This is a genomic window from Pantoea sp. S62 (assembly GCF_016658625.1).
GTDB lineage: Bacteria > Pseudomonadota > Gammaproteobacteria > Enterobacterales > Enterobacteriaceae > Pantoea > Pantoea vagans.
In genome coordinates this window covers 1-48506 of sequence record NZ_JACVVI010000025.1, presented here as the reverse complement: position 1 = coordinate 48506, position 48506 = coordinate 1, and the positions used below count along the sequence as shown (strand labels likewise).

The 48506-nt window shown below is 54.7% G+C and carries 46 protein-coding genes and 1 tRNA gene; 12 read left to right on the top strand and 35 right to left on the bottom strand.

Features of this window, described 5'->3' with window-relative positions; all coding sequences use genetic code 11:
* Positions 1-215 precede the first annotated feature (215 nt).
* The 19 genes from cpoB to sdhC all read right to left on the bottom strand — a co-directional run bounded on the left by cpoB (position 216) and on the right by sdhC (position 19367).
* A complete protein-coding gene (gene cpoB, locus IBT54_RS23545) occupies positions 216-1010 on the bottom strand; it encodes a cell division protein CpoB (RefSeq protein WP_033782347.1) in 795 nt (264 codons plus the stop codon).
* A 9-nt stretch (positions 1011-1019) separates the two neighbouring features.
* A complete protein-coding gene (gene pal, locus IBT54_RS23540; protein WP_003853135.1) occupies positions 1020-1547 on the bottom strand; it encodes a peptidoglycan-associated lipoprotein Pal in 528 nt (175 codons plus the stop codon).
* Between the two features lie 51 nt (positions 1548-1598).
* Complete coding sequence (gene tolB / locus IBT54_RS23535; protein ID WP_013357155.1) at positions 1599-2894, bottom strand: Tol-Pal system beta propeller repeat protein TolB; 1296 nt, start codon at positions 2892-2894, stop codon at positions 1599-1601.
* Between the two features lie 115 nt (positions 2895-3009).
* Positions 3010-4335, bottom strand: coding sequence for a cell envelope integrity protein TolA (gene tolA, locus IBT54_RS23530; protein WP_013357154.1), 1326 nt, complete (start codon positions 4333-4335; stop codon positions 3010-3012).
* A 27-nt stretch (positions 4336-4362) separates the two neighbouring features.
* On the bottom strand, positions 4363-4791 hold the full coding sequence (gene tolR, locus IBT54_RS23525; RefSeq protein ID WP_013357153.1) for a colicin uptake protein TolR: 429 nt from the start codon (positions 4789-4791) through the stop codon (positions 4363-4365).
* A gap of 13 nt (positions 4792-4804) precedes the next feature.
* Positions 4805-5491 carry a Tol-Pal system protein TolQ gene (tolQ, locus tag IBT54_RS23520; RefSeq protein WP_003853142.1) on the bottom strand — a complete coding sequence of 229 codons (687 nt, stop codon included), beginning with the start codon at positions 5489-5491 and terminating at the stop codon, positions 4805-4807.
* Entirely contained in the window at positions 5488-5892 is a 405-nt protein-coding gene (ybgC, locus tag IBT54_RS23515) for a tol-pal system-associated acyl-CoA thioesterase (RefSeq protein ID WP_010260759.1), read from the bottom strand. Before ybgC ends, tolQ begins: the two co-directional genes overlap by 4 nt.
* A 178-nt stretch (positions 5893-6070) precedes the next feature.
* Positions 6071-6364, bottom strand: a complete 294-nt coding sequence (gene ybgE, locus IBT54_RS23510; RefSeq protein ID WP_013357151.1) for a cyd operon protein YbgE — start codon at positions 6362-6364, stop codon at positions 6071-6073.
* Positions 6364-6468: a cytochrome bd-I oxidase subunit CydX gene (gene cydX / locus IBT54_RS23505; RefSeq protein WP_013357150.1), complete on the bottom strand. Its 105-nt coding sequence runs from the start codon at positions 6466-6468 to the stop codon at positions 6364-6366. The genes ybgE and cydX overlap by 1 nt, the downstream gene beginning before the upstream one ends.
* Before the next feature lie 15 nt (positions 6469-6483).
* A complete protein-coding gene (gene cydB, locus IBT54_RS23500) occupies positions 6484-7623 on the bottom strand; it encodes a cytochrome d ubiquinol oxidase subunit II (RefSeq protein ID WP_013357149.1) in 1140 nt (379 codons plus the stop codon).
* Between the two features lie 11 nt (positions 7624-7634).
* On the bottom strand, positions 7635-9206 hold the full coding sequence (gene cydA / locus IBT54_RS23495) for a cytochrome ubiquinol oxidase subunit I (RefSeq protein ID WP_013357148.1): 1572 nt from the start codon (positions 9204-9206) through the stop codon (positions 7635-7637).
* Positions 9207-9781: 575 nt separating this feature from the next.
* Entirely contained in the window at positions 9782-10657 is an 876-nt protein-coding gene (gene sucD, locus IBT54_RS23490) for a succinate--CoA ligase subunit alpha (RefSeq protein WP_013357147.1), read from the bottom strand.
* On the bottom strand, positions 10657-11823 hold the full coding sequence (gene sucC / locus IBT54_RS23485) for an ADP-forming succinate--CoA ligase subunit beta (RefSeq protein WP_003853151.1): 1167 nt from the start codon (positions 11821-11823) through the stop codon (positions 10657-10659). The genes sucD and sucC overlap by 1 nt, the downstream gene beginning before the upstream one ends.
* A 67-nt stretch (positions 11824-11890) precedes the next feature.
* Positions 11891-13114 carry a 2-oxoglutarate dehydrogenase complex dihydrolipoyllysine-residue succinyltransferase gene (gene odhB, locus IBT54_RS23480; protein ID WP_013357146.1) on the bottom strand — a complete coding sequence of 408 codons (1224 nt, stop codon included), beginning with the start codon at positions 13112-13114 and terminating at the stop codon, positions 11891-11893.
* A 15-nt stretch (positions 13115-13129) separates the two neighbouring features.
* Complete coding sequence (gene sucA, locus IBT54_RS23475) at positions 13130-15937, bottom strand: 2-oxoglutarate dehydrogenase E1 component (RefSeq protein ID WP_033731875.1); 2808 nt, start codon at positions 15935-15937, stop codon at positions 13130-13132.
* A gap of 201 nt (positions 15938-16138) precedes the next feature.
* Positions 16139-16855 carry a succinate dehydrogenase iron-sulfur subunit gene (locus IBT54_RS23470; protein WP_201253206.1) on the bottom strand — a complete coding sequence of 239 codons (717 nt, stop codon included), beginning with the start codon at positions 16853-16855 and terminating at the stop codon, positions 16139-16141.
* A 14-nt stretch (positions 16856-16869) separates the two neighbouring features.
* Positions 16870-18636, bottom strand: a complete 1767-nt coding sequence (gene sdhA, locus IBT54_RS23465) for a succinate dehydrogenase flavoprotein subunit (RefSeq protein ID WP_095707548.1) — start codon at positions 18634-18636, stop codon at positions 16870-16872.
* Positions 18637-18984 (bottom strand): succinate dehydrogenase membrane anchor subunit, encoded by a 348-nt coding sequence (gene sdhD / locus IBT54_RS23460; protein ID WP_095707549.1) that lies wholly within the window; start codon positions 18982-18984, stop codon positions 18637-18639.
* Positions 18978-19367 (bottom strand): succinate dehydrogenase cytochrome b556 subunit, encoded by a 390-nt coding sequence (gene sdhC, locus IBT54_RS23455; RefSeq protein WP_033782341.1) that lies wholly within the window; start codon positions 19365-19367, stop codon positions 18978-18980. The genes sdhD and sdhC overlap by 7 nt, the downstream gene beginning before the upstream one ends.
* A gap of 632 nt (positions 19368-19999) precedes the next feature.
* Here sdhC and IBT54_RS23450 point away from each other — a divergent pair.
* On the top strand, positions 20000-21283 hold the full coding sequence (locus IBT54_RS23450) for a citrate synthase (RefSeq protein WP_033731874.1): 1284 nt from the start codon (positions 20000-20002) through the stop codon (positions 21281-21283).
* A gap of 338 nt (positions 21284-21621) precedes the next feature.
* Here the strand turns inward: IBT54_RS23450 and nei are convergent, their stop codons facing one another.
* The 11 genes from nei to IBT54_RS23395 all read right to left on the bottom strand — a co-directional run bounded on the left by nei (position 21622) and on the right by IBT54_RS23395 (position 30848).
* Positions 21622-22410, bottom strand: coding sequence for an endonuclease VIII (gene nei / locus IBT54_RS23445; protein ID WP_013357140.1), 789 nt, complete (start codon positions 22408-22410; stop codon positions 21622-21624).
* 11 nt (positions 22411-22421) lie between these two features.
* Positions 22422-23069 carry a pyroglutamyl-peptidase I gene (gene pcp / locus IBT54_RS23440; RefSeq protein WP_033782339.1) on the bottom strand — a complete coding sequence of 216 codons (648 nt, stop codon included), beginning with the start codon at positions 23067-23069 and terminating at the stop codon, positions 22422-22424.
* 6 nt (positions 23070-23075) lie between these two features.
* Positions 23076-24092 carry a DUF979 domain-containing protein gene (locus IBT54_RS23435; RefSeq protein WP_201253205.1) on the bottom strand — a complete coding sequence of 339 codons (1017 nt, stop codon included), beginning with the start codon at positions 24090-24092 and terminating at the stop codon, positions 23076-23078.
* Positions 24092-24820, bottom strand: coding sequence for a DUF969 domain-containing protein (locus IBT54_RS23430; protein ID WP_033731868.1), 729 nt, complete (start codon positions 24818-24820; stop codon positions 24092-24094). Before IBT54_RS23430 ends, IBT54_RS23435 begins: the two co-directional genes overlap by 1 nt.
* Before the next feature lie 52 nt (positions 24821-24872).
* Positions 24873-25610 carry a 5-oxoprolinase subunit PxpA gene (gene pxpA / locus IBT54_RS23425; protein WP_107319417.1) on the bottom strand — a complete coding sequence of 246 codons (738 nt, stop codon included), beginning with the start codon at positions 25608-25610 and terminating at the stop codon, positions 24873-24875.
* Positions 25600-26529, bottom strand: a complete 930-nt coding sequence (gene pxpC, locus IBT54_RS23420) for a 5-oxoprolinase subunit PxpC (RefSeq protein WP_195857236.1) — start codon at positions 26527-26529, stop codon at positions 25600-25602. The genes pxpA and pxpC overlap by 11 nt, the downstream gene beginning before the upstream one ends.
* The gene (pxpB, locus tag IBT54_RS23415; RefSeq protein WP_013357134.1) at positions 26523-27179 is read right to left on the bottom strand and encodes a 5-oxoprolinase subunit PxpB; all 657 of its coding nucleotides are present in this window, start codon (positions 27177-27179) and stop codon (positions 26523-26525) included. Before pxpB ends, pxpC begins: the two co-directional genes overlap by 7 nt.
* Positions 27180-27337: 158 nt before the next feature.
* Positions 27338-28081 carry a type 2 GTP cyclohydrolase I gene (locus tag IBT54_RS23410; RefSeq protein WP_201253204.1) on the bottom strand — a complete coding sequence of 248 codons (744 nt, stop codon included), beginning with the start codon at positions 28079-28081 and terminating at the stop codon, positions 27338-27340.
* Between the two features lie 18 nt (positions 28082-28099).
* On the bottom strand, positions 28100-29524 hold the full coding sequence (phrB, locus tag IBT54_RS23405) for a deoxyribodipyrimidine photo-lyase (protein ID WP_201253203.1): 1425 nt from the start codon (positions 29522-29524) through the stop codon (positions 28100-28102).
* Positions 29525-29536: 12 nt separating this feature from the next.
* Entirely contained in the window at positions 29537-30493 is a 957-nt protein-coding gene (locus tag IBT54_RS23400) for a 2-thiouracil desulfurase family protein (protein WP_013357131.1), read from the bottom strand.
* Positions 30494-30647: 154 nt separating this feature from the next.
* Positions 30648-30848: a DUF2517 family protein gene (locus tag IBT54_RS23395; protein WP_013357130.1), complete on the bottom strand. Its 201-nt coding sequence runs from the start codon at positions 30846-30848 to the stop codon at positions 30648-30650.
* Positions 30849-31105: 257 nt separating this feature from the next.
* Between IBT54_RS23395 and kdpE the strand changes: the two genes are divergently transcribed.
* Positions 31106-31780: a two-component system response regulator KdpE gene (gene kdpE, locus IBT54_RS23390; protein ID WP_195857239.1), complete on the top strand. Its 675-nt coding sequence runs from the start codon at positions 31106-31108 to the stop codon at positions 31778-31780.
* Positions 31781-32054: 274 nt separating this feature from the next.
* Here the strand turns inward: kdpE and pgm are convergent, their stop codons facing one another.
* Entirely contained in the window at positions 32055-33695 is a 1641-nt protein-coding gene (gene pgm / locus IBT54_RS23385; protein WP_033731859.1) for a phosphoglucomutase (alpha-D-glucose-1,6-bisphosphate-dependent), read from the bottom strand.
* 26 nt (positions 33696-33721) lie between these two features.
* Positions 33722-34270 (bottom strand): replication initiation negative regulator SeqA, encoded by a 549-nt coding sequence (seqA, locus tag IBT54_RS23380; RefSeq protein ID WP_201253202.1) that lies wholly within the window; start codon positions 34268-34270, stop codon positions 33722-33724.
* 250 nt (positions 34271-34520) lie between these two features.
* On the opposite strand from seqA, the gene ybfF reads away from it, so the two are divergent.
* The 4 genes from ybfF to fur all read left to right on the top strand — a co-directional run bounded on the left by ybfF (position 34521) and on the right by fur (position 37182).
* On the top strand, positions 34521-35285 hold the full coding sequence (ybfF, locus tag IBT54_RS23375) for an esterase (protein WP_033782330.1): 765 nt from the start codon (positions 34521-34523) through the stop codon (positions 35283-35285).
* Between the two features lie 168 nt (positions 35286-35453).
* The gene (gene ybfE, locus IBT54_RS23370; protein ID WP_003852811.1) at positions 35454-35729 is read left to right on the top strand and encodes a LexA regulated protein; all 276 of its coding nucleotides are present in this window, start codon (positions 35454-35456) and stop codon (positions 35727-35729) included.
* A gap of 132 nt (positions 35730-35861) precedes the next feature.
* The gene (gene fldA, locus IBT54_RS23365; RefSeq protein WP_013357124.1) at positions 35862-36392 is read left to right on the top strand and encodes a flavodoxin FldA; all 531 of its coding nucleotides are present in this window, start codon (positions 35862-35864) and stop codon (positions 36390-36392) included.
* A 346-nt stretch (positions 36393-36738) separates the two neighbouring features.
* Positions 36739-37182: a ferric iron uptake transcriptional regulator gene (gene fur, locus IBT54_RS23360; protein WP_009091454.1), complete on the top strand. Its 444-nt coding sequence runs from the start codon at positions 36739-36741 to the stop codon at positions 37180-37182.
* A gap of 65 nt (positions 37183-37247) precedes the next feature.
* Here fur and IBT54_RS23355 read toward each other — a convergent pair whose 3' ends face one another.
* From IBT54_RS23355 to nagE, 3 genes are all read right to left on the bottom strand, one after another.
* Positions 37248-37643 (bottom strand): hypothetical protein, encoded by a 396-nt coding sequence (locus tag IBT54_RS23355; protein WP_013357123.1) that lies wholly within the window; start codon positions 37641-37643, stop codon positions 37248-37250.
* 236 nt (positions 37644-37879) lie between these two features.
* Entirely contained in the window at positions 37880-39547 is a 1668-nt protein-coding gene (gene glnS, locus IBT54_RS23350; RefSeq protein ID WP_013357122.1) for a glutamine--tRNA ligase, read from the bottom strand.
* Between the two features lie 152 nt (positions 39548-39699).
* Positions 39700-41727 carry an N-acetylglucosamine-specific PTS transporter subunit IIBC gene (nagE, locus tag IBT54_RS23345; protein ID WP_201253201.1) on the bottom strand — a complete coding sequence of 676 codons (2028 nt, stop codon included), beginning with the start codon at positions 41725-41727 and terminating at the stop codon, positions 39700-39702.
* 328 nt (positions 41728-42055) lie between these two features.
* Between nagE and nagB the strand changes: the two genes are divergently transcribed.
* The 6 genes from nagB to IBT54_RS23315 all read left to right on the top strand — a co-directional run bounded on the left by nagB (position 42056) and on the right by IBT54_RS23315 (position 48505).
* Positions 42056-42856: a glucosamine-6-phosphate deaminase gene (nagB, locus tag IBT54_RS23340; RefSeq protein WP_013357120.1), complete on the top strand. Its 801-nt coding sequence runs from the start codon at positions 42056-42058 to the stop codon at positions 42854-42856.
* 62 nt (positions 42857-42918) lie between these two features.
* Positions 42919-44067, top strand: coding sequence for an N-acetylglucosamine-6-phosphate deacetylase (gene nagA, locus IBT54_RS23335; protein ID WP_013357119.1), 1149 nt, complete (start codon positions 42919-42921; stop codon positions 44065-44067).
* A 7-nt stretch (positions 44068-44074) separates the two neighbouring features.
* Positions 44075-45295, top strand: coding sequence for an N-acetylglucosamine repressor (locus IBT54_RS23330; protein ID WP_033731851.1), 1221 nt, complete (start codon positions 44075-44077; stop codon positions 45293-45295).
* Between the two features lie 186 nt (positions 45296-45481).
* The gene (locus IBT54_RS23325) at positions 45482-46234 is read left to right on the top strand and encodes an HAD-IIA family hydrolase (RefSeq protein ID WP_013357117.1); all 753 of its coding nucleotides are present in this window, start codon (positions 45482-45484) and stop codon (positions 46232-46234) included.
* A gap of 308 nt (positions 46235-46542) precedes the next feature.
* Positions 46543-48210 carry an asparagine synthase B gene (gene asnB / locus IBT54_RS23320; protein WP_201253200.1) on the top strand — a complete coding sequence of 556 codons (1668 nt, stop codon included), beginning with the start codon at positions 46543-46545 and terminating at the stop codon, positions 48208-48210.
* A 218-nt stretch (positions 48211-48428) separates the two neighbouring features.
* Positions 48429-48505, top strand: a tRNA-Met gene (locus IBT54_RS23315).
* Position 48506: the final 1 nt, after the last annotated feature.

Here is a 48506-nt window from a genome sequence, read left to right as displayed (position 1 = left end):
TGCGACCAATTGATTAAAAGTCAACTGCTCTACCAACTGAGCTAACGACCCATCTTCAGGCTTACCAGACACTTTGCAATGTGTCCCGGCAACGGCGGCATATATTACTGATTTAGCGGGGTAGCGCAACTCTTATTTCTGCTAAATGCTTCAGTTGCTTACCTTTCATACGGCAAGACCAGAAATCACACGATATCTGGTCTGAACCGGACAAATTACAGGCTTGCCAGACGTTTCTGCGCCTGTTTAGCAGATTCGGTGTCTGGATAAAGTTTGATCACCTGCTGGAAGACCGCTTTGGCTTTCGCCGTGTCTTTCTTCTCCTGCATGATGACACCCACTTTCAGCAACGCTTCTGCAGCTTTCGGCGACTTCGGATAGTTCTTCACCACCGTAGCGTAATAATACGCCGCGTCGTCCTTTTTGCCTTTGTTGTAGTTCAGCTGACCCAGCCAGTAATTCGCATTCGGCTGATAGGTCGAATCCGGGTAACGTTTTACCCACGCCTGAAGCGCACTGATCGCCTGGTCATACTGTTTCTTCTCCAGAATCAGCGCCACAGCCGCATTGTAATCGCTGTTAGCGTCACCGGTCTGCGCAGGTGCGCTCTCCGTGGATGCTGCCGCGCCTGCGGTGGCTGCTGCGCCGGTATCTGCTGCGGCATCGCTGCCGGCAGCCTGTTGCCCGCCGCTGCTGCTGGCGCTGCTCAGGCTGTCAATCTGCTGGTAAAGCTGCTTCTGCCGCTCAACCACCTGATTCAACTGATACGAGTTTTGCTGGATTTGCCCACGCAGCGCATCGATATCACGCTGGTTATCGCTCATCTGCTGCTGCAGTTGCTGCATCAGCTGTGCCTGGGCATTAGAGATTCGTTCAAGAGTGGTGACACGGTCTTCGACCGAGCCGGAGCCAACGCTACTGATTGACGCTTGGGCATTAGCGGCCCAGGGGGCCGCTACGCCAATCAGTAACGACAGACTCAACAGATGACGTCTGAAGTTACTAACCATGTGATTCTCTTAGTAGACCAGTACGGCACGACGGTTTTTAGAATACGCTGCTTCGTCATGACCCAGAACGGCTGGCTTCTCTTTACCGTAAGAAACGATAGACATCTGATCAGCCGACACGCCTTTACCCTGCAGGTACATTTTAACGGCGTTAGCACGACGTTCGCCCAGGGCGATGTTGTATTCTGGCGTACCGCGCTCATCCGCATGACCTTCGATGGTCACTTTGTATGATGGGTTGCTGCGCAGGAAGGTCGCGTGCTGATCCAGCATCTGTGCGTAATCAGACTGAACGTCATACTTGTCCAGGCCGAAGTACACGATGTTGTTCTGCTGCAGCTGCTGCATCTGCAGACGAGCCTGCTCGTCAGAAGACATGTTGCCGCCGTTACCGTTCATGCCAGAGTTAGCACCGTAAGCGCCATCAGCGCCCATGCCAGTCTGGTCATTGTTGTTGTTTTTGTGTGAGCTACAAGCCGCTACTGCCAGAACCGGCAGAGCCAGCATCAAACCCTTCAGCACTTTGTTCAGTTGCATTTCAAAAATCCCATTATTGTTTATTGTTTGCGATGTCTGAACTGTCAGACATTACAGATACGGCGACCAGGCAGGAAATTTGACCTGTCCATCAGTTGCCGGAAGACGCGCTTTGAAACGACCGTCGGTTGAAACCAACTGCAGCACGGAACCCATCCCCTGAGTAGAGCTATAGATTACCATTGTGCCGTTTGGTGCCAGGCTCGGCGTTTCATCCAGGAACGTGTCCGTTAACGTTTGAACGGCTCCCGTTTCCAGATCCTGTTTGGCGACGTGTTGAGCACCACCGCTGGTGCTAATCATCACCATAGATTTACCATCTGTTGCGACATCCGCATCCTGGTTCTGACCACCTTCCCAGGTAATACGCTGTGGCGTGCCGCCATTCAGACCAACTTTATAGATCTGAGGGGCACCCGCCTGATCCGAGGTATAAGCCAGCGTCTGGCTGTCCGGGAACCAGGTCGGTTCAGTGCTGTTATAGCGACCATCTGTCACCTGACGCGTCTGACCTGACGCCAGATCCATCACATAGAGGTTCAGGCTGCCGGTTTTAGAGAGCGCGAAAGCGAGCTTAGAGCCATCTGGCGAAAACGCAGGTGCACCGTTATGACGTGGATAAGAGGCGACCTGACGGATAGCACCGTTAGACAGCGTCTGAACCACCAGCGCAGATTTGCCGCTTTCAAAGGTCACGTAGGCAACTTTGCTGCCATCCGGAGACCAGGCTGGCGACATCAGTGGCTGTGGTGAACGATGTACCACGAACTGGTTGTAACCATCGTAGTCAGCCACGCGCAGCTCATACGGGAACTGACCGCCATTGGTCTGCACGACATAGGCGATGCGGGTACGGAAAGCACCTTTAATGCCGGTCAGCTTCTGGAACGTCTCATCACTGGCCGTGTGGGCAGCATAACGCAGCCACTGTTTAGTCACTTTATACGAGTTCTGTGCCAGTACGGTACCTGGCGCACCGCCGGTATCAACCAGCTGGTAAGAAACCTGATAGCTGCCATCCGGGTTAGAAGCGACCTGACCGACGACAACGGCATCAATGCCGAGCGCGCTCCAGGCGGCAGGCTGAACTTCCTGCGCGCTGGCAGGCTGCTGTGGCAGACGCGAGCGGTCCAGTGGATTAAATTTGCCACTGTTACGCAGGTCAGCCGCTACGATGCCGCCGACATCTTCCGGCGCAGCACCCGCACCCGCCCATTTAAACGGCACCACGCCAATCGGGCGCGCAGTGTTGACACCCTGGGTGATCTCAATTCGAACTTCTGCATGCAGCATGGCTGCCCACAGCAGGATAAAAAAGCCTAACGTAACGCGAAGAGCTTGCTTCATTTTATCTCCCTTATCTGAACCTCAGTCCACGATAATTGGCACTGTTCCTGGAAACCACGAGTACAACTTAAGTACGGCAAGCTAAACATAGAACAACTTGCCGCCCGTTACTGCATTATTGCGGTTTAAAACGCATTGGGGCGTTTTTAAACACTTCGTAGACCGCCTGCGAAGGCGGCTTCGGAATGCGTGCCTGTTTAGCGGCAGCAATCGCGGCCTGACAGAGCGCAGGATCGCCACCCTCTGACTTAACATCGATTAACAAGCCATCAGGCGCAAGTTTAATCCGCAAATCACAGGTTTTTCCGCGATACAGATCGGCATCGTAGAATCGGCTCTGAATCGCACTGACAACCTGCCCCATATAGGAGTTGATTTCCGCGCCTGATGCGCCCGCTTTCTTCTGGTTTCCCTGCCCTGCTGCGCCACCGGAAGTGCCGCTTTTCGGTGCATTTTTGCCGGAAGCGAGTCCGCCCAGTAAATCATCGACATCGCTGCCATTGGCGGCATCCGCTGCGGCTTTCGCTTTCGCATCTGCTTTGGCCTTAGCAGCAGCATCCGCTTTTGCTTTGGCTGCCGCATCGGCTTTGGCTTTTGCCGCAGCATCGGCTTTCGCCTTTGCAGCCGCTTCTGCCTTCTCTTTAGCCGCTTCTTTAGCGGCCTCAGCTTTCTCTTTCGCCGCTTCTGCAGCTTTCTCTTTCGCTGCCTCAGCTGCTTTTTCTTTGGCTTCAGCGGCTTTTTCTTTCGCCTCTTCGGCCGCTTTAGCTTTTGCCTCCGCCGCCGCTTTCACTTTGGCTTCGGCTGCCGCTTTTGCATCCGCTTCAGACTTTGCTTTGGCTTCCGCAACAGCTTTCTCTTTTGCGGCGGCCGCCGCGGCGGCTTTCGCCTGCTGATCAGCCTGCTTCTTTGCGTCGGCTGCGGCCTGCTTCGCCTGCTCGGCGGCGGCTTTTGCCTGTGCATCCGCCTGGGCTTTCGCATCCGCTTTCGCTTTGGCTGCCGCCGCTTCAGCGGTTTTTTGTTGCTCCTGAGCCTGTTTAGCAGCATCGATAGCCGCTTTCTGCTGCTCAGCCTGCTGTTTAGCCTCTTCTTTCGCGGTTTCCTGCGCGGCTAAACGCTCTTTCTCCAGCGCTTTCAAACGCTGCTGTTCAGCAGCCTGTTTCTGTTGCAGCTCTTCAGCCTGCTGCTGCGCCTGCTTTTTACGCTGCTGCTCAGCCCGCTGGCTGTCGCTCTGCTGGTTCTGCTGACGATTGTATTGACTCACGACGGCACCCGGATCGACCATCACTGCATCGATATCGCTGCCTCCGCCACCCGCACTGCTGGGGTCAACGTGCTCATTAAACGAGCTCCAAATCAGCAGCGCGATCAGCACGATATGCAGAATCACCGAAATGATTATCGCGCGCTTTAACTTCTCGTTTTGCTCGGTTGCCTTCGACACACTCGGTTCCCAAAAAACGGTTCGATTTTAAATCGGCTGCGTCATCAAACCGACAGATTTAACACCCGCCTGGTGCAGCAGGTTGAGCGCTTTAATAATTTCATCGTAAGGCACCTCTTTCGCGCCCCCGATCAAAAAGACCGTCTTAGGATTCGCTTCCAGTCGACGCTGCGCTTCGCTGATCACCTGCTCAGGCGGGAGTTGGTCCATGCGGTCGTGATCCACGACCAGGCTGTACTGCCCCACGCCCGCGACTTCAACAATTACCGGCGGATTATCATCGCTGGAAACCGTTTTAGAGTCGGTCGCATCAGGCAGATCCACTTCCACGCTCTGGGTAATAATGGGTGCCGTTGCCATGAAGATCAGCAACAGCACCAGCAGGACGTCCAGTAGCGGAACGATGTTGATTTCCGACTTCAGGTCGCGGCTTTTGCGACCACGTACTCTGGCCATCATTAACCTCTATTTACTTAGCGCTATCGCTGGAGAAAGCCTGGCGATGCAGGATGGCAGTGAACTCTTCCATAAAGTTGTCGTAGCCCTGCTCCAGTTTGTTCACGCGCTGGTTCAGACGGTTGTACGCCATAACCGCCGGAATCGCGGCAAACAGACCGATAGCGGTCGCAATCAGTGCTTCAGCGATACCCGGTGCCACCATCTGCAGCGTCGCCTGCTTCACCGCGCCCAGCGCGATAAAGGCGTGCATAATTCCCCAGACGGTACCGAACAGCCCGATGTAAGGACTGATAGAGCCGACGGTGCCGAGGAATGGAATGTGGTTTTCCAGTGCTTCCAGCTCACGGTTCATTGAGATGCGCATAGCACGACTCGCCCCGTCAATGACCGCTTCCGGCGCATGATTATTGGCGCGATGCAGGCGGGCAAATTCTTTGAAGCCGGAATAGAAAATCTGCTCCGAGCCGCCCAGTTCTTCCCGGCGCTCCTGGCTCTCCTGATACAGGCGCGAGAGTTCGATACCGGACCAGAATTTGTCTTCAAACGCCTCCGCTTCTCTTCCCGCCGCATTCAGAATACGTGTGCGCTGAATAATGATGGCCCAGGAGGCAATAGAAAAGCCGATCAAAATCAACATGATAAGTTTGACCAGAAGGCTCGCCTTCAGGAACAAATCAAGAATGTTCATGTCAGTCACTGCTTGAACTCCGCGACAATAGACTTGGGAAGCGCAATCGGCTTCATCAGATGTGGGTTAATGCAGGCAATCAGGACTTCTGCCTCATTGAGCACTTTGCCTTCAGTATTCACGATACGCTGCGTGAACGTCATGGTTGCCCGTGTCATTGAGGTGACCTCACTCTGGATCTCCAGAAGGTCATCAAGACGCGCCGCCGCCAGATAGTCCACCGATATGCGCCGTACCACAAAAGCGATCTGCTGTTCTAACAGCGTCTGCTGATTGAAATGGTGCTGTCGCAACATTTCGGTACGTGCTCGTTCATAAAAAGCGATATAGCTGGCGTGATAAACCACACCACCGGCATCAGTATCTTCGTAGTAGACCCGAACCGGCCAGCGAAACAGCGTTGTACTCACTCTACATCCCGGCCTCGTTTTAAACGTTGCTACTATACGCAAGAGAATTGGGGTTGGGAATGGGTCGCCAGAGCCAGGCGAAAATAATTATCGCTCCGTAACAAACGGAACGATTTCAGAGAGATTTATTGACCAGATGCTGACAAATATTCACTGACAGCGCGGGTAAGGTGGGGGATTAAAGATAAAAACGGTAAAGCGCAATCACTAACGCCAGCAGAGCCGGTAACGGCGTAAACAGCGCCTGCCATCGGGTTTTCCGTGGTCGGAAACCCACACCGTGAATTACGCCGCAGCAGACCGCCCAGATCAGCACCAGCCCCTGCAGAGCAGGAAGCTGGCCCGCCTGATTGGCAAAACGGGTCGGATCCCACATCACGCCGCCCGCCGTCAGCAGCGCCAGCAGCAGTGAAAGGGCCCGTAACGGGCCCTTATCCATCAGATCATAGAGCATCCGAACTGGCGTGCGCATCAGTGAGTCTCATCCTGCGCTTCAACGTGTTCAATCGCCAGCGCGGTCACGATACCAAAGGCACAGGCCAGCAACGTGCCGAGAATCCAGGCAAAATACCACATGCGACATCTCCTTTATTAATAGAGTGAGTGACTGTTGCTTTCAATCTGCTCTTTGGTAATACGGCCAAACATCTTCCAGTAGCACCAGGTGGTGTAAATCAGAATGATTGGGACAAAGATAGCGGCGGCCACGGTCATGGTTTGCAACGTCAGCAGACTGGACGTGGCGTCCCACATGGTCAGGCTGGTCCCAGGTACGGTGCTGGATGGCATGATGAACGGAAACATCGCAATGCCGGCAGTCATGATGACGCAGGCCAGCGTCAGTGATGAGAACAGGAACGCCCAGGCACCCTTTTCAACCCGCGAGCAGAGTACGGTAAGCAGCGGCAGCACCGAACCAAGCAGCGGGAACAGCCACAGTACAGGATGGTTCTGGAAGTTAACCATCCAGGCACCCGCTTCGCGCACGACAGTTTTTCCCAGTGGGTTTGAGGCGGCGAAGTGATCCATTGTGCTGGTCACCACATAACCCTCGATACCGTATTTCACCCAGACACCCGCCAGGATGAAGCAGACCATCATCACCAGCGCGGCAAGTTGTGCAGCGGTACGCGAACGCAGATGCAGTTCGCCAGTGGTGCGCATCTGCAGGTAGGTTGCGCCCTGTGCCAGAATCATCGCCACACTGACCACACCCGCCAGCAGGCCAAACGGATTCAGCAGCTGGAAGAAGTTGCCGGTATAGAACAGGCGCAGATACGCATCGGCATGGAACGGCACGCCCTGCAACAGGTTGCCAAAGGCCACGCCAATCACCAGCGGTGGCACGAAGCTCCCAATGAAAATGCCCCAGTCCCAGGCACCGCGCCAGCGGTTATCTTCAATCTTCGAGCGGTAATCGAAACCGACCGGACGGAAGAAGAGTGATGCGAGCACCAGAATCATCGCCACATAGAAGCCGGAGAAGGCCGCCGCGTAGACCATTGGCCAGGCAGCAAATAACGCGCCACCCGCGGTGATCAGCCAGACCTGGTTACCGTCCCAGTGCGGGGCGATACTGTTAATCATGATGCGACGTTCAGTATCGGTGCGGCCCAGAATGCGTGTCAGCATGCCGACGCCCATATCAAAACCATCTGCGACAGCAAAGCCAATCAGCAGCACGCCAATCAGCAGCCACCAGACAAAGCGCAGAACTTCATAATCAAACATGGTCGCTCTCCTTATCCCTGAACCGGCTGAGTAGTTGCCGTAATCTGCTCATGGTGATATCGCCCGGTTTTCAGGCTGCTCGGCCCAAGGCGGGCGAATTTGAACATCAGGTACATCTCTGCCACCAGGAACAGCGTGTAAAGTCCGCAGATCAGGATCATTGAGAACAGCAGATCGCCAACAGTCAGCGAGGAGTTGGCCACTGCGGTCGGCAGGATTTCACCGATAGCCCAGGGCTGACGACCATACTCGGCTACGAACCAGCCTGACTCGACGGCAATCCAGGGTAACGGAATACCAAACAGCGCCGCTTTCAGTAACCAGCGATTTTTGCCCACGCGATTGCGTATTACGCTCCAGAAAGAGAGCGTGATAATGGCCAGCAGCAGTACGCCACACAGCACCATAATGCGGAATGCGAAATAGAGCGGCGCTACGCGCGGGATAGAGTCCTGCGTCGCCTGTTTGATCTGCGCTTCGGTCGCATCCGCCACATTGTCGGTATAGCGCTTCAGCAGCAGACCATAACCGAGATCCTGCTTGTGACTGTTGAACGCGTCACGTACTGCGGGATCCTGACTGCCGCTGCGCAGTTCATTCAGCAACGTGTAGGCTTTCATGCCGTTGCGGATGCGCACTTCATGCTGAGCCATCAGATCTTTCAGGCCGGTGACCGGCTTATCGATGGATCGGGTCGCGATCAGGCCCAGCAGCCACGGGATCTGCACGGCATACCGGTTCTCCTGCGTTGCCTGATCGGGCAGGCCAAACAGCGTAAATGAGGCTGGTGCCGGCTGGGTTTCCCACTCCGCTTCGATAGCGGCCAGCTTGGTTTTCTGCACGTCGCCCATTTCATAGCCTGACTCATCGCCCAGCAGAATGACGGAGAGGACCGCCGCCATGCCAAAGCTGGCCGCAATAGCGAACGAGCGTTTAGCAAAAGCAAGGTCGCGCCCTTTCAGCATGTACCACGCGCTGATGCCCAGAATGAACATCGCACCGGTGGTGTAACCGGCCGCAACGGTGTGAACGAATTTCACCTGCGCCACCGGGTTCAGTACCAGCTCTGAGAAGCTGACCATCTCCATGCGCATGGTTTCGAAGTTGAATTCAGAGGCGATGGGGTTCTGCATCCAGCCGTTAGCAACCAGAATCCACAGCGCGGACATGTTCGAGCCCAGCGCCACCAGCCAGGTCACCGCCATGTGCTGCACTTTACCCAGCCGATCCCAGCCAAAAAAGAACAGGCCGACAAAGGTCGATTCCAGGAAGAACGCCATCAGACCCTCAATGGCGAGCGGCGCGCCGAAGATATCGCCGACGTAGTGAGAGTAATATGACCAGTTTGTCCCGAACTGAAATTCCATGGTCAGGCCGGTGGCGACACCCAGCGCAAAGTTAATACCAAATAACTTGCCCCAGAACTTCGTCATATCTTTATAAATTTGTTTACCGCTCAGGACATAGACCGTCTCCATGATCGCCAGCAAAAACGCCATACCCAGCGTTAAAGGGACGAACAGAAAATGGTACATCGCTGTTAAGGCAAACTGTAACCGCGACAGTTCGACGATATCTAACATAAGGACTCCTTGCTCCTCGCTTTGTCTCCGTCACGCGCGCGATCAGAACGAACGTAATCAGAGTCAGGAACGACTGTTTATTGATTCCAGTTTTTTTATGACCAGCAGAACAGATTTGTGAGCTGCCCGAACAGGCGAGTAGCGAATAAAGCAGCTCTGAAAATTGTCAATCCGCGCTTTCATTAACGCGTGCTTTAACAGGAGGAAAGCGGGTGTCATCCCGGGCTGAGCAGACGTTTGAAAATTTGTGTAAAAGGCTGGATTGATGCAGCGCAATTTACGCTCTTAGCGTTGCGCTTTGCCAGCGATATAGTTGGATATAAATCGCGATTAATTGATCTGGATTAACGCAATAAGTTTCCAGATAGAGCCAGGTGGGTTTCTTGTTAATGAGATGTCATTAATGAAATAAGGCGTGGAAAAATAGTTTACCTTTGCCACTTTTTATTAACGTAACTAATACCTGCGTGGTTATCTGACCACGCCCTCTTTTCTTTAGATGTCTGGGTGATGTCTGTGTGTTACCGGCATAAAAAAAGCCACCCGGAGGTGGCTTAGTCTCAGATGACGACGACTTATTTTGCCGGTAATACGGCTTTAACTGCGTCACCGATGTCAGCCAGGCTGCGAACGGTTTTCACGCCTGCGGCTTCCAGTGCAGCAAATTTCTCATCTGCTGTACCTTTACCACCGGCAATGATGGCGCCCGCATGGCCCATGCGCTTGCCTTTCGGCGCGGTGACGCCAGCAATGTAGCCTACAACCGGCTTGGTCACGTGCTCTTTGATGAAGGCTGCGGCTTCTTCTTCTGCGCTGCCACCGATTTCACCGATCATCACGATCGCTTCAGTCTGTGGATCATCCTGGAACATTTTCAGGATGTCGATGAAGTTAGAGCCAGGGATCGGGTCACCACCGATGCCGACGCAGGTTGACTGGCCGTAGCCGATGTCAGTGGTCTGCTTAACTGCTTCATAGGTCAGGGTGCCTGAACGGGATACGATACCGACACGGCCCGGCTGGTGAATGTGGCCTGGCATGATGCCGATCTTACATTCACCTGGGGTGATTACGCCCGGACAGTTTGGACCGATCATCCGCACGCCCGCTTCATCCAGCTTCACTTTCACAGTCAGCATATCCAGCGTCGGGATACCTTCGGTGATGGTGATGATCAGCTTGATGCCCGCTTCGATCGCTTCCAGGATGCCATCTTTACAGAAAGGTGCCGGAACGTAGATCACGGTGGCAGTTGCGCCGGTCGCTTCTACCGCTTCGCGTACGGTGTTGAACACCGGCAGGCCGAGATGCGTCGTGCCGCCTTTGCCTGGCGTCACGCCGCCAACCAGCTGAGTACCGTAAGCCAGCGCCTGCTCAGAATGGAAAGTCCCCTGGCCACCGGTGAAACCCTGGCAAATGACTTTGGTGTTTTTGTCGATCAGAATGGACATTATTTACCCTCCGCGGCAGCAACAACACGCTGTGCGGCGTCTGTCAGGCTGGTTGCTGCAATGATGTTCAGACCGCTGTCCGCCAGTTTCTGTGCGCCCAGCTCGGCGTTGTTACCTTCCAGACGTACCACCACTGGCACGTTAACACCCACTTCAGCGACTGCGCCGATGATGCCGTCGGCAATCAGGTCACAGCGTACGATACCGCCGAAGATGTTAACGAAGACGGCTTTAACCGCATCGTCAGACAGGATGATTTTGAAGGCTTCGGTCACGCGCTCTTTAGTTGCGCCGCCGCCGACATCAAGGAAGTTGGCTGGCTGACCGCCGTGGTGCTTAACGATGTCCATGGTGCCCATCGCCAGACCTGCGCCGTTAACCATACAACCGATGTTGCCTTCCAGCGCAACATAGTTCAGTTCCCACTGTGTCGCATGCGCTTCACGTGGGTCTTCCTGGCTTGGATCGCGCATTTCGCGCAGCTCTGGCTGGCGGAACAGGGCATTGCCATCGGCGCCCAGTTTGCCATCCAGGCAGATCAGATCGCCCTGCTTAGTGATGACCAGCGGGTTGATCTCAACCATCGCCAGATCGCGCTCCAGGAACAGCGTTGCCAGACCCATGAAGATCTTGGTGAACTGACCAACCAGCTTACCGGTCAGGCCCAGTTTGAATGCCAGCTCGCGGCCCTGATAAGGCTGCGGACCGGTCAGTGGATCCAGCGCCATTTTGTGGATCAGGTGCGGGGTCTCTTCCGCCACTTTTTCAATTTCCACGCCACCTTCGGTTGAGGCCATGAAAATCACGCGACGCGTTGCGCGATCGACCACAGCGCCCAGGTAGAGCTCCTGATCGATGTCGGTTGCCGCTTCAACCAGAATCTGGTTTACCGGCTGGCCGTTTGCGTCTGTCTGATAGGTCACCAGACGTTTGCCCAGCCAGTTTTCAGCAAATGCGCGGATCTCTTCTTTGCTGTTAACCACTTTCACACCGCCCGCTTTACCGCGGCCACCGGCATGAACCTGACATTTAACTACCCACGGGCCTGCGCCAATTTTAGAGGCTGCTTCTTCCGCTTCACGTGGTGTAGTACAGGCGTAACCCGTTGGTGCCGGCATGCCATACCGTGCAAACAGTTGTTTCGCCTGGTATTCGTGTAAGTTCATGATGTTCTATCCATTCAGGTCTGAAAAGAGTATTGAGGTTGGGCGCGCGAGGCGCGCCCGGTGAAAATCAGACATCCAGCAGCAGACGCGCCGGATCTTCCAGCATCTCTTTCACTGCAACCAGATAACCCACTGATTCACGGCCATCGATCAGACGGTGGTCATAGGAGAGCGCCAGGTACATCATTGGCAGCACCACAACCTGACCATTGACCGCCATCGGGCGATCTTTGATAGCGTGCATGCCCAGGATGGCGCTCTGCGGTGGGTTGATGATCGGGGTGGACATCAGGGAACCAAAGACGCCGCCATTAGTAATGGTGAAGTTACCGCCGGTCAGATCGTCTACTGTCAGCTTGCCGTCACGGCCTTTCACTGCCAGCTCTTTGATTTTCTTCTCAATGTCCGCCATGCTCAGCGCATCAACGTCACGCAGAACCGGTGTCACCAGACCGCGTGGCGTAGAGACCGCGATGCTGACGTCGAAGTAGTTGTGGTAAACCACATCTTCGCCATCGATGGAGGCATTCACTTCCGGGTAACGTTTCAGTGCTTCAACAACCGCTTTGATGTAGAAGGACATAAAGCCCAGACGGACACCGTGACGCTTCTCGAAGGCCTCACCATACTGCTTGCGCAGATCCATGATGGGCTTCATGTTGATTTCGTTGAAGGTGGTCAGCATCGCAGTGCTGTTTTTCGCTTCCAGCAGACGCTCGGCAACACGCTTACGCAGACGGGTCATCGGCACGCGTTTTTCGCTGCGATTCGCCACAGGCTGCTGCACGGCTGCAGTTTCTGCCGCAGGTGCGGCGGCTTTGCCGGTCTGCGGTTTGTTGGCCAGATGTTTTTCAACATCTTCACGGGTCAGACGTCCGCCCACACCGCTGCCTTTGATCTGCGAAGCATCAAGGTTGTGCTCGGCAATCAGACGGCGGATGGCCGGGCTGAGCGCATCGTTGCTCTCTTCTTCCAGTGACGCAGTCTGACGCTGAGCCGGGGTAGACTCTTTGCTTTCAGACTTCGCGCTGGTCTCTTTACCGGCGCTGTTGCCCTCTTTCAGACGACCCAGAATCTGGCGTGAAGTGACGGTGGCGCCCTCTTCTTCCAGAACCGCTTCCAGAATACCGTCAGCAGAGGCTGGCACTTCCAGCACCACTTTGTCGGTTTCGATTTCGACCAGCACTTCATCGCGAGTCACTGCATCGCCTGGTTTTTTGTGCCAGGTTGCCACGGAGGCATCGGCAACCGATTCAGGCAGGTCGGGAACGAGAATATCTACGCTACTCATTATCTTTCCTTTTAATTAATTAACGTTCAGCGCGTCATTAACCAGGTCTTGCTGCTGTTGTTGGTGTACGGACATGTAACCCACGGCCGGTGAGGCGGAGGCCGGGCGGCCTGCATAACGTAAGGTCGCACCAAACGGCACAACTTCACGGAAATGATGCTGGCTGCAGTACCAGGCGCCCTGATTCAGCGGCTCTTCCTGACACCAGACAAAATCCTGTACGTGAGAATACGCTTTTAATGCTTCCTGAACCGCGTGATGCGGGAACGGATAGAGCTGCTCGATACGGACAATCGCCACATCGGTCTGCTCATTTTTACGACGCTGCTCAAGCAGGTCGTAATAGACTTTACCGGAGCACAGCACGACGCGTTTCACGCCCTGCGCATCCAGATTATCCACTTCGCCAATCGCCGGCTGGAAGCTGCCGTTAGCCAGTTCATCCAGCGTGGAGATCGCCAGCGGATGACGCAGCAGCGATTTCGGCGACATCACAATCAGCGGACGGCGCATACCGCGCAGCGCCTGACGACGCAGCATATGGTAAACCTGCGCAGGCGTTGACGGTACGCAGACCTGCATGTTCTGCTCAGCGCAGAGTTGCAGATAACGCTCCAGACGCGCAGACGAGTGCTCTGGCCCCTGACCTTCATAGCCGTGCGGCAGCAGCATGACCAGGCCACACATACGGCCCCATTTCTGCTCACCGGAGCTGATGAACTGGTCGATAACAACCTGTGCACCGTTGGCGAAGTCACCAAACTGCGCTTCCCAGATGGTCAGGATGCGTGGCTCAGCAGTGGCGTAGCCATATTCAAAGGCCAGTACCGCCTCTTCTGACAGCACGGAGTCCCAGACTTTGAACTGGCCCTGACCGCTGTGCACATGGTGCAGAGGGGTATAGGTTGAGCCGTTTGCCTGGTTATGAACCACCGCGTGACGGTGGAAGAAGGTGCCGCGACCGGTATCTTCACCCGACAGACGCACCGGAATGCCTTCATCAACCAGCGTGGCGTAGGCCAGGTTTTCCGCGCCGCCCCAGTCAAAGGCTTTCTCGCCTTCAGCCATCAGACGACGGTCGTTATAAATCTTGGCAACACGCGACTGCACCTCAACCTCTTCAGGTACCTGGCTGATACGCAGCGCCAGTTCCTTCAGACGTTTCATGTCGACCTGGGCCGGGTAAGGCTCATCCCACTCATGGTTCAGGTAAGGTGACCAGGTAAAGGAGTGCAGGCTCATCGGACGCCATTCTGGTACTACGCACTCGCCCGCATCCAGCGCATCACGGTAAAGATTGACCATTTCGGTCGCATCTTCCTGCGTGGCAACGGCTTCACCTTCCAGACGGTCGGCGTAAATTTTACGCGGCGTCGGGTGCTTTTTGATTTTCTGGTACATCAGCGGCTGAGTCGCACTTGGCTCATCGGCCTCGTTGTGACCATGACGGCGATAGCAGACCAGATCGATAAACACATCACGCTTAAAGGTGTTGCGATAGTCGAGCGCCAGACGGGTCACAAAAGCGACTGCTTCCGGGTCATCCGCGTTGACGTGGAAAATCGGTGCCAGCACCATTTTGCCGATATCGGTGCAGTAAGGGGTTGAACGCGCATCTTTCGGGTTGGACGTCGTAAAACCAACCTGGTTGTTGATGACGATGCGAACAGTACCGCCCACTTCATAACCGCGTGCCTGTGACATGTTCAGGGTTTCCTGAACCACGCCCTGGCCAATCACCGCCGCGTCACCATGAATGGTGATCGGCAGGACTTTGTTGCTCGCAGGCTCATCCAGACGATCCAGACGGGCACGTACGGAACCCATAACGACCGGGCTGACGATCTCCAGGTGTGACGGGTTAAACGCCAGCGCCAGGTGAACCAGGCCGCCTTCGGTTTCTACGTCAGAAGAGAAGCCCATGTGGTACTTCACGTCACCGGTGCCAAGATGCTCTTTATGCTTACCGGCGAACTCGTCGAACAGATCCTGTGGCTTTTTACCCAGCACGTTGATCAGCACATTGAGACGACCACGGTGCGCCATGCCCAGCACGACTTCACGGGTGCCGCTCTTGCCGGCGTGACGGATCATTTCGCGCAGCATGGGCACCAGCGCATCGCCGCCTTCCAGCGAGAAGCGTTTGGCACCCGGGAATTTCGCCCCGAGATATTTTTCCAGTCCTTCTGCCGCGGTCAGCTCTTTCAGGAAACCTTTTTTCTCTTCGTTGCTGAACGCTGCACGGCCCGCCACAGACTCAAGACGCTGCTGGATCCAGCGCTTCTCATCCGTGTTGTTGATGTGCATATATTCCGCACCGATTGAGCCACAGTACGTCTGCGTCAGCGCGTCGAAGAGATCGGCCAGCTTCATGGTCTCTTTACCGATGGCAAAAGAGCCTACGTTAAAGCTTTCCTGAAAATCGGCCTCGGTCAGGTCATGAAAAGCGGGATCAAGATCGGCGACCCGATCCTGTTTCCACAGGCCAAGCGGATCGAGATTGGCGTGCTGATGACCGCGAAAACGAAACGCGTTGATCAGCTGCAGCACTTTCACTTGCTTGGAGTTGGTTTCCGGATCGGAGACAGATGAGGTGTAACGAGATGCGTCTTTCGCCAGGCGACGGAAGTACTCACGTGTGGTGGAGTGAAACTGCTCAGGTTTCATTCCGGTGCCCGGTAACTGTTGGAACATCGAGCGCCACACTGCATCGACAGAGTCAGGATCGGTCAGGAAATCCTCATAGAGCTGCTCTATGTAAGACTGATTCGCGCCGGCCAGCCAGGAAGAGTCCAGCCAGGGCTTCATCGCGCTGTTCTGCATTGTGATCCCTTAAGCATTGCTATGCTTTTTTGAGGTTTCATTTGTTGCCGCTTTCGCGGTTTGCCGTAGTGAGTTCAGCGATACGAGCACTTTGCGCAGCGCGCGTGGCCCGTAAGGGAACCTTTGTAAACGTGGTCATCACCGCGCTTACAGAGGCTTCCGTTAAAACACCGGGAACCTGAGGTTCCCGGCAGAAACGACTTATGCGCCGCGCTGCAGCAGCATCGACTTGATATGGCCGATGGCGCGCGTCGGGTTCAGCCCTTTCGGACAGACACTCACACAGTTCATGATGCTATGGCAGCGGAATACGCTGAAAGCGTCATTCAGATTGTCGAGACGCGCATCCGTTTCAGTGTCGCGGCTGTCAATCAGGAAACGGTATGCCGCAAGCAGGCCGGCAGGACCGATGAACTTCTCAGGATTCCACCAGAATGATGGGCATGAGGTTGAGCAGCAGGCACAGAGAATACACTCGTACAGGCCATCCAGGTGCTCGCGCTCATCCGGTGACTGCAGATGCTCACGTGCTGGCGGATTTTCCCCATTATTCAACAGGAAAGGCTTAATTTTCTCATACTGCGCATAAAACTGGCTCATGTCTACGACCAGGTCACGCACAACCGGTAAACCTGGCAATGGACGGATAACGATTTTCTGTTTGCCGTTGCCCAAGGCCGAGACCGGCGTAATGCAGGCCAGTCCGTTTTTACCGTTCATGTTGAGGCCATCAGAGCCGCAGACGCCTTCACGACAGGAGCGACGAAACGCCAGCGTCGGATCTTTCTCTTTCAGGCGAATCAGCGCGTCCAGCAGCATCATGTCGCGACCATCTTCCGATTCCAGGGTGTAATCATGCATGCGCGGCTTGTCATCGACGTCCGGATTGTAGCGATAAATTGAAAACTCGAGTCTCATGATCGTCTCCGAAATTAGTAGGTACGCACTTTCGGCGGGAACGCCGCGCGCAGTTTCGGCTGCATGTTCACCTCACGGCGCGTCATGCTTTCGGTTTCCGGGACATAAAGACTGTGGCACAGCCAGTTTTCATCATCACGATCCGGGAAGTCGAAGCGACTGTGCGCACCGCGGCTCTCGGTGCGATAGTTAGCCGCTACCGCCGTGGCAAAGGCGGTCTCCATCAGGTTATCCAGCTCCAGACACTCAATACGCTGGGTGTTGAAATCCGGTGAGCGGTCATCCAGACGCGCTGATTTCAGACGCTGGCGAATCTCTTTCAGCTCTTCCAGACCCTGCGCCATCGCGTCGCCTTCGCGGAATACAGAGAAGTTGTTCTGCATGCAGCGTTGCAACGCTTTACGAATCTCAACCGGATCTTCACCGGTGGTGTTGTTTTCCCAGCGGTTGAAGCGCGCCATCGCCACGGCAATTTCATCTTCCGTGGCGTCACGCAGTTCGCCCTGCTCCTGAATGCTCTCCAGCAGGTGCAGGCCCGCAGCGCGGCCAAAGACCACCAGGTCGAGCAGTGAGTTGCCGCCCAGACGGTTGGCGCCGTGTACCGATACGCAGGCAATTTCGCCGACAGCGAACAGGCCAGGAATCACTACATCTTCACCCTGCTCATTCACACGCAGTGCCTGACCGGTCACTTTGGTCGGAATACCGCCCATCATATAGTGGCAGGTCGGAATGACCGGGATAGGTTCTTTGATCGGATCGGCGTGAGCAAAGGTGCGTGACAGCTCGAGAATGCCAGGCAGACGTGACTCAAGCACCTCTTTACCCAGGTGATCCAGTTTCAGCTTAAGATGTGGACCCCATGGGCCATCACAGCCGCGACCTTCACGGATTTCAATCATCATTGAGCGCGCAACCACGTCGCGGCCCGCCAGATCTTTAGCGTTTGGCGCATAACGCTCCATGAAGCGTTCGCCATGTTTGTTCAGCAGATAGCCGCCTTCACCACGGCAGCCCTCGGTGACCAGCACGCCCGCACCGGCGATACCGGTTGGGTGGAACTGCCACATCTCCATATCCTGCACCGGCACGCCCGCACGCAGTGCCATACCCACGCCGTCGCCGGTGTTGATATGTGCATTGGTGGTGGACTGATAGATACGGCCCGCGCCGCCGGTGGCCAGAATGGTCGCTTTCGCTTTGAAATAAACGGTTTCGCCGGTTTCGATACAGATAGCGGTACAACCGACTACCGCGCCATCGGCGTTTTTCACCAGATCCAATGCATACCACTCAGAGAAGATGGTGGTTTTGTTTTTCAGGTTCTGCTGATAAAGGGTATGCAACAGGGCGTGGCCTGTACGGTCTGCAGCAGCAGCGGTACGTGCCGCCTGCTCGCCGCCGAAGTTCTTCGACTGACCACCAAACGGACGCTGATAGACACGACCATCTTCCAGACGCGAGAACGGCAGGCCCATGTGCTCCAGTTCCAGAATCGCTTCCGGGCCGGTTTTACACATATATTCAATCGCGTCCTGGTCACCGATGTAGTCGGAACCTTTGACGGTGTCGTACATATGCCATTCCCAGTTATCTTCATGGGTATTACCCAGCGCAACGGTAATACCGCCCTGCGCAGATACGGTGTGGGAACGGGTCGGGAAAACTTTCGACAACAGGGCACAGCTCTGGCCGGCCTGGGAGATTTGCAGTGCGGCCCGCATTCCTGCGCCACCTGCGCCGATCACCACGGCATCAAACTCTCTGATTGGCAAACTCATTTACACACCCCACACCACAACAAATCCATAAATCGCATACCACAGCAGCGCCACGACAATCACAAACTGCAACAACAGGCGCGCTGGCAGTGATTTAACGTAGTCTGTTAACACCTGCCACATGCCGATCCAGCCGTGAATCAGAATGGAGAACAGCGTCAGCAGCGTGAACACTTTAGTGAATGCCGAAGCGAAGAAGCCACGCCACAGGTCATAAGTCAGCGTGTCTGTCATCACAACGAAACCGAGGATGTAGACGATGTAGAGCGTAATGAGAATTGCAGTTGCCCGCAGCAGCAGCCAGTCCTGAATGCCGTTGCGACCCAATGCGGATGCATTGCTTACCATACGAGAACTCCCGCCAGAATTGCCAGCACGACAGTGATCACAAAAGTCATATGAGCAGAACGCTTGCCCACTTCCAGCGTTTCAGCCAGATAACCAAAATCCATCAACATATGACGAATCCCGCTCACCGCGTGATAGGCCAGCGCGGTTAAGATGCCCCACATAATGAACTTCGCGAAGAAGCCATCCATGATGGATGCAGCGTGCTGGAAACCTTCAGGAGAAGAGAGAGAGAGACCGAGCAGCCACAGCAGGATGCCAATGGCAACCAGGGTGATTACGCCGGAGACGCGGTGAAGAATGGACGATATTGCAGTAACGGGAAACCGGATCGTCGAGAGATCCAAGTTGACAGGTCTTTGTTTTTTCACGGTTTTGCCCACACAGCTCTTTTTTATTTTGCTTCCTCCGGACCTGAGGCGGAGTCTAATCACAACGTGTGGCAGACTTAACCGTCACCAAAAAAGCAACATCCAGTGTTAATTGACGCGGTAGTAAACGCTGGGTGGCTCCTGGTGTCAGGGTGTTCCGGAGACCTGCCAGGAGTATAGGAGGATCACATTCTGATTACAATTCCCCTACAAACTCTTTGGTATATTTTAGGTGGAACAGTGATCCTACTCACGATTTTCACAATTGATACAATTTTAATTATCTGATTTGACAATAGTTCAACAATTCAGTTACAAACTAAGCCTGTAAATTCCTATGATGCACAAAAGTTATGGGGATACACTTTCCCCTAAGCGCAAGTTATGTAACATTGCGAATATGAGCTTTAAAAAGCATCAGGTTATTGGTTACCAAGAAGTTATGTCCTGACCGGATCTTTAACAACCGCGATATGCAGCATGTCCATGGCTCACCGGTTCCCGCTGGGAACGCGCCGCTCACTCTGTACCCTGCACCCGCTTTATACCCGCAGAGTGATACTGTGTAGTTTTGCCAACCGCAACATGAACGCGTTTCAGGTGTCTAAAGATCCTTACCTACATAAGGCGCTATGGAGACGAAAATGACAGATAAAAAAGTAACGCTAACCCTGCAAGATGGAACATCTATTGAACTGGACGTACTGAAAGGTACGCTGGGCCAGGATGTGGTTGATGTCCGCGCTCTGGGTTCAAGTGGCCTGTTCACCTTCGATCCCGGTTTTACATCTACGGCGTCCTGCGAATCTGCCATCACCTTTATTGATGGTGATGAAGGCATCCTGCTGCACCGTGGTTTCCCGATTTCTCAGCTGGCGACCCACTCTAACTATCTGGAAGTCTGCTATATCCTGCTGAACGGTGAAGCGCCAGATCAGAAACAGTTTGATGAGTTCCGTACCACCGTTACCCGTCACACCATGATTCATGAGCAGATTACCCGCCTGTTCCATGGCTTCCGTCGTGACTCACATCCGATGGCGGTAATGTGCGGTGTGACCGGTGCACTGGCTGCGTTTTACCACGATTCACTGGATGTAAACATTGAGCGCCACCGCGAAATCGCGGCATTCCGTCTGCTCTCTAAGATGCCGACCATGGCAGCGATGTGTTACAAATATTCAATCGGCCAGCCGTTTGTTTATCCGCGCAATGACCTCTCTTACGCCGGTAACTTCCTGCACATGATGTTCGCCACGCCGTGCGAAGAGTACAAAGTGAACCCGGTGCTGGAACGCGCCATGGACCGTATCCTGATTTTGCATGCTGACCATGAGCAGAACGCCTCAACCTCTACCGTACGTACCGCCGGTTCAAGCGGCGCGAACCCGTTTGCCTGTATCGCCGCAGGGATCGCCTCTCTGTGGGGACCGGCGCACGGCGGTGCCAACGAAGCGACCCTGCGTATGCTGGAAGAGATCAGCACCGTTGAGCACATCCCGGAATTTGTTAAACGCGCCAAAGACAAGAATGACTCCTTCCGTCTGATGGGCTTTGGTCACCGCGTTTATAAAAACTATGACCCACGTGCAACCGTGATGCGCGATACCTGCCATGAAGTATTGAATGAGCTGGGTATGAAGGATGATCTGCTGGAAGTGGCGATGGAGCTGGAACACATTGCGCTGAACGACCCGTACTTCATCGAGCGTAAACTCTATCCAAACGTGGACTTCTACTCCGGTATCATTCTGAAAGCGATGGGTATTCCTTCGTCCATGTTTACGGTGATCTTCGCGATGGCCCGTACGGTTGGCTGGATTGCCCACTGGAAAGAGATGCACGACGAAGGCATGAAGATTGCCCGTCCGCGTCAGCTCTACACCGGTTATACCGAGCGCGAATTCAGCTCACAGCTGAAGAAGTAAGATTTGATGGATGGCGGAGAGGGATCTCCGCTCAGCCAGTTGATAAGCCTGCATATGGGTGAAGCTGGCCGCAACGAATAAGTTCAACGCGCAGGAAACACGGTCAGAAGAGGAAAGCGTCCCGTGCCAGGGACAAAAACGCCGGGAGCGTTTTTGAACAACGCAAAGCGTTGGCCCGGCAACGGGCGCATCTCAGGGATGAGGTGCGTAATCGCGCGGGCCGAGCATGTCATGGATGACGGCTTTTGCGTCTTTCCGATCTGACCGTGTTACCTGAGCAGGCTCGGTCTTACAGCTGGTTGTTTCTACCCTCACCCGCTTTTAACTTCATGCCCTTTCTATCCCTGACAACCCGGACACCAGTAAAAAGGCCGTGATGAAAGCGTGCCTTTCTCAATCACCGTGCCACAACGCCGGCATTTTTTGCCCTGCCGATGAAACACCTCAAACTGAAACGCCGCTTCCTCATGATATTTCTTCATGGTTCCCCGCATCCGATAGGCATGACGCGGCACCGACAGTAGCGCCTCGCTGAAAGCCGTCAGCTGATCGTCACTGAGATCCTGGGCCCGATGATTGGGCAGCAGTTGCGCCAGCCAGAGAATCTCGGCGCGCAGGTAATTCCCCAGCCCGGCCAGAAAAGCCTGATCCAGCAGCAGACCACTAAACTGTCGCCGCCGGAACCGGGGCGACAGCAGCCGCTCTTTCACCTCTTCAACGTTAAGCTGGCTGTTCAGCACATCCGGTCCGATGCGGGTCAGAAACGGATGCGCCGCCAGCGTATCTGCGTTGAGCAGTTCAATATCCGAGGCGCTGTAAAGCAGAATCGCTTTGCCTGCCGTCGCCAGCCGCACCCGCAACTGACGTGTGGTATTCAGTTCAGTATCGGGTTTCACGATGCGCCAGACACCATAAAGCTGGTTATGGCTGTAGAGCGTCAGGCCATTGCTGAAATGTGTCAGCAGCGCTTTGCCCCGCGTCTCAATCGCCTGCACCTGCTCACCAATCAGTGAGGGTTCGTAAGTCTTGAGTTGAGGAAACGCGAACCACGCCTCCGTTAACGGCTGCCCCACAATGGCGGCTTCAAGCTTATCCGCCACGCGGCGAATTTCCGGTCCTTCAGGCATCGTTCTTCCTCTTAATGGGTGGCGCCGCCAGCCTGTTTGATATCGTCGCCGGTCTCCAGCGTCACTTTTACCGCAATCTCCAGCGCCTGAATGATGGTCGCCACCGCCATGCTGGGTGCCCCCGGATGCTGCGCAGCCTGTTCAGGCAGATAGGGAATATGAATAAAGCCACCGCGCGCCGGGCTTTTCTGCTGCTCCAGCCAGTGCAGCAGGCCATACATCACCCGGTTACAGGTGAAGGTGCCAGCGGTTTGTGAGACCGATGCGGGGATCCCCGCTTCACGCACTGCGGCCACAATCGCTTTGATGGGCAGCCGGGAAAAATAGGCTGCCGGGCCGCCCGCGACAATCCGTTCATCCACCGGCTGGTTTCCCGCGTTGTCCGGGATGCGGGCGTCATCAACATTAATACCGATACGTTCTACGGTAATGTCGCTGCGGCCGCCCGCCTGCCCTACCGACAGCACTGCATCCGGTTTCACCTCATCCAGTGCCCGGTTCAGCACGTTCAGCACCTCACTGAACACCACCGGCAGCTGGCGGATGACTATCGTCGCCCCGCCAATCTGTTTGCCTTCCAGCGCGCGTACCGCTTCCCAGGAGGGATTAATCGTTTCACCGCCAAAGGGTTCAAAAGCGGTCATCAGGACAGTTTTCATGCAGCCTCACAGGAACATCAGGAAATAGAGCAGGAAAATGTTAACGATTAACAGTAGCACACCAGTCGGAATCTGAGCTTTGATGACAGCGTTACGATCGGGCAGCTCCAGCAGCAGCGCCGGAACAATATTGAAGTTGGCCGCCATCGGCGTCATCAGCGTGCCGCAGTAGCCGGAGAACATACCAATCGCCGCCATTACTGCCGGATTTCCGCCGTGCTGCAACACCAGAATCGGAATGCCGACGCCTGCAGTGATAATCGGAAATGCCGCAAAGGCGTTACCCATGATCATGGTTAACAGCGCCATCCCGACGGCATAGACCGTTACCGCAATAAACCGGTTATCCACCGCCAGCCAGGTTTCGGTCAGATGCGAAATGGCACTGCCCACGCCCGCGCTGGTAAACAGCAGTCCGAGAGTGGCGAGGATTTGTGGCAGGATAAAGGCCCAGCCAATCGAATCCAGCAGGCGACGGGTCTCCTGCATCGACTGCACCGGTTTTTCATGGGTCAGCTTCAACGCCACCAGCCAGCCAATGACACAGCCGACCATCATTGAAAAAAGTGTCACCAGCGTGGCGTGATTGCCGGGACCGAACACCGCTTCCTGCAGACCGGGAATATGGTTAAACGCCAGCACACCGACCACGGTCACGACCGGAATCGCCAGCGCAGGCAGAAACAGTTTGTTGCGCAGACGCAGCGCACTGGCCTGCTTCTCTTCATCACTGCGCTGATGATAACGACCCAGCCGGACACCACCCAGACCGGCAATCAGCGCCATTACCACCACAATGACACCGATGGTGATGTGCAGCATTCGGGTGCCCATCGCGTCCGAGCCCATCAGACTGCTCATCATCTGCGTCGTCCAGTCACCCACCAGAAACACCAGGCCATACAAGGCCCAGAACAGTCCGGTAGTAAAGCGGCGTGGGTTCGCACTGTCACGCCACGAGAGGATAGCCACCACCAGCAGGATAATGCCCGCCAGCCACATCAGATATTGTTGCTGGAACATTACTGACCTCCTTTGGCTTTCAGCGCCTGGTTGTTCAGCAGCTGCAGCTCACGCGCCAGCTGACGATCGAGTCGCACCAGACGTGCCGAGTGGATCAGGAAGGCGGCTATAGCAGTCGGAATGCCCCATAACGCAATGTGCAGCGGTTCGGTCTGAATCCCGGCCGACTCCTGCATGAAGTTGTGCATAAAGATAATCGCGCCAAATGCCACGAAGATATCTTCACCAAAGAAGAGGCCGACGTTGTCGGTGGCTGCTGACATGGCACGCAGCTTATGACGCAGTTCAGGTGTGATTTCGCCGTAGCGGTTTTCCGTTGCGCCCTCTGCCATCGGGGCCAGCAACGGACGCACCATCTGTGGATGCCCGCCTAGACTGGTTAACCCTAGCGCCGCAGTGATTTCACGTACAAACAGGTAGACGATCAGCAGACGTCCGGCGGTGGCGGTTTTGATCTGAGCAATCCACGCCTGCGCCCGCTCCTTCAGCCCGTGACGCTCCAGCAGCCCAATGACCGCCAGCGGCAGCAGCAGAATCAGTGGCAGGTTACGGGTATTCAGAAAACCCGCGCCGAGCTTTTCCAGAATGTCCGCCAGCGGCATCATCGCCGCCAGACCGGTCACAAAGCCGGCGACAATCACCACCAGCACCGGATTAAAACGTAATACGAAGCCGACGACGATCGCGGCAATGCCCAGTAAAGGCCAGAGATTCACTGCACTTTCCATGGATTTCCCCCAGAGTTAAAAAACCCAACATAAGCCGGGCTAAGTAGTGTTTTCAGATGCTGGTGACGCGGATCTGCTGTCCGGCAAACGCATCACGCAACCGCTGTGCAAACTGCAGGGCGTGCGCGCCGTCGCCATGTAAGCAGACGGTCTGCGCATTCACTGCCACCCATTCTCCCGTGATACTTTTTACCTTGCCCTGCTGCACCATCGTCAGCGTCTGATCGATAGCCTGCTGCTCATCGTCAATCAGCGCGCCCGGCTCGCTGCGCGGCACCAGCGCACCGCTGCTGAGATAGCCACGATCGGCAAAGACCTCTTCCCGCGTGCGTAAACCGTAGTGCGATGCGGCACGTATCGATTCGCTGTTCGCCAGTCCCACCACAATCAGCTGGCTGTCGACGGCACGGATGGCGCGGGCAATGGCGTCTGCAAGCACCGGATCAGCCGCGGCCTGGTTATAGAGCATGCCGTGCGGCTTAACGTGAACCAGCCGCGCACCTTCGCTTTCCGCCAGGCTTTTCAGCGCGCCAATCTGGTAGATCATCTGGGCATAGACCGTTTCCGGTGGCAGCTGCATGGCACTGCGGCCAAAGTTCTCTCGATCGGGGAAAGCAGGATGCGCGCCGATGGCGACGCCGGATGCCTGCGCCCAGCGCACCGACTGCAGCATGGTCTGCGCATCTCCTGCGTGAAAGCCACAGGCGATGTTGGCGGAACTCACCAGTTCAAGCAGCGCCCGATCGCTGGCACAGCCTTCGCCCAGGTCGGCGTTTAAATCAATGTTCATGAAGTCCCCATTTCATCTGGTCCAGCGCGCGTTGCTGATGCTGACGTGCCAGCATCGCTTCCGGCAGCGTGCAGTGAATAAAGTGAATCGGCTCACCGAGGCGGATTTGCGCCAGATGATAGAGATCGGCTTCGATGACGGAGGCGATCCGCGGATAGCCGCCTGTGGTCTGGGCGTCCGCCATCAGCACGATAGGCTGTCCGTTCGGCGGTACCTGAATCACACCCGGCATCACGCCGTGTGACAGCAGCTCACGCGGACTTTCACGTTTAAGCTCACGTCCCTCAAGCCGGTATCCCATCCGGTTGCTTTGCGGGCTGAGTTTCCATGCGGTACGCCAGAACGCCTGCTGCGCGTCGGGGCTGAACTCGTGATATTCCGGACCAGGCAGTGCGCGGATGCGATTGCCCCATAGCAGCTGCCGTACCCCGACTTTGCGGTCGAACTGACGCGTCGGTTTGCCCAGCGGGATCTGATCGCCATCCCGTAAGGCGCGACCGTGAAATCCGCCAAATTTTGCTTTCAGATCGGTGCTGGCTGAGCCGAGCACCGCAGGGATGTCAAAACCACCCTGCACTGCCAGATAGCTGCGCATGCCGCGCTGCGGCATCGCCAGCGACAGGACCTGGCCGCGTTTCACCGGCGTGCGCCAGCCCGTCCAGACCGGCTGACCGTCCAGCTCCGCATGGCAGCCTGCGCCAGTCAGTGCGAACCAGCCGTCGCGGGTAAACTCCGCTTTGAACTGGCCGAGCACCAGCTCCAGCACCGCGCTGTCAGGCGCATTGCCCACCAGCACATTGGCGGTGAACATCGCGGGATGATCCAGCACGCCGCCGGGGCTGAGGCCATACTGACGCCAGCCGTAGCGGCCCGCATCCTGAAGGGTGGCGGCCAGCCCGGCGCGAAGAATATTTAACATACGCCCTCCTGTTGCGGCACAAAGCGAACCCTGTCACCGGGACGGAGCAGTGTGGGCGGTTGTTGCAGGGGATCAAACAGCGCGGTGCGGGTCTGGCCGATTAACTGCCAGCCGCCGGGCGAAGCCAGCGGATAGACGCCCGTCTGGCTGCCACCGATGCCAACCGATCCGGCCGGTACCGCAACTCTCGGCTCCGCACGGCGTGGTATGTGCAGGCGCGGATCCAGTCCGCCCAGATAGGGAAAGCCCGGCTGAAAGCCGACAAAAAACACCACATAGTCGCTGCTGCTGTGCAGCTCAACCACCTGACCGGCCGTCAGCGCGGCATGTTCCGCCACCACCACCAGATCGGGGCCATGTTCGCCGCCATAGATCACCGGGATCTCCACCAGACGCGATTCTGGCAACTGCGCTTCACTCTCTTCCCACCAGCGCTGAAGCCGCTCTATCGCATCCAGCGCACTCTGCTGGGGATCGCGCAGAATCAGAGTGATATTGTTCATGCCAGGAATGACCTCCAGCACGCCCGCATCCGACTGCAGTCGCTGGTTCAGTCCCCAGATACGCTGCTGACTCTCCAGTGAGACCGGCGGCTCCAGCTCCAGCACGACAGCGCGTTCACCCAATAAATAACACCGTGCTCGTTGCAACAGCTACCTCCCGCCTGATTGAGATCGTGCCTGGCCGACCTGACCGGATGCCCGGATCAGCCGATGGCTTATCTACTTAAAGCAAATAGTTATGCGAAAGTGGCAGGGATGTGTCAACAGATTTAGGTCCTGCGCAGGCGCGCAGGACAAGGGAGAGATCAGGCAGGATTAGGAATATCGATGAAGGTCACATCAAGATTGTGGTGTTGTGCCAGCCACTCGCCCAGCGCTTTTACGCCGCCACGCTCGGTGGCGTGATGACCTGCGGCAAAGAAATGCAGCCCCTGCTCGCGTGCGCTGTGAATGGTCTGTTCAGAGACTTCACCGGTGATGTAGGCATCAACGCCCGCAGCGGCGGCCTGGTCGATAAAGCCCTGTCCGCCACCGCTGCACCAGGCGATGCGACGGATCAGTGCTGGCGCGTTATCACCGCAATGCAGCGGTTCGCGTCCCAGCTTATCGCCAATTCGGTGGGCCAGCTGTTCACCGAAGATCGGCTCAGCCAGCTCACCCCAGAACACCAGCGGCATGACTTCGCCACGTACGTCGATATCCAGCAGTTTCGCCAGCTGGGCGTTGTTACCCAGTTCTGAATGCGCATCAAGCGGCAGGTGCCAGCCATAGAGATTAATATCGTTAGCCAGCAACGTCCGCAGACGGCGGCGCTTCATGCCTTTAATCGCGGCCGGTTCACTTTTCCAGAAGTAGCCATGATGGACGATTATTGCATCGGCCTGACGTGCGACCGCCTCATCCAGCAAGGCCTGACAGGCCGTCACGCCGGTGATAATCGTTTTAACTTCGCTGCGTCCCTCAACCTGCAACCCGTTGGGGGCATAGTCGCTGAAGCTGTGGCTGTCGAGTTGCTGATTGATCAGCGTCTCTAATTCGTAATGGTTCATTCAGGCTCCTTCGAGGCCTCAGGCGGCGCTTTTGGCGCGCTCAAAGGCGTCTAATGTCTTTTTACGGGCTGCCTTATGATCCACGATTGGTGCCGGATAATCGAGTTTCCTGTTGTTCTTTTCCGCCCAGACGTGGGGCTGGTGAATATGGCTGTCAGGGACGTCCGCCAGCTCCGGCAGATAGTGACGGATAAACTCGCCCTGCTCATCGAAGCGCTCGCCCTGTGTGGTCGGGTTAAAAATGCGGAAATAGGGTGCTGAATCTGTACCGGTGGAAGCCGCCCACTGCCAGCCACCATTGTTTGCGGCCAGGTCGCCATCAATCAGCTGCTGCATGAAATAGCGTTCGCCTTCGCGCCAGTCGATCAGCAGATCTTTAACCAGGAAACTGGCGGTGATCATCCGTAAACGGTTGTGCATCCAGCCCAGCGCCTTCATCTGACGCATTGCAGCATCGACGATCGGATAGCCTGTTTTTCCCGCTTTCCAGGCATCGAAATGCGCGTCTTCACGCTGCCATTCCACGTTACGCGTCCAGTCAATAAATGGCTTGTGCCGGCACAGTGCCGGATAGGCCACCAGCAGATGACGATAGAACTCACGCCAGATCAGCTCGTTCAGCCAGGTAAATGCGCGACTGTTGTCCAGCGCATCGGGATGTTCATGCAGCACGCGATGCAGGCACTGACGAGGCGACAGCACGCCGGTCGACAGATAGACCGACAGGCGACTGGTAGCGTCCAGCGCAGGAAGGTCGCGCTTCGCGGGATAATCGATAATGGGTTGAGTGGCGAAATGGCGCAACCGCTTCAGGGCAGCCGCTTCGCCTGCCGGAAACAAATCCTCATCAAAGGCTTCGGTCGGACAGTCAAACGCAGGGATTGGGGTGGTTTTCAGCGGCGCACCGTCGCGCGGCTTAGGTGCAGGCACGCACTCCGGAAGACTCTGCTGCAAACGGCGGACAAAGGCTTTGCTGAACGGCGTAAAGACTTTATACATTGAGCGATCGCCACTCTGCACACTGCCAGGTGGCAGCAGCAGGCTGTCATCAAAGCCCTGGCAGATCACGCCCACGTCATCGAGACGCTTTTCCGCCTCGGCATCGCGCTGACGCTCATTCACTTCATACTGATAGTTATAGAAGAGCTGGTCGACCTGGTGCTTGTCACAGAATTCGGCCAGCGCATCGATACTGTCGCTGAAGGCGTGACACGCCTGATAGTGCAGCGCAATGCCCCGCTCAGCCAGCGCGTTCTGTACTTCCACCAGACTAGCGTGAATAAACGCCGCCTGCCTGGGTGACATGTCATGCTGCTGCCACTGTTCCGGCGTAGAAAGGAAGAGCGCAATCACTTTTGCCTTGCTGTCGCGACAGGCGGCGTGAAGTGCCAGATTATCGTTGATGCGTAAATCATTACGCAGCCAGACCAGATGAGTGGTCATACGCCTCCTGAATTACTGTCCGTAGCGTAAGCACAGGGCTTCGGGATAGGGATCGAAATAGCGCTGCTGTGCCAGCCACGGATGCGGAAACTCAGCCATGTAGTGCTTGAGAATGGTAATGGGCACCAGCAGCGGTTGTGTACCCTGACGATAGCGGTCAATCAGCGTTGCCAGCTCCTGACGCTGCGGTGAGCTTAGCTGGCGGCGGAAGTAGCCCTGCACGTGCATCAGCACATTGGTGTGATTACGACGTGAGGCGGGACGTGACATCAGTTCCATCATGCGATTGCGGTACTCAAAGGCAAAGGCATCCAGCGAGTCCCACTGGCTCATCGAAGCAACAAAGGGTCCCAGCTCGCGATATTTCTCCTGCGAATGCGCCAGCATCATCAGTTTGTAGCGGCTGTGAAAGGCGATCAGCCCGTGACGGGTCAGGCCGCTTTCCCACATCTGATTAAATTCATGCAGTGCGCAGATACGGCCGATAAAGTTCTCTCGCAGAGCGGGATCGTGCAGACGACCATCCTCTTCCAGCGGCAGCCAGGGCATCTCGCGCTGCAGGAATTCAGCAAAAATGCCGGTGCCCACTTTGCGGTTATTGTTGTTGTCGGGTTCGTAGACCCGTACGCGCTCCATCCCGCAGCTGGGCGACTTGGCGCACAGGATATAACCGGAGAGATGATGCAGCGATTTTACCCGCTCCGCAGACCAGTCACGCATCTGAGCGGTGACTTCTTCGCCGCCGTCTTTGCTGAAGCAAAGATGCACCTCATCATCACCCTGCTTTACCAGACGCAATGCCGGACGCGGCGTAGGCAGCCCAATCGCCATTTCAGGACAGATCGGCTCAAAGCGGACAAATGGCGTAAGATCCTCAGTTGCAAAAGTAAGACGCTTATGGCCACCATCAAACCTCACGCTATCGCCGAGCAGGCATGCACTGATTCCAACGGGGATTTTTTTGCTCATACTTGTACAACCTCCGAAATCTTGTAGAGGTTTAAGTGTAGCGCAAAATGGTCAGGAATAAAGGGGGAAAACGCGGTTCCGGACCGCTTATTCTCAGAAAAAACGCAAAAAAAAGCCCGGTCAGATGACCAGGCCTGTTCTGCGGGAGGGGTCATTACCAGAATGCGCCACCACCGGCTTCAGACTGCGCCAGCCAGACCGGCTTTGCGCTGGTCTTGCACCAGACGCGATGCAGGTAACTGTAGAAGCGTGCCCGATCCTGTCGAAACAGCATGACAGGCAGTGCCAGAACGCCGAGAAGAACCACCAGCGTACGACGCGCGAGTATTTTATAACGTGGATAAGCCTGATACATGGTTTCTCCTCCAGGTAAGTTAAAGTGTGCGAATGTGATCTGTGTTCAACTTTACGCCAGGTTGTGTAATTTTACTACTCATCTGACCACTTATTTGTCGCTATTTTTGCTGTTTAAGAATTAACCTGTAATTTAGTTACAGATAAGTTACCGCCAGGTTACGAGAGGGTTTGAATGCCCGAAAGATGACGCGCGCGGACGGCAGCATAAAATATTGATAAAGTAGCGCTTCGGCTCTCACTCAAGGCAGGTATTGCGTGACCACGGTTTTGATCGTTGAAGATGAAAAAGAGATCCGCCGCTTTGTCCGGCTGGCGCTGGAAAATGAAGATCTGAAGGTGTTTGACGCCGATACGCTGCAGCGCGGGCTGATTGAAGCGGCAACCCGTAAACCTGATTTAGTGATCCTTGATCTTGGCCTGCCGGATGGGGATGGCACCGATTTTATCCGTGATCTGCGCCAGTGGAGCGCCATACCGGTGATAGTGCTGTCGGCGCGCAGTGATGAGCAGGATAAGATCGCCGCACTGGATGCCGGCGCGGATGACTATCTGACCAAACCATTCGGTGTTGGCGAACTGCTGGCGCGTGTCCGTGTTGCACTGCGCCGTCATGGTGGCCAGCAGCCCGAAGCCAGAATTCAGTTTGCCGACATCAGCGTCGATTTTGCCGCACGGCGGGTACAGCGCGGCGGCAGTGAGATTCACCTCACGCCGATTGAGTTTCGTCTGTTGAGCATTCTGCTGAATAATGCAGGAAAGGTGCTGACGCAGCGGCAGCTGCTGAGTCAGGTCTGGGGACCCAATGCGGTGGAGCACAGCCACTATCTGCGTATTTATATGGGGCATCTGCGCCAGAAGCTGGAAGAGAATCCGACCCAACCGGCCCATCTGCTGACCGAAACCGGGATCGGCTATCGCTTTATGCCATAAAAAAAGGCGCCAGAGGCGCCTTTCATAACTGCAAACAAACTCAAATCAGAGTGAATCTGACCGCAACGAATAAACCTGAGGCGCAGGGAACTGGGTCAGAGGAGGAAAGCGTCCCACGCCATGGATGGCGTGGGACGAGCGTGTCATGGATGACGGCTTTTGCGTCTTTCCGATCTGACCCTGTTTCCTGTGCTGGCACGTTCCCGCAGCTAACTGGAGTAGATTTTGTCAACAATCTAAATGGCGCCAGAGGCGCCTTATCTTTACCCGACTATCAGGCGTTTTTCAGCACTTCGCTGACAATCTCTACCGCTTCTTTCTCAATCTGCGCGCGGTGTTCTGCGCCCAGGAAGCTTTCACAGTAGATTTTGTAGGCGTCTTCGGTGCCTGACGGACGAGCAGCAAACCAGCCATTCTCCGTCATCACTTTCAGACCGCCGATAGACGCACCGTTACCTGGTGCCGCAGTCAGACGCGCGGTGATGGGATCACCCGCCAGCGTATCCGCGCTTACCATTTCTGGTGACAGCTTCGACAGTGCAGCTTTCTGCGCTGAAGTGGCGGATGCCTGCAGACGGTTGTAGCTTGGTGCGCCAAAGCGCGCGGCCAGCTCGTCATAATGCTGCTGCGGGTTTTTACCGGTCACAGCGGTGATTTCAGCCGCCAGCAGACACATGATGATGCCATCTTTGTCCGTTGACCATGGCGTGCCGTCGAAACGCAGGAATGACGCGCCCGCGCTCTCTTCGCCGCCGAAACCGAAGCTGCCGTCATACAGACCATCAACAAACCATTTGAAACCAACCGGCACTTCCACCAGCTTGCGGCCAATGTCGTTGACCACACGGTCAATCATGGCGCTGGACACCAGGGTTTTACCCACGGCGACATCCTGGCCCCACTGTGGACGATGCTGGAACAGATAGTTGATCGCGACCGCCAGATAGTGGTTCGGATTCATCAGACCGGCCGGAGTCACAATGCCGTGGCGGTCATAATCAGGATCGTTACCGAATGCCAGATCGAACTTGTCACGGTAGGCCAGCAGGCCTGCCATTGCGCTTTCAGACGAGCAGTCCATGCGCACGACACCATCTTTATCCAGATGCATAAAGCGGAAGGTCTGATCGACCGCGTCATTCACCAGCGTCAAATCCAGCTTGTAGTGCTCAGCAATACGCTGCCAGTAAGCAATACCGGAACCGCCCAGTGGATCAACACCCAGCTTCAGACCCGCTTTCTGAATCGCCGGGAAGTCGATAATCTCGGCCAGACCTTCAACGTAAGGCTGGATCAGATCTTTCTCGACCACGTGACCGCTGGCCATCGCCTGCTCCAGTGGCAGACGTTTCACCTCTTTCAGCCCATCTTTGATCAGCTGGTTGGCGCGGTCTTCCACCACTTTGGTGACGTTGGTATCAGCCGGTCCACCATTAGGTGGGTTGTACTTGATGCCGCCATCTTCCGGTGGGTTGTGCGAAGGCGTGATAACGATGCCGTCAGCCAGCGGGCCGCCCGCTTTGTTGTGCTCAAGAATAGCGTTCGAGATCGCAGGGGTCGGCGTATAGCCATTGTCCTGCTGCACAATCACATCAACGCCGTTCGCCGCCAGCACTTCCAGTACCGACAGGATCGCCGGTTCTGACAGCGCATGGGTGTCTTTACCGACGTAGCACGGCCCGGTGATGCCGTTCTTTTTACGCTCTTCGGCAATCGCCTGCGCGATAGCCAGAATGTGCATCTCGTTGAAGCTCTGACGCCCTGCACTGCCGCGATGGCCAGAGGTGCCAAATTTCACCGCATGTTCCGGGTTCGCCACATCGGGCTGCAGGACATAATATTGTGACGTTAATTGTGCAACGTTAATCAAATCGCTCTGCTGGGCGGGTTGCCCGGCACGTGGGTGATTGGCCATTGGCGCTGCTCCCTGACGCTTAAGTTTTAAATGGTGCCGCAAACTTTCTCGGTCAGTTCCGCCGGGAACTGCATCGAGAGCATGATGTGTTCGACCATGCTGCATTTACGACCAGTATTGGTGTTGGTGATCACCCAGTACGGTGTGCCGGGCACATGCTTCGGCTTAGTATGGGTGCCATTCTGTAACAGCGTGTGCTCATCACCAGCAAAATAGACGCGGGTGCGGCCCTGCAGAGATGCAGTAGCTTCAGCAAAAGCTGCAGTATCAAGACGATAGAGCGTTGACAAGATAAGCATAAAGCGGTTCACCGCCCGCTTCTGCTCCGCATATTCATCGGAAAGCAGCAGCTCACGCACCGCGCGGACACGATCCTGCGGGCGCGAACCCACGGACGCAGGCTGAGACTCTTTCGCTGCCTCTTTTAAGGCTGGCTGAGCAGGCGAAGCGGGTGCAGTCTGACCGGCAGTGAACTTCAGCATACGACGCAGAATGTCGGATGCGCTTTCACCAATGTGTTGCGTGTGGCTGGCAATATAACGGTAGAGCTCTTCGTCAACTTCGATCGTTTTCATCTTATTCCGTACGGTTCTTTCTCATGACAGAACCACCTGTTTCCTGAAAAGCTCTGAGTATAGTCAGGCAATTCAAAGGATGTGCGGGTTCTAACATCAGGATTATAAAGTTAAATTCAGGCGGGTTGTTAGCAATCAAACGGTTTACGGGCAAAAGTCAGAATATGTCCTAATGCCGCCGGAACCGGCGCGCCTGAAAAGGTGAAACCATGATAACCTAAGCACAGGTCTCAAACTTAAGAACTTTGCTATGATTTTGAACGCCCGTTTGCAAACTGAACAATCCCCTGCTGATTCCTTACCTGTCCTGCTTATCCACGGCCTGTTTGGCAGTCTGGATAACCTTGGCGTGCTGGCGCGTGGGCTCAAAGATGCCGGGCCTCTGCTACAGGTTGATGTCCGCAACCACGGACTCTCACCACGATCTGACGAGATGAACTACGCTGTAATGGCGCAGGACATGGTCGATACGCTGGATGCGCACGGCATTGAACGCGTCGCGGTGATCGGTCACTCAATGGGCGGGAAGATCGCCATGACCATGAGCGCGCTGGTGCCGGACCGCATCGAGCGGCTGGTGATGATTGACATCGCTCCGGTCGACTACCAGACCCGCCGCCATGATGAGATTTTTGCCGGTATTCGTGCTGTAACCGACGCAGGCGTCTCGTCACGCAGTGAGGCGGCGAAGATTATGCGTACGCTTATCGATGAAGAAGGGGTGATTCAGTTCCTGCTGAAGTCATTTCAGGCGGGCGAGTGGCGCTTCAACGTCCCGGTGCTGTGGGATAACTACACCACGATTTCGGGCTGGCAGCCCGTTCCGGCATGGGATCATCCGGCACTGTTTATTCGCGGAGGCGACTCCAGCTATCTGGACAACCGCTACCGCGATGCGCTGTTGCAGCAGTTCCCGGCCGCGCAGGCACATGTCATTGGAGGCGCGGGACACTGGGTTCATGCAGAGAAACCCGATGCCGTTTTGCGCAGTGTCCGTCGCTTTTTTGCGCTTTAAAAGCAAATAGATGGCGGCAAAGGTTTAGGATTGGCGTCCGGAGTAAGCGTGAAGTATGATGGCGCGCTAAAATTTTGCCGCGCGTCCGTTTTGCTGCGGCAATAGCCAATAATTTATAATCTGCGCGGTGAGTGACTGGCGCCCGCCCCCATTCAGTTTTACTAAGCCATGGCAAAAGAACAGACTGACCGCACGACGCTCGATCTCTTTGCTGATGAGCGCCGCCCTGGTCGACCCAAAACCAGTCCGCTTTCGCGTGATGAACAGCTGCGCATCAACAAGCGCAATCAGCTTAAACGTGACAAAGGACGCGGACTTCGTCGTGTCGAACTGAAAATGAACAGTGAAGCCGTCGATGCGCTCAACACGCTGGCAGAACAGCGCAATCTCAGCCGCAGCGAGCTGATTGAACAGATGCTGCTGGCACAGCTCAAACTGGATTAATGCGGGCAAATCGCACGCAGGAGCAAATGTCGGGGCTTTAACCGTTCACCGGTTTTCTCTCGTCTGCTATTATTCGCTGAAATGTGCTGCGGCACACATCTCATTATCAGGATTTAAGAGGTTATTTTACTCATGGCACTCGTAGGCATCTTCTTTGGCAGCGATACCGGCAATACCGAAAACATTGCAAAAATGATCCAGAAACAGCTGGGTACAGACGTTGCAGAAGTGCATGACATCGCGAAAAGCACAAAAGAAGATCTGGAAGCGTTTGATATCCTGCTGCTGGGCATTCCGACCTGGTACTACGGTGAAGCGCAGTGCGACTGGGATGACTTTTTCCCGACGCTGGAAGAGATCGATTTCAACGGCAAGCTGGTTGCGCTGTTTGGCTGCGGCGATCAGGAAGATTACGCGGAGTACTTCTGTGATGCGATGGGCACGATCCGTGACATCATTGAGCCGCACGGTGCCGTGATTGTCGGACACTGGCCAACCGAAGGTTACCACTTCGAAGCCTCAAAAGGTCTGGCCGATGATACCCACTTCCTGGGTCTGGCCATTGATGAAGATCGCCAGCCTGAACTGACTAACCAGCGCGTAGAGCAGTGGGTTAAGCAGATTTCTGATGAACTGCAGCTGAAAGATATCCTCGAAGCCTGATCCTGCCCGACTCAATGTGAGCGCCAGCTCACATTGAGGCAATGGAAATTCCTATAGAAATAATAGCCACATTTTTTTAACTTTCTCCGTTTAATCTGTAGAATACCCGCATCGATCTTCCGCTTATTTCTCAGGCGGCAAGACTAAGCGATGTACCAACAGACATCTGCCAGAATCCTCCCCGGCCCGGTGACCTATCCCCCACAGCCCGTGATGATTCAGGCACGCCCTCTGGTTTTCATTTCATCGCTTCAGTTCTATAATGAGACGCAAATGAGAATGAGCGTAGATCGACATTCAAGGCGACAAGCCACAAAAGTGAATATAGTGACAGGACAAAATCCGCATGACTGACAACAACACCGCATTAAAGAAGGCTGGCCTGAAAGTGACGCTGCCCAGACTGAAAATTCTGGAAGTGCTTCAGGAACCTGAGTGCCATCACGTCAGTGCGGAAGATTTGTACAAACGCCTGATCGACATCGGCGAAGAGATTGGCCTGGCTACCGTTTACCGTGTTCTGAACCAGTTTGATGACGCTGGTATCGTGACCCGTCATAACTTTGAAGGCGGCAAATCTGTCTTTGAACTGACGCAGCAGCATCACCACGATCATCTGATCTGCCTGGATTGCGGCAAAGTTATTGAGTTCAGCGATGAGTCGATCGAAACGCGTCAGCGCGAAATCGCTACCCGTCATGGCATCAAGCTGACCAACCACAGCCTCTATCTCTATGGACACTGTACGCTGGGCGATTGCCGGGAAGATGAAACCCTGCACGACCAGTAACGCGAACTGAAATAAAAAAACCGGTGAATTCACCGGTTTTTTTTCGTCTGTCCTGGGCTGTGATATCAGGCGACCAGCGTCTCCTGCAGATAGCGCCAGCGTGGAATGGAGCTGCTGCAGTCCAGTATCGCCAGCGAAATACGGCTCTGATTATTGCCATTCATCATCTGCATTTCGCGATACTGCACGGTGATCTCTTTCTCATGATGAGAAAGGATGACGTGCTCGCAGGTGGCAATACGCATCCCTTCGCGCTGTCCCTGCAACTGCCTGAAGAGTTCCTCGACCTCGTTCAGATTGCACTCTCTGCCCTTTGGAGTGACCATGCGGAATTCAGGATGGAAATAGGACATCAGCAGCTCAAAACTGTCATCAGATCCGGCAGGCTGGTTAAAAATACGTTCAATGAGCTGATGTAAAACGACCACACTGTTTCTGGCTTCCTGGGCGAGAACTGTCATTTTTTTTCCTTCTGTAACCCGCTTTGCAACCTCTGAGAGCGCATAGCCTACCTGAAAGCGGATAATTCACATCCGGAAATTGATTAATTTTTTTAAACTCAGATTTCTCTCACAATGCGGCATTTAATCGGTTGCGGTTAGGTCAGAATAATCGTCGGCAATGATTGAAATCGGGGCAACAAAAAAGGGCGATAAATCGCCCTTTTGTCATTTTATGAGGTCAGCCTCAAAAAAATTTATTCGCCGGTTTTCGCCCAGGTATCACGAAGACCGACGGTGCGGTTAAACACCAGCTGCGACGGTTTAGAGTAAACGCTGTCGGCACAGAAATAACCTTCACGTTCAAACTGGAATGGAGTGGTCGGTTCTGCATCGCGCAGGCCCGGTTCCACAAAGCCCTGTTTGATCGCCAGTGACTCAGGATTGATTACCGCCAGGAAGTCCTCTGCCGCGCCCGGATTTGGCACACTGAACAGACGATCATACAGACGGAACTCTGCTGGCTGCGCGTGATCCGCAGACACCCAGTGAATCACCCCTTTGACCTTACGGCCATCGGCAGGATCTTTGCTCAGCGTATCTGTGTCGCTGGTGCAGTAGATGCAGGTGATGTTGCCCGCTTCATCTTTAGCGACGCGCTCAGCACGAATCACATAGGCATTACGCAGGCGGACTTCTTTGCCCAGCACCAGACGCTTATATTGCTTGTTCGCCTCTTCGCGGAAATCGGCACGGTCGATCCAGATCTCACGGCTGAACGGCACTTCACGCGTGCCCATCTCCGGTTTACCCGGATGATTTGGCATAGTGATGATTTCGTTATGGCCTGCTGGCAGATTTTCAATCACCACTTTCAGCGGGTCCAGCACGGCCATGGCACGTGGCGCGTTCTCGTTCAGGTCGTCGCGAATACAGGATTCCAGCGAGGCCATCTCCACGATGTTATCCTGCTTGGTCACGCCAATACGACGGCAGAATTCGCGGATAGAGGCGGCGGTATATCCGCGACGACGCAGACCTGAAACGGTCAGCATGCGCGGATCGTCCCAGCCTTCTACGTGCTTCTCAGTCACCAGCTGAGTGAGTTTGCGTTTCGACATCACCGCATACTCCAGATTCAGGCGCGAAAACTCATACTGACGCGGATGAACCGGAATGGTGATGTTATCCAGCACCCAGTCATAGAGTCGGCGGTTGTCCTGGAACTCCAGCGTACACAGCGAGTGCGTAATGCCTTCCAGCGCATCGGAGATGCAGTGGGTAAAGTCATACATCGGGTAGATGCACCACTTGTTGCCGGTCTGGTGGTGCTCCGCGAACTTGATGCGGTAAAGCACCGGATCGCGCATCACGATGAAATTAGAGGCCATGTCGATTTTAGCGCGCAGACAGGCCGTGCCCTCGGCAAACTCACCGTTACGCATCTTCTCAAACAGCGCCAGATTCTCTTCCACGCTGCGGTCGCGATAAGGGCTGTTTTTGCCCGGCTCTTTCAGGGTGCCGCGATATTCGCGAATCTGATCCGGACTCAGCTCATCTACGTAGGCGAGACCTTTAGAAATCAGCTCGATGGCATAGTCATAAAGCTGATCAAAATAGTTTGATGAGTAACAGACCTCACCGCTCCACTCAAAACCCAGCCACTGGACGTCACGCTTGATGGATTCAACAAATTCCACATCCTCTTTAACCGGATTGGTATCGTCGAAACGCAGGTTGCATTGCCCCTGATAATCCTGGGCGATGCCAAAATTCAGACAGATCGATTTCGCATGACCAATATGCAGATAGCCATTGGGCTCTGGCGGAAAACGGGTATGCACGCTGCTGTGCTTACCGCTCGCCAAATCTTCGTCAATGATCTGACGAATAAAGTTAGTTGGGCGGGCTTCAGCCTCACTCATCTCAAAAATCCTCAATACGAATAACGGGTGATTTGTACCACGAAGTAACGGAGTATGATCCACAAAGCGTCTGAGGGAAACAACCGTTTGTTAAGCCTTTAAAACAAAAAAGGCAGGAATCGCTTCCTGCCTGTGGGGTTCTGTTGCGGGGATTAGCCTTTCACTTCATACAGCGGAGTTTCACCTGCCACCACCTGACCGCGGGCCAGTAATGTCAGACCGGCGAAATCATCGCTGTTGCTGACAACCACCGGACTCACCATTGAGCGGGCATTGGCGTTCAGGAATTCAAGGTCCATTTCCAGCACAGGCTGACCGGCGACCACCGTGGCCCCTTCTTCAGCCAGACGGGTAAAGCCTTTACCTTCCAGCGCCACGGTATCCAGTCCCATGTGCACTACAATCTCTACACCATTGTCCGTTTCCAGACAGAAGGCGTGATTGGTGTTGAAGATTTTCACCAGCGTACCGTCAATTGGAGCCACGACCCATTTGTCGCTCGGTTTGATCGCCAGACCATCGCCTACCGCTTTGCTGGCAAAGGCTTCATCCGGCACATCATCCAGCGCGACCACTTCGCCCGTTACCGGTGCCAGCAATGTCGCAATAACACGCTTCTCACTGTTCAACACGGCCTGCGGTTTAATGTCAGGTTCCACTGGCGCACTGCTGGTAGCAGCGGCTGCGACCGGGCCTTTGGTCAGCACTTTTTTCATCGCCGAGGCAATACTTTCGGCCTGAGTACCTACGATGATCTGCACGCTCTGCTTATTAAGGCGGATCACCCCGGATGCACCCAGACGCTTCGCAACGCCCTCATTGACCTGAGCCGAATCATTCACGTTAAGACGCAGGCGGGTAATACAGGCATCGATGCTGGTTAAGTTGGATGAGCCACCCACGGCACCAATATAACGGCGCGCCAGCGATTCAGTGGCCGTTTCACCATTGTCAGTTTTATCGACGTTAACGTCATAACCATCACTTTCATCACCGGCAACCGCCAGCTCGCGGCCCGGCGTCATCAGGTTGAATTTTTTGATGGTGAAGCGGAAAACCACGTAGTAGATAACGAAGAAGACCAGGCCCTGCGGAATCAGCATGTACCAGTGTGTTGCCAGCGGGTTACGGGTCGACAGCACCATATCCACCAGCCCGGCACTGAAACCAAATCCGGCAATCCAGTGCATGCTGGCAGCGATGAAGACCGAGATGCCGGTCAGGACGGCGTGGATGAGATAGAGCACGGGTGCCACGAACATGAAGGAAAATTCCAGCGGTTCGGTGATACCGGTAAAGAAAGCAGCAAATGCCGCAGCCAGCATGATACTACCGACTTTGACACGGTTCTCTGGACGCGCGCAGTGGTAAATAGCCAGCGCAGCACCCGGCAGACCAAACATCATAATCGGGAAGAAGCCCGCCTGATAACGGCCTGTGATGCCCACGGTTGCCGATCCATCAGCCAGTGACTGCGCACCGCCCAGGAATTTAGGAATGTCATTAATGCCAGCAACATCAAACCAGAACACGGAGTTCAGTGCATGATGCAGACCGACAGGAATCAGCAGGCGGTTGAAGAAGGCGTAGATACCGGCACCGGCAGAGCCGAGCTTCTGGATATGCTCACCAAAGCCCACCAGGCCATTAAAAATAACCGGCCAGATATACATCAGAATGAAAGCGACGAAGATCATCAGGAACGAGACGAGAATCGGCACCAGCCGGCGTCCGCTGAAGAAGGAAAGCGCTTTAGGCAGTTCGACATGGCTGAAGCGGTTATAGACCTCTGCCGACAGAATACCGACCAGAATACCGACAAACTGGTTATTGATTTTGCCAAACGCCGCAGGGACCTGGTCAACCGGCATCTTCTGTATCATCGCCACCGCGGCCGGTGAGCAGAGCGTGGTAACAACCAGGAAGCCGACAAAGCCAGTCAGGGCAGCGGCACCATCTTTATCTTTTGACATGCCATACGCGACACCAATCGCAAACAGCACTGACATGTTTTCAATGATGGCGGCACCGGATTTGATCAGCAACGCAGCGAGCGCATTACCTGCACCCCAGCTGTCCGGATCGATCCAGTAACCTACCCCCATTAATATTGCTGCTGCTGGCAGGGTTGCTACCGGCACCATCAGTGCGCGCCCCACCTTCTGTAAATAACCTAACATATCCCCTTCCCCCTATGAGCCTGACTTGTCGCTTTGCGCCGCTTAATGTTGTTATGTCAGCTGCAAAGATCGTTAATACACTTCATATCACGCTGCGAAGTGTAATGATAAATTAATTCGCCTCGCAAATTAAAACCCTGGTAAATGTGATTTTTATCACTAAAAAACATCATGTCACACGGCAACATCTGGCTATCACCACAAACTTATTTTATGATCCGAAATATTGAATTACGCTCCGCCCGTAGCGAGAATAGACAATCTGCTCAGGCTGATGACTAACGCAACGGTTTAGCGATCCCCTTTCTATTTTCAAATGAGGTGAAACATGAGACTGATTCCTTTAGCGACGCCAACCCAGGTGGGTAAATGGGCCGCCCGACATATCGTTAACCGCATCAATGCGTTTAACCCCACGGCGGACAGACCTTTTGTTCTGGGTCTGCCAACCGGCGGCACGCCACTGGAGGCGTACAAACACCTGATTGATATGCACAAAGCGGGCCAGGTCAGTTTTAAACATGTCGTGACCTTCAATATGGATGAATATGTCGGTCTGCCAAAAGAGCATCCTGAAAGCTATCACAGCTTTATGTATCGCAACTTCTTCGATCACGTTGATATTCAACCGGAAAATATCAACCTGCTGAATGGTAATGCGCCCGATATTGACGCAGAATGTCGTCAGTACGAAGAGAAAATTCGCGCACTGGGTAAAATTCACCTGTTTATGGGCGGTGTCGGCAACGACGGTCATATCGCTTTTAACGAACCGGCGTCTTCACTGGCTTCCCGTACCCGCATTAAAACCCTGACCCATGATACCCGCGTGGCGAACTCGCGCTTCTTTAATGGTGACGTGGATCAGGTGCCTAAGTATGCGCTGACGGTCGGCGTCGGCACGCTGCTGGATGCAGAAGAAGTGATGATTCTGGTTACCGGCCATGTCAAAGCGCAGGCACTGCAGGCGGCGGTTGAAGGCAACGTGAATCATATGTGGACCATCAGCTGCCTGCAGCTGCATGCGAAATCGGTTGTGGTTTGTGATGAGCCAGCCACCATGGAACTGAAAGTGAAAACCGTGAAATATTTCCGCGAAATGGAAGCGGAAAATATGAAAGGCGTGTAACAGAATAGTGTCTTGCCCTGCTGTTACGCTGAGTGACGGCAGGCCAGGACGGGAGAATAAAGATGTACGCATTAGTAAACGGTCGAATCTACAGCGGCCATGAGGTTCTGGATAATCACGCCGTCGTGGTGGCTGACGGGCTTATTGCGCGCGTCTGCCCACGTGAATCGCTTCCGGCTGATATTGAGCAGCAGGATATGGCGGGTGCGATTATTGCGCCAGGCTTTATCGATCTCCAGCTCAATGGCTGCGGTGGCGTTCAGTTCAATGACAGCCTTGATGCGCTCAGCATTGAGACGCTGGAAACGATGCAGCGCGCCAATGAAAAGTCTGGCTGCACCAGCTTTTTACCGACGCTGATCACCAGCAGCGACGCGCTGATGAAGCGGGCAATTGAAACCATGCGCGCTTACCTGCAGAAGCATGAGCATCAGGCGCTGGGTCTGCATCTGGAAGGCCCGTGGCTGAGTAAGGCGAAAAAAGGCACCCACGATCCGGCACTGATTCGCCTGCCGGATGCGGCGATGGTGCAGTATCTTTGCGACAACGCCGACGTCATCACCAAAGTCACCCTGGCACCAGAAAACGCCGGCAGCGACGTGATTCGTCAGTTGACCGACGCCGGAATCATTGTCTCAGCGGGTCACTCGAATGCGACCTATGAAGAGGCAAAAGCAGGTTTTTCTGCTGGCGTGAGTTTCGCAACCCACCTCTACAATGCTATGCCGGCGTTTGCCGGACGTGAACCCGGGCTTATCGGTGCGCTGTTTGATTCGCCTGATGTATACTGCGGCATTATTGCGGATGGTTTACATGTACATTACGCTAACGTGCGCAATGCAAAACGCATTAAAGGCGACAAACTGGTGCTGGTAACCGATGCCACCGCACCGGCTGGCGCTGACATCAGCGAGTTTATTTTTGCAGGCAAAACAATCTATTATCGTGACGGCCTCTGTGTTGACGAAAACGGCACACTTAGTGGTTCGGCCCTGACGATGATAGAAGCAGTACAAAACAGCGTCGAACATGTCGGTATCGCACTGGACGAAGCGTTACGCATGGCATCACTCTACCCGGCACGGGCGATGGGCGTGGAAAAACAGTTGGGCTCGATCGAAGCAGGAAAAATCGCGAACCTGACTGTGTTTACGCGCGACTTTAAAATCATTAAGACGTTAGTCAACGGAGACGACGTCCTGAGCGAGTAAGCACTGAATGACCACTGGCGGCCAGTCACAAATAGGAAATGTCGATCTTGTTAAGCAACTTAATAGCGCAGCGGTTTACCGGCTGATTGATCAACAGGGGCCGATATCGCGCATTCAGATTGCCGAACTCAGCCAGCTCGCCCCCGCCAGCGTCACCAAAATTACCCGCCAGTTGATTGAGCGCGGCCTGATCAAAGAGGTAGACCAGCAGGCGTCTACCGGTGGTCGCCGCGCTATCTCGATTATCACTGAAACCCGCCACTTTCATACTATCGGGGTTCGCCTCGGCCGCAACGATGCGACTCTGACCCTGTTCGACCTCAGCGGTAAATCGCTGGCGCAGGAGGATTATGCGCTGCCGGAACGCACCCAGGAGACGCTGGAACATGCGCTGTTTAACGCCATCAGCGGCTTCATCGAGCAGCACCAGCGTAAAATACGCGAGCTGATCGCGATTTCCGTCATCCTGCCAGGCCTGGTTGACCCGATTAACGGCGTGATCCGTTATATGCCGCACATCTCTGTCAGCCACTGGCCGCTGGTCGCCAGTCTGAAAAAACGGTTCAACGTCACCAGCTTTGTGGGGCACGACATTCGCAGTCTGGCGCTGGCCGAGCACTATTTCGGTGCAAGCCGAGACTGTGCTGACTCAATCCTGGTGCGCTTACACCGCGGCACCGGTGCCGGCATTATTGCTAACGGCCATATTTTCCTCGGCAGCAACGGCAACGTCGGCGAAATCGGCCATATCCAGGTTGACCCGCTTGGCGAGCGCTGTCACTGCGGTAACTTTGGCTGCCTTGAAACCATTGCCGCTAACGGCGCCATTGAGAATCGTGTGCGGCATCTGCTGAATCAGGGCTACCCCAGTGTACTGACGCTGGAGGCGTGCCAGATGTCCCACATCTGCAAAGCGGCCAATCAGGGTGATGCGCTGGCCTGCGAAGTGGTCGAACAGGTGGGCCGGTATCTGGGTAAAGCGATTGCCATCGCGATTAACCTGTTTAATCCACAAAAAGTGGTGCTGGCGGGCGAGATTACGGAAGCAGAAAAAGTGCTGCTGCCCGCGATTGAAGGCTGCATCAATACCCAGGCATTAGAAGCCTTTCGTAAAAATCTGCCGGTGGTGCGTTCTACCCTGGATCACCGTTCTGCGATTGGTGCGTTTGCGCTGGCTAAACGTGCCATGCTTAACGGCATTCTGCTGCAACATCTTCTGGAAGACTAAGAGCCTATCCCAGTAGGCGTAATTGGTGCAGGCAGTCTGGACACGGACAGCGCGGAACAACCGGAGCGTACACGTAGTACGTGAGGATTGTGAGCACTGCCCAGGTTTAGAATGACAAATAAAATAGCCTAATGGGACAGGCTCTAAGCTAACCCGCTGTTGTGGCGGGCCACATCGGATCTGACTATGACCATTAAAAGCGTAATTTGTGATATCGATGGCGTGCTGATGCACGACAACACGGCCGTTCCTGGCGCGCAGGAATTTTTACAGCGCATTCTGGCCAAAGAGATGCCGCTGGTGGTACTGACAAACTATCCCTCGCAGACAGAGCAGGATCTGGCTAACCGCTTTGCTTCGGCTGGTGTCGAGGTTCCTGAGTCCGTTTTCTATACCTCTGCCATGGCTACCGCCGACTTCCTGCGTCGTCAGGAGGGTAAAAAGGCCTATGTCATTGGTGAAGGCGCGCTGATTCATGAGCTCTATAAAGCGGGTTTTACCATTACGGATGTGAATCCCGATTTTGTCATTGTCGGGGAGACGCGTTCGTTCAACTGGGACATGATGCACAAAGCGGCCTTCTTCGTCGCTAACGGCGCGCGCTTTATCGCCACTAACCCCGATACGCACGCGCGCGGCTTTATACCCGCCTGTGGCGCGCTCTGCGCCGGGATTGAAAAGATCTCAGGCCGTAGCCCGTTTGTGGTGGGCAAACCCAGCCCTTACATCATGCGCGCTGCGCTGAATAAAATGCAGGCCCACTCAGAAGAGACTGTCATTGTGGGTGATAACCTGCGAACCGATATTCTCGCCGGTTTCCAGGCAGGTCTGGAGACAGTACTGGTGCTGTCAGGCGTCTCGACGCTGAGCGATATCGATGCCATGCCGTTCCGTCCGGACTGGATCTACCCTTCTGTTGCCGATATTGACCTGTTCTGATTCATTTTTCTTATGACGCATCCGTTTAATCTGTGATGCGTCCCCCCTTTTTTTCATGCTCCCGCCTACTTTCGCTGCCTGTTTTTTACTCACAAACGCCATTTCATTGCCGATCCCACAACAAAACAACATTTAAATTGTCGTTTATTCAATTTTATTGCCATGTGAGCAATATTTTTATCAGTAAATCACGATTCCTCTTGCATTGAATGCACCAAATAGCGCATTTTCTTATCTATCACGCAGCGTCAGGCTGCCGGACAAACGCAAAAGATAACATCGCCGTAAGGTGAGATCAGGAGTCAGTTATGTGTTCAATTTTTGGTGTGCTGGATCTGAAAACCGATCCTGTTGAGCTGCGCAAAAAAGCGCTGGAATGTTCACGTTTAATGCGTCATCGCGGACCGGACTGGTCAGGTGTATATGCAGATGACAAGGCTATTCTGGCGCATGAACGCCTCTCAATTGTTGACGTTAACAACGGCGCACAGCCACTGTACAACGCCGATCACACCCACGTACTGGCCGTTAACGGCGAAATTTACAACCATCAGGCACTGCGCGCTGAACTCAGCGATCGCTACGAATTTCAGACCGGTTCTGACTGTGAAGTGATTCTGGCGCTCTATCAGGAGAAAGGTGTCGACTTCCTTGATGAGCTGGAAGGCATGTTCGCCTTTATCCTCTATGACAGCGTTAAGAAATCGTATCTGATTGGCCGCGACCATATCGGCATCATCCCGCTTTACATGGGTAACGATGAGCACGGCAACCTGTTTGTTGCGTCAGAAATGAAAGCGCTGGTACCGGCCTGCCGTTCGATCAAAGAGTTCCCGCCGGGAAGCTACCTCTCCAGCACCGATGGTGAAATCCGTCGTTACTGGCAGCGTGACTGGATGGAATACAAGAACGTTGAACACAACACCACAGATGCGGCTGGCCTGAAACATGCGCTGGAAGAGTCCGTGAAAAGCCACCTGATGTCAGATGTCCCTTATGGCGTGCTGCTGTCAGGCGGTCTGGACTCCTCTATCATTTCAGCTGTGACCAAGCGTTTTGCGGCAAAACGGATTGAAGATCAGGATAAAAGTGATGCATGGTGGCCGCAGCTGCACTCTTTCGCGGTCGGACTGGAAGGTTCACCTGATTTAAAAGCAGCAAAATCTGTAGCGGAACATCTGGGCACCGTGCATCACGAAATTCATTTCACCGTGCAGGAAGGTCTGGATGCCATCCGCGATGTGATTTATCACATTGAAACCTATGACGTCACCACCATTCGCGCCTCTACGCCGATGTACTTAATGTCGCGTAAAATCAAAGCGATGGGTATTAAGATGGTGCTGTCTGGCGAAGGTGCAGATGAAGTGTTTGGCGGCTATCTCTACTTCCATAAAGCGCCAAACGCCAAAGAGTTCCACGAAGAAAACGTGCGTAAACTGCAGGCGCTGCATATGTTTGACTGCGCCCGCGCTAACAAAGCGATGTCTGCCTGGGGCGTTGAAGCCCGCGTACCGTTCCTGGATAAAAAATTCCTGGATGTGGCAATGCGTATCAACCCTGCCGACAAAATGTGTGGCAGCAACGGTAAAATGGAGAAACACATTCTGCGTGAATGCTTCTCCTCTTACCTGCCAGAGAGCGTAGCGTGGCGTCAGAAAGAGCAGTTCTCTGATGGTGTGGGTTACAGCTGGATCGACTCACTCAAGGAAGTGGCCGCGAAGCAAATCAGCGACCAGCAGCTGGCAACCGCCCATTTCCGCTTCCCGTTCAACACGCCGGGTTCGAAAGAAGCTTATCTCTATCGTGAGATCTTCGAAGAGCTATTCCCGTTAGCCAGTGCGGCAGAGTGTGTGCCTGGCGGTCCATCCGTCGCCTGTTCGTCTGCTAAAGCAATTGAGTGGGATGAAGCGTTTAAAAACATGGACGATCCTTCCGGACGTGCCGTGGGTGTGCATCAGTCAGCCTATAAATAAGCCGACAGAAAGCCACCAGAATGGGCCGGTTATGGCCCATTTTTTTTACGATTAGCGTTGTATTCACTGAAAAATTGCCGAATAAACCGCCATGCTGGTTATAAGCCAGTCAAACAGCGATTATCTGGCAAAAAACGGTAAAAAACTTGTTGACGCTGTCTGGTCAACTCCGCATAATGCGCCCCGCAACGCCGATGAAGGTAACGCGAAAAAAAGATGGCTACGTAGCTCAGCTGGTTAGAGCACAGCACTCATAATGCTGGGGTCACAGGTTCGATTCCCGTCGTAGCCACCAT

Bases quoted from the DNA above. Each gene is read 5' to 3' on its own strand.
- fur (WP_009091454.1), top strand. From the start codon at position 36,739: ATGACTGACAACAACACCGCATTAAAGAAGGCTGGCCTGAAAGTGACG.
- pgm (WP_033731859.1), bottom strand. From the start codon at position 33,695: ATGGCCAATCACCCACGTGCCGGGCAACCCGCCCAGCAGAGCGATTTG.
- IBT54_RS23355 (WP_013357123.1), bottom strand. From the start codon at position 37,643: ATGACAGTTCTCGCCCAGGAAGCCAGAAACAGTGTGGTCGTTTTACAT.
- tolB (WP_013357155.1), bottom strand. From the start codon at position 2,894: ATGAAGCAAGCTCTTCGCGTTACGTTAGGCTTTTTTATCCTGCTGTGG.
- glnS (WP_013357122.1), bottom strand. From the start codon at position 39,547: ATGAGTGAGGCTGAAGCCCGCCCAACTAACTTTATTCGTCAGATCATT.
- sucA (WP_033731875.1), bottom strand. From the start codon at position 15,937: ATGCAGAACAGCGCGATGAAGCCCTGGCTGGACTCTTCCTGGCTGGCC.
- phrB (WP_201253203.1), bottom strand. From the start codon at position 29,524: ATGACCACTCATCTGGTCTGGCTGCGTAATGATTTACGCATCAACGAT.
- sucD (WP_013357147.1), bottom strand. From the start codon at position 10,657: ATGTCCATTCTGATCGACAAAAACACCAAAGTCATTTGCCAGGGTTTC.
- cpoB (WP_033782347.1), bottom strand. From the start codon at position 1,010: ATGGTTAGTAACTTCAGACGTCATCTGTTGAGTCTGTCGTTACTGATT.
- pxpA (WP_107319417.1), bottom strand. From the start codon at position 25,610: ATGAACATTGATTTAAACGCCGACCTGGGCGAAGGCTGTGCCAGCGAT.
- sdhD (WP_095707549.1), bottom strand. From the start codon at position 18,984: ATGGTAAGCAATGCATCCGCATTGGGTCGCAACGGCATTCAGGACTGG.
- asnB (WP_201253200.1), top strand. From the start codon at position 46,543: ATGTGTTCAATTTTTGGTGTGCTGGATCTGAAAACCGATCCTGTTGAG.
- IBT54_RS23435 (WP_201253205.1), bottom strand. From the start codon at position 24,092: ATGTTCCAGCAACAATATCTGATGTGGCTGGCGGGCATTATCCTGCTG.
- IBT54_RS23430 (WP_033731868.1), bottom strand. From the start codon at position 24,820: ATGGAAAGTGCAGTGAATCTCTGGCCTTTACTGGGCATTGCCGCGATC.
- ybfF (WP_033782330.1), top strand. From the start codon at position 34,521: ATGATTTTGAACGCCCGTTTGCAAACTGAACAATCCCCTGCTGATTCC.
- tolR (WP_013357153.1), bottom strand. From the start codon at position 4,791: ATGGCCAGAGTACGTGGTCGCAAAAGCCGCGACCTGAAGTCGGAAATC.
- cydA (WP_013357148.1), bottom strand. From the start codon at position 9,206: ATGTTAGATATCGTCGAACTGTCGCGGTTACAGTTTGCCTTAACAGCG.
- IBT54_RS23400 (WP_013357131.1), bottom strand. From the start codon at position 30,493: ATGAGCAAAAAAATCCCCGTTGGAATCAGTGCATGCCTGCTCGGCGAT.
- ybfE (WP_003852811.1), top strand. From the start codon at position 35,454: ATGGCAAAAGAACAGACTGACCGCACGACGCTCGATCTCTTTGCTGAT.
- pxpC (WP_195857236.1), bottom strand. From the start codon at position 26,529: ATGTTAAATATTCTTCGCGCCGGGCTGGCCGCCACCCTTCAGGATGCG.
- fldA (WP_013357124.1), top strand. From the start codon at position 35,862: ATGGCACTCGTAGGCATCTTCTTTGGCAGCGATACCGGCAATACCGAA.
- IBT54_RS23450 (WP_033731874.1), top strand. From the start codon at position 20,000: ATGACAGATAAAAAAGTAACGCTAACCCTGCAAGATGGAACATCTATT.
- seqA (WP_201253202.1), bottom strand. From the start codon at position 34,270: ATGAAAACGATCGAAGTTGACGAAGAGCTCTACCGTTATATTGCCAGC.
- nagE (WP_201253201.1), bottom strand. From the start codon at position 41,727: ATGTTAGGTTATTTACAGAAGGTGGGGCGCGCACTGATGGTGCCGGTA.
- sucC (WP_003853151.1), bottom strand. From the start codon at position 11,823: ATGAACTTACACGAATACCAGGCGAAACAACTGTTTGCACGGTATGGC.
- IBT54_RS23470 (WP_201253206.1), bottom strand. From the start codon at position 16,855: ATGAGACTCGAGTTTTCAATTTATCGCTACAATCCGGACGTCGATGAC.
- IBT54_RS23330 (WP_033731851.1), top strand. From the start codon at position 44,075: ATGACCACTGGCGGCCAGTCACAAATAGGAAATGTCGATCTTGTTAAG.
- pcp (WP_033782339.1), bottom strand. From the start codon at position 23,069: ATGAAAACTGTCCTGATGACCGCTTTTGAACCCTTTGGCGGTGAAACG.
- sdhA (WP_095707548.1), bottom strand. From the start codon at position 18,636: ATGAGTTTGCCAATCAGAGAGTTTGATGCCGTGGTGATCGGCGCAGGT.
- IBT54_RS23410 (WP_201253204.1), bottom strand. From the start codon at position 28,081: ATGAACCATTACGAATTAGAGACGCTGATCAATCAGCAACTCGACAGC.
- ybgE (WP_013357151.1), bottom strand. From the start codon at position 6,364: ATGCGCACGCCAGTTCGGATGCTCTATGATCTGATGGATAAGGGCCCG.
- nagB (WP_013357120.1), top strand. From the start codon at position 42,056: ATGAGACTGATTCCTTTAGCGACGCCAACCCAGGTGGGTAAATGGGCC.
- nagA (WP_013357119.1), top strand. From the start codon at position 42,919: ATGTACGCATTAGTAAACGGTCGAATCTACAGCGGCCATGAGGTTCTG.
- pal (WP_003853135.1), bottom strand. From the start codon at position 1,547: ATGCAACTGAACAAAGTGCTGAAGGGTTTGATGCTGGCTCTGCCGGTT.
- IBT54_RS23325 (WP_013357117.1), top strand. From the start codon at position 45,482: ATGACCATTAAAAGCGTAATTTGTGATATCGATGGCGTGCTGATGCAC.
- nei (WP_013357140.1), bottom strand. From the start codon at position 22,410: ATGCCTGAAGGACCGGAAATTCGCCGCGTGGCGGATAAGCTTGAAGCC.
- odhB (WP_013357146.1), bottom strand. From the start codon at position 13,114: ATGAGTAGCGTAGATATTCTCGTTCCCGACCTGCCTGAATCGGTTGCC.
- cydB (WP_013357149.1), bottom strand. From the start codon at position 7,623: ATGTTTGATTATGAAGTTCTGCGCTTTGTCTGGTGGCTGCTGATTGGC.
- cydX (WP_013357150.1), bottom strand. From the start codon at position 6,468: ATGTGGTATTTTGCCTGGATTCTCGGCACGTTGCTGGCCTGTGCCTTT.
- IBT54_RS23395 (WP_013357130.1), bottom strand. From the start codon at position 30,848: ATGTATCAGGCTTATCCACGTTATAAAATACTCGCGCGTCGTACGCTG.